The 56,550-nt window shown below is 62.3% G+C and carries 54 protein-coding genes and 1 other RNA gene (1 of these 55 only partly in view); 36 read left to right on the top strand and 19 right to left on the bottom strand.

Going from position 1 to position 56,550, the window contains the following annotated elements; all coding sequences use genetic code 11:
- The 3 genes in view from BMZ23_RS11590 to BMZ23_RS11580 are tightly spaced (each overlapping or abutting the next) and all read left to right on the top strand, a layout consistent with a single transcriptional unit that may run on beyond the window.
- Window positions 1–341, top strand: the end of a protein-coding gene (locus tag BMZ23_RS11590) for a metal ABC transporter substrate-binding protein (RefSeq protein ID WP_093477320.1). 538 nt of this gene lie to the left of the window's left edge; only the last 341 of its 879 coding nucleotides appear in the window; its start codon lies beyond the left edge, outside the window; the stop codon is at window positions 339–341.
- Window positions 338–919 carry an ABC transporter ATP-binding protein gene (locus BMZ23_RS11585; protein WP_093477319.1) on the top strand — a complete coding sequence of 194 codons (582 nt, stop codon included), beginning with the start codon at window positions 338–340 and terminating at the stop codon, window positions 917–919. The genes BMZ23_RS11590 and BMZ23_RS11585 overlap by 4 nt, the downstream gene beginning before the upstream one ends.
- Window positions 912–1,712, top strand: a complete 801-nt coding sequence (locus BMZ23_RS11580; RefSeq protein ID WP_093477317.1) for an ABC transporter — start codon at window positions 912–914, stop codon at window positions 1,710–1,712. The genes BMZ23_RS11585 and BMZ23_RS11580 overlap by 8 nt, the downstream gene beginning before the upstream one ends.
- 6 nt (window positions 1,713–1,718) lie before the next feature.
- Here BMZ23_RS11580 and BMZ23_RS11575 read toward each other — a convergent pair whose 3' ends face one another.
- Genes BMZ23_RS11575 through BMZ23_RS11555 form a run of 5 tightly spaced genes read right to left on the bottom strand, consistent with a single transcriptional unit; the run spans window position 1,719 to window position 5,663 of the window.
- On the bottom strand, window positions 1,719–2,285 hold the full coding sequence (locus BMZ23_RS11575; RefSeq protein WP_093477315.1) for a tetratricopeptide repeat protein: 567 nt from the start codon (window positions 2,283–2,285) through the stop codon (window positions 1,719–1,721).
- A complete protein-coding gene (locus BMZ23_RS11570) occupies window positions 2,282–2,941 on the bottom strand; it encodes a hypothetical protein (protein WP_093477314.1) in 660 nt (219 codons plus the stop codon). The genes BMZ23_RS11575 and BMZ23_RS11570 overlap by 4 nt, the downstream gene beginning before the upstream one ends.
- Window positions 2,938–4,218 carry a glutamate-1-semialdehyde 2,1-aminomutase gene (gene hemL / locus BMZ23_RS11565; protein WP_093477313.1) on the bottom strand — a complete coding sequence of 427 codons (1,281 nt, stop codon included), beginning with the start codon at window positions 4,216–4,218 and terminating at the stop codon, window positions 2,938–2,940. The genes BMZ23_RS11570 and hemL overlap by 4 nt, the downstream gene beginning before the upstream one ends.
- Before the next feature lie 18 nt (window positions 4,219–4,236).
- Complete coding sequence (gene thiE / locus BMZ23_RS11560; protein WP_093477311.1) at window positions 4,237–4,866, bottom strand: thiamine phosphate synthase; 630 nt, start codon at window positions 4,864–4,866, stop codon at window positions 4,237–4,239.
- Window positions 4,863–5,663 carry a hydroxymethylpyrimidine/phosphomethylpyrimidine kinase gene (locus BMZ23_RS11555; protein WP_093477531.1) on the bottom strand — a complete coding sequence of 267 codons (801 nt, stop codon included), beginning with the start codon at window positions 5,661–5,663 and terminating at the stop codon, window positions 4,863–4,865. Before BMZ23_RS11555 ends, thiE begins: the two co-directional genes overlap by 4 nt.
- A 200-nt stretch (window positions 5,664–5,863) precedes the next feature.
- On the opposite strand from BMZ23_RS11555, the gene rfaH reads away from it, so the two are divergent.
- The 8 genes from rfaH to flgL all read left to right on the top strand — a co-directional run bounded on the left by rfaH (window position 5,864) and on the right by flgL (window position 14,251).
- The gene (rfaH, locus tag BMZ23_RS11550; RefSeq protein WP_245748207.1) at window positions 5,864–6,361 is read left to right on the top strand and encodes a transcription/translation regulatory transformer protein RfaH; all 498 of its coding nucleotides are present in this window, start codon (window positions 5,864–5,866) and stop codon (window positions 6,359–6,361) included.
- Between the two features lie 125 nt (window positions 6,362–6,486).
- The gene (gene flgF, locus BMZ23_RS11545) at window positions 6,487–7,227 is read left to right on the top strand and encodes a flagellar basal-body rod protein FlgF (RefSeq protein ID WP_093477305.1); all 741 of its coding nucleotides are present in this window, start codon (window positions 6,487–6,489) and stop codon (window positions 7,225–7,227) included.
- Window positions 7,228–7,271: 44 nt separating this feature from the next.
- A complete protein-coding gene (gene flgG / locus BMZ23_RS11540) occupies window positions 7,272–8,057 on the top strand; it encodes a flagellar basal-body rod protein FlgG (protein WP_093477302.1) in 786 nt (261 codons plus the stop codon).
- Window positions 8,058–8,129: 72 nt separating this feature from the next.
- Window positions 8,130–8,741, top strand: coding sequence for a flagellar basal body L-ring protein FlgH (flgH, locus tag BMZ23_RS11535; protein ID WP_425431693.1), 612 nt, complete (start codon window positions 8,130–8,132; stop codon window positions 8,739–8,741).
- A 13-nt stretch (window positions 8,742–8,754) separates the two neighbouring features.
- A complete protein-coding gene (locus BMZ23_RS11530) occupies window positions 8,755–9,864 on the top strand; it encodes a flagellar basal body P-ring protein FlgI (RefSeq protein ID WP_093477294.1) in 1,110 nt (369 codons plus the stop codon).
- A 14-nt stretch (window positions 9,865–9,878) separates the two neighbouring features.
- Window positions 9,879–11,006 carry a flagellar assembly peptidoglycan hydrolase FlgJ gene (flgJ, locus tag BMZ23_RS11525; RefSeq protein ID WP_093477291.1) on the top strand — a complete coding sequence of 376 codons (1,128 nt, stop codon included), beginning with the start codon at window positions 9,879–9,881 and terminating at the stop codon, window positions 11,004–11,006.
- Between the two features lie 3 nt (window positions 11,007–11,009).
- Window positions 11,010–13,007, top strand: a complete 1,998-nt coding sequence (gene flgK / locus BMZ23_RS11520) for a flagellar hook-associated protein FlgK (RefSeq protein ID WP_093477288.1) — start codon at window positions 11,010–11,012, stop codon at window positions 13,005–13,007.
- Between the two features lie 11 nt (window positions 13,008–13,018).
- Window positions 13,019–14,251, top strand: coding sequence for a flagellar hook-associated protein FlgL (gene flgL, locus BMZ23_RS11515; protein ID WP_093477286.1), 1,233 nt, complete (start codon window positions 13,019–13,021; stop codon window positions 14,249–14,251).
- A 247-nt stretch (window positions 14,252–14,498) separates the two neighbouring features.
- Here flgL and BMZ23_RS11510 read toward each other — a convergent pair whose 3' ends face one another.
- Window positions 14,499–16,910, bottom strand: coding sequence for a heavy metal translocating P-type ATPase (locus tag BMZ23_RS11510; protein ID WP_093477283.1), 2,412 nt, complete (start codon window positions 16,908–16,910; stop codon window positions 14,499–14,501).
- 28 nt (window positions 16,911–16,938) lie between these two features.
- On the bottom strand, window positions 16,939–18,690 hold the full coding sequence (locus tag BMZ23_RS11505; RefSeq protein ID WP_093477278.1) for a potassium/proton antiporter: 1,752 nt from the start codon (window positions 18,688–18,690) through the stop codon (window positions 16,939–16,941).
- Window positions 18,691–18,840: 150 nt separating this feature from the next.
- Between BMZ23_RS11505 and BMZ23_RS11500 the strand changes: the two genes are divergently transcribed.
- The gene (locus BMZ23_RS11500; RefSeq protein ID WP_177197280.1) at window positions 18,841–20,808 is read left to right on the top strand and encodes a cation:proton antiporter domain-containing protein; all 1,968 of its coding nucleotides are present in this window, start codon (window positions 18,841–18,843) and stop codon (window positions 20,806–20,808) included.
- Here the strand turns inward: BMZ23_RS11500 and BMZ23_RS11495 are convergent, their stop codons facing one another.
- A complete protein-coding gene (locus BMZ23_RS11495) occupies window positions 20,809–21,162 on the bottom strand; it encodes a P-II family nitrogen regulator (protein ID WP_093477274.1) in 354 nt (117 codons plus the stop codon).
- 128 nt (window positions 21,163–21,290) lie between these two features.
- Here BMZ23_RS11495 and BMZ23_RS11490 point away from each other — a divergent pair, with 128 nt between their 5' ends.
- From BMZ23_RS11490 to recR, 6 genes are all read left to right on the top strand, one after another.
- Entirely contained in the window at window positions 21,291–21,944 is a 654-nt protein-coding gene (locus tag BMZ23_RS11490) for a thiopurine S-methyltransferase (RefSeq protein WP_093477270.1), read from the top strand.
- Window positions 21,945–21,951: 7 nt separating this feature from the next.
- Window positions 21,952–22,872, top strand: a complete 921-nt coding sequence (locus BMZ23_RS11485; RefSeq protein WP_093477266.1) for an AEC family transporter — start codon at window positions 21,952–21,954, stop codon at window positions 22,870–22,872.
- A gap of 161 nt (window positions 22,873–23,033) precedes the next feature.
- Window positions 23,034–23,130: signal recognition particle sRNA small type (gene ffs, locus BMZ23_RS11480), an RNA gene on the top strand.
- A 136-nt stretch (window positions 23,131–23,266) separates the two neighbouring features.
- On the top strand, window positions 23,267–25,165 hold the full coding sequence (gene dnaX, locus BMZ23_RS11475) for a DNA polymerase III subunit gamma/tau (protein WP_093477263.1): 1,899 nt from the start codon (window positions 23,267–23,269) through the stop codon (window positions 25,163–25,165).
- Window positions 25,166–25,175: 10 nt separating this feature from the next.
- Window positions 25,176–25,502: a YbaB/EbfC family nucleoid-associated protein gene (locus tag BMZ23_RS11470; RefSeq protein ID WP_093477260.1), complete on the top strand. Its 327-nt coding sequence runs from the start codon at window positions 25,176–25,178 to the stop codon at window positions 25,500–25,502.
- A gap of 9 nt (window positions 25,503–25,511) precedes the next feature.
- Window positions 25,512–26,111, top strand: coding sequence for a recombination mediator RecR (gene recR, locus BMZ23_RS11465; protein WP_093477257.1), 600 nt, complete (start codon window positions 25,512–25,514; stop codon window positions 26,109–26,111).
- Here recR and BMZ23_RS11460 read toward each other — a convergent pair.
- From BMZ23_RS11460 to arsS, 7 genes are all read right to left on the bottom strand, one after another.
- Window positions 26,104–26,682 (bottom strand): TIGR04282 family arsenosugar biosynthesis glycosyltransferase, encoded by a 579-nt coding sequence (locus BMZ23_RS11460; protein ID WP_093477253.1) that lies wholly within the window; start codon window positions 26,680–26,682, stop codon window positions 26,104–26,106. The genes recR and BMZ23_RS11460 overlap by 8 nt on opposite strands.
- Window position 26,683: 1 nt before the next feature.
- Window positions 26,684–27,361 carry a TIGR04283 family arsenosugar biosynthesis glycosyltransferase gene (locus tag BMZ23_RS11455; protein WP_342707842.1) on the bottom strand — a complete coding sequence of 226 codons (678 nt, stop codon included), beginning with the start codon at window positions 27,359–27,361 and terminating at the stop codon, window positions 26,684–26,686.
- Entirely contained in the window at window positions 27,358–29,499 is a 2,142-nt protein-coding gene (locus tag BMZ23_RS11450) for an FAD-dependent oxidoreductase (RefSeq protein ID WP_093477244.1), read from the bottom strand. The genes BMZ23_RS11455 and BMZ23_RS11450 overlap by 4 nt, the downstream gene beginning before the upstream one ends.
- 15 nt (window positions 29,500–29,514) lie before the next feature.
- Window positions 29,515–29,973, bottom strand: a complete 459-nt coding sequence (locus BMZ23_RS11445; protein WP_218143599.1) for a DUF1499 domain-containing protein — start codon at window positions 29,971–29,973, stop codon at window positions 29,515–29,517.
- An 85-nt stretch (window positions 29,974–30,058) separates the two neighbouring features.
- Window positions 30,059–31,018, bottom strand: coding sequence for a metallophosphoesterase family protein (locus tag BMZ23_RS11440; RefSeq protein WP_093477240.1), 960 nt, complete (start codon window positions 31,016–31,018; stop codon window positions 30,059–30,061).
- Entirely contained in the window at window positions 31,015–32,388 is a 1,374-nt protein-coding gene (locus BMZ23_RS11435; protein ID WP_093477237.1) for an SLC5/6 family protein, read from the bottom strand. The genes BMZ23_RS11440 and BMZ23_RS11435 overlap by 4 nt, the downstream gene beginning before the upstream one ends.
- A gap of 33 nt (window positions 32,389–32,421) precedes the next feature.
- Window positions 32,422–33,384, bottom strand: a complete 963-nt coding sequence (gene arsS, locus BMZ23_RS11430) for an arsenosugar biosynthesis radical SAM (seleno)protein ArsS (protein WP_093477234.1) — start codon at window positions 33,382–33,384, stop codon at window positions 32,422–32,424.
- Window positions 33,385–33,529: 145 nt separating this feature from the next.
- On the opposite strand from arsS, the gene BMZ23_RS11425 reads away from it, so the two are divergent.
- Both BMZ23_RS11425 and BMZ23_RS11420 read left to right on the top strand, forming a co-directional pair.
- Window positions 33,530–34,384: a class I SAM-dependent methyltransferase gene (locus BMZ23_RS11425; protein ID WP_177197279.1), complete on the top strand. Its 855-nt coding sequence runs from the start codon at window positions 33,530–33,532 to the stop codon at window positions 34,382–34,384.
- Window positions 34,385–34,406: 22 nt separating this feature from the next.
- Entirely contained in the window at window positions 34,407–34,850 is a 444-nt protein-coding gene (locus BMZ23_RS11420) for an acyl-CoA thioesterase (protein ID WP_093477521.1), read from the top strand.
- 827 nt (window positions 34,851–35,677) lie between these two features.
- Here the strand turns inward: BMZ23_RS11420 and ppnP are convergent.
- Window positions 35,678–35,959, bottom strand: a complete 282-nt coding sequence (gene ppnP, locus BMZ23_RS11415) for a pyrimidine/purine nucleoside phosphorylase (RefSeq protein WP_093477230.1) — start codon at window positions 35,957–35,959, stop codon at window positions 35,678–35,680.
- Between the two features lie 118 nt (window positions 35,960–36,077).
- On the opposite strand from ppnP, the gene BMZ23_RS11410 reads away from it, so the two are divergent.
- Window positions 36,078–36,950 carry an NAD(P)-dependent oxidoreductase gene (locus BMZ23_RS11410; protein ID WP_093477227.1) on the top strand — a complete coding sequence of 291 codons (873 nt, stop codon included), beginning with the start codon at window positions 36,078–36,080 and terminating at the stop codon, window positions 36,948–36,950.
- On the opposite strand, the gene BMZ23_RS11405 is transcribed toward BMZ23_RS11410, so the two are convergent.
- A complete protein-coding gene (locus tag BMZ23_RS11405; protein ID WP_093477224.1) occupies window positions 36,934–37,281 on the bottom strand; it encodes a DMT family protein in 348 nt (115 codons plus the stop codon). The genes BMZ23_RS11410 and BMZ23_RS11405 overlap by 17 nt on opposite strands.
- A gap of 91 nt (window positions 37,282–37,372) precedes the next feature.
- On the opposite strand from BMZ23_RS11405, the gene BMZ23_RS11400 reads away from it, so the two are divergent.
- Window positions 37,373–37,624, top strand: a complete 252-nt coding sequence (locus BMZ23_RS11400) for a YkgJ family cysteine cluster protein (protein ID WP_093477221.1) — start codon at window positions 37,373–37,375, stop codon at window positions 37,622–37,624.
- A gap of 42 nt (window positions 37,625–37,666) precedes the next feature.
- On the opposite strand, the gene gltA is transcribed toward BMZ23_RS11400, so the two are convergent.
- Window positions 37,667–38,941, bottom strand: coding sequence for a citrate synthase (gltA, locus tag BMZ23_RS11395; RefSeq protein ID WP_093477218.1), 1,275 nt, complete (start codon window positions 38,939–38,941; stop codon window positions 37,667–37,669).
- A 356-nt stretch (window positions 38,942–39,297) separates the two neighbouring features.
- Between gltA and sdhC the strand changes: the two genes are divergently transcribed.
- From sdhC to BMZ23_RS11345, 10 genes are all read left to right on the top strand, one after another.
- Window positions 39,298–39,672 (top strand): succinate dehydrogenase, cytochrome b556 subunit, encoded by a 375-nt coding sequence (sdhC, locus tag BMZ23_RS11390; protein WP_093477518.1) that lies wholly within the window; start codon window positions 39,298–39,300, stop codon window positions 39,670–39,672.
- Window positions 39,666–40,034: a succinate dehydrogenase, hydrophobic membrane anchor protein gene (sdhD, locus tag BMZ23_RS11385; protein ID WP_093477215.1), complete on the top strand. Its 369-nt coding sequence runs from the start codon at window positions 39,666–39,668 to the stop codon at window positions 40,032–40,034. Before sdhC ends, sdhD begins: the two co-directional genes overlap by 7 nt.
- Window positions 40,035–41,807 carry a succinate dehydrogenase flavoprotein subunit gene (gene sdhA, locus BMZ23_RS11380; RefSeq protein ID WP_093477213.1) on the top strand — a complete coding sequence of 591 codons (1,773 nt, stop codon included), beginning with the start codon at window positions 40,035–40,037 and terminating at the stop codon, window positions 41,805–41,807.
- Window positions 41,808–41,818: 11 nt separating this feature from the next.
- Window positions 41,819–42,523 carry a succinate dehydrogenase iron-sulfur subunit gene (locus tag BMZ23_RS11375; protein ID WP_093477505.1) on the top strand — a complete coding sequence of 235 codons (705 nt, stop codon included), beginning with the start codon at window positions 41,819–41,821 and terminating at the stop codon, window positions 42,521–42,523.
- Window positions 42,524–42,922: 399 nt separating this feature from the next.
- A complete protein-coding gene (locus BMZ23_RS11370; protein ID WP_093477208.1) occupies window positions 42,923–45,763 on the top strand; it encodes a 2-oxoglutarate dehydrogenase E1 component in 2,841 nt (946 codons plus the stop codon).
- A gap of 46 nt (window positions 45,764–45,809) precedes the next feature.
- On the top strand, window positions 45,810–47,063 hold the full coding sequence (odhB, locus tag BMZ23_RS11365; RefSeq protein ID WP_093477203.1) for a 2-oxoglutarate dehydrogenase complex dihydrolipoyllysine-residue succinyltransferase: 1,254 nt from the start codon (window positions 45,810–45,812) through the stop codon (window positions 47,061–47,063).
- 84 nt (window positions 47,064–47,147) lie between these two features.
- Window positions 47,148–48,584 (top strand): dihydrolipoyl dehydrogenase, encoded by a 1,437-nt coding sequence (lpdA, locus tag BMZ23_RS11360; protein ID WP_093477199.1) that lies wholly within the window; start codon window positions 47,148–47,150, stop codon window positions 48,582–48,584.
- A gap of 175 nt (window positions 48,585–48,759) precedes the next feature.
- Complete coding sequence (gene sucC / locus BMZ23_RS11355; protein ID WP_093477196.1) at window positions 48,760–49,926, top strand: ADP-forming succinate--CoA ligase subunit beta; 1,167 nt, start codon at window positions 48,760–48,762, stop codon at window positions 49,924–49,926.
- Window positions 49,926–50,810, top strand: a complete 885-nt coding sequence (gene sucD, locus BMZ23_RS11350; protein WP_093477191.1) for a succinate--CoA ligase subunit alpha — start codon at window positions 49,926–49,928, stop codon at window positions 50,808–50,810. The genes sucC and sucD overlap by 1 nt, the downstream gene beginning before the upstream one ends.
- A gap of 87 nt (window positions 50,811–50,897) precedes the next feature.
- Complete coding sequence (locus BMZ23_RS11345) at window positions 50,898–51,653, top strand: DUF599 domain-containing protein (RefSeq protein ID WP_093477187.1); 756 nt, start codon at window positions 50,898–50,900, stop codon at window positions 51,651–51,653.
- A gap of 33 nt (window positions 51,654–51,686) precedes the next feature.
- On the opposite strand, the gene BMZ23_RS11340 is transcribed toward BMZ23_RS11345, so the two are convergent.
- On the bottom strand, window positions 51,687–52,007 hold the full coding sequence (locus BMZ23_RS11340) for a hypothetical protein (RefSeq protein ID WP_177197277.1): 321 nt from the start codon (window positions 52,005–52,007) through the stop codon (window positions 51,687–51,689).
- A 180-nt stretch (window positions 52,008–52,187) separates the two neighbouring features.
- Between BMZ23_RS11340 and BMZ23_RS11335 the strand changes: the two genes are divergently transcribed.
- The 4 genes from BMZ23_RS11335 to htpG all read left to right on the top strand — a co-directional run bounded on the left by BMZ23_RS11335 (window position 52,188) and on the right by htpG (window position 56,095).
- Window positions 52,188–52,649, top strand: a complete 462-nt coding sequence (locus BMZ23_RS11335; protein ID WP_093477504.1) for a PaaI family thioesterase — start codon at window positions 52,188–52,190, stop codon at window positions 52,647–52,649.
- Entirely contained in the window at window positions 52,642–53,088 is a 447-nt protein-coding gene (locus tag BMZ23_RS11330; RefSeq protein WP_093477182.1) for a PaaI family thioesterase, read from the top strand. Before BMZ23_RS11335 ends, BMZ23_RS11330 begins: the two co-directional genes overlap by 8 nt.
- A gap of 30 nt (window positions 53,089–53,118) precedes the next feature.
- A complete protein-coding gene (locus tag BMZ23_RS11325) occupies window positions 53,119–54,102 on the top strand; it encodes a hypothetical protein (protein ID WP_093477180.1) in 984 nt (327 codons plus the stop codon).
- Between the two features lie 91 nt (window positions 54,103–54,193).
- Complete coding sequence (htpG, locus tag BMZ23_RS11320) at window positions 54,194–56,095, top strand: molecular chaperone HtpG (RefSeq protein WP_093477176.1); 1,902 nt, start codon at window positions 54,194–54,196, stop codon at window positions 56,093–56,095.
- Window positions 56,096–56,550 lie beyond the last annotated feature (455 nt).

Here is a 56,550-nt window from a genome sequence, read left to right as displayed (position 1 = left end):
GTGCCCAGGTGGCGCAGCGACTGGCCAGTCAGCATCAGGCGCTGGCCTATCACGAGGAGTTTGATTATTTCAGTGAGTGGCTGCCGGTGGCGCTGATCGGTTTTGTCGAGCAGCGTCCTGGCGTCCCTCCGGGACCGGCCCATCTTAACGGGCTTATCAAATCGCATCAGGGCGCCAGCGGCGTGGTGCTGATGGCCAACTATCAGCCCAGGGCAGCGGCACAGCGGGTGGCCGAGGCGCTGGGCTGGCCGTTGCGGGTATTGCCGCTGGAGCCGGCAAGGGCAGAGCCTGAAGCCTATCTGGCGCTGCTGGAGCTGTGGGCGGCGGCACTGGCCGAATGACCCGCGCCGTGCTGCTGGAAACCCGAGCCCTGCAGATAGGTTCAGCGCATGCCTTGTGTGCGCCGCTGGATCTGTCGCTGGCCGCCGGGGAATTGCTGCTGGTCAGTGGGGACAACGGTGTTGGCAAAAGCACGTTGCTGCGAACCCTGGCCGGTGAGCAGGCGCCCCTGGCCGGGCAGCTGCTGACCCATGGCAGTCCACGTATTCGGCATCTGCCACAGCATGCCGGACAGCAACTGTCCGGCCCCTTCAGTGTTGCTGATCTGCTGCGCCTGAATGGTCAGGGGGATCTACAGCACCCGTGGGTGCCGGCACAGCGACGGCAACGGGTTGATCGTCTGAGTGGCGGGCAGCGTCAGCGCCTGTTGCTGGCCATGCTGCTGAGTCAGCCGGGCGATCTGTTGCTGCTGGATGAGCCCGGACAATACCTGGATCAGACCAGTCAGGCACAGCTGCAGGACTGGCTGGCCGAACCGACCGCCGCTCTGGGCCTGGCTGCTGTGGTCATGGTCAGCCATGACCGGCTGAATTTTCCCCGTGCACAGCGCTTGCACCTGCAGGGCCTTGCCGATGGCTGAGCAATTACTGCTGTTTATGCCCGGCTTGCTGTTGGGTGCCTTGCTGGCAGGGTTGCTTGGGACGCTCGGAGTGGTGCTGCGGGTGCGCGAGGAAGCGCTGGCAGCGTTCAGCCTGGCGCAGGTCGCAGTACTCGGCGGCATGCTTGCCGCACTGGCTGGCGTACCTCAGCTGCTGGGTGCCTGGTCATCGGCCGTTTTGCTGGCGTTGCTGGCGGTCTGGTGGCTTAAGCCTTTGGGGTTGAGCGGTCCGTCGCAGCATCTGTGGATCTTGCTGCTGGCCTGGGGGGCAGGCCTGTTGCTGGCGGATAATCATCCCCAGGCACGCCTGCTGTCTTCCTCGGCCATTGAGGGCCAGTTGCTGCTGCTCAGCTGGGAGCGCTTGCCGGCCTATCTGCTGCTGGCCCTGCTGTCGGCGGCGCTGCTGGCCCTGTTACTGCGCCGCTGGCTGGCGACCCAGCTGCTGCCATGGCGGCATTCGACGCCTTCCGTATTGCTGGCGGGATTGCGTGAGCTGGCGGTGGTTGGCCTGCTGGCCGTCGGGGCATTGAGTATGGGGATATTTGTTACCCTGGCGTTGGTGGTGATTCCGGCCTGGCTGGTCTGGTCACGCGCTGCCAGTCTGGGTAGTGCGCTTTGGTTGTCAGCGCTGTATGCGCTGCTGATGCACCTGCTGGCATTCAGTCTGGCACTCTGGCTGGATCAGGTGTATTCGGCGCTGCTGGTGGTGCTGCTGGGGGTGTCGGCGGTGGCACTGGCGCTGTGCTGGCAGATCAGTCGCCGTGCGGCAGGCTGATCCGGCTCAGGGGGTTTCCGGGATTACAGGGGCGGCGACTGGCGGATTCAGCTGTTCTTCACGCAGCTGGTTCAGGTAGTTGCGAAACAGCGTGCCGAGGATCTGGCTGGACAGCGCCAGTTCCTGCTCGTTCATCTGCAGGGCCAGATTGTCGCTGGCATCCATCGCCGCATCCTCACCATTTACCGCAGCCATTTTCAGGATGATATAGGCCTGGGTCAGGTTGCGGGGTACGCCATCGCCCTGGGCATGCATCAGGCCAAGACGATACTGGGCTGCAGCGTGCCCCTGGACGGAGGCTTGTTCGAACCATATCAATGCGGTGGCGGCATCGCGCTCGACGCGCTGGCCCCGGTAGTAGAGTTCACCCATCTCGTAGAGTGCCTGCAGGTCGCCCTGTTCAGCGATCTCCTGGCATTGCTCCAGAGCCAGGGGCAGGCTGGCATCATCCACTCGATTGAAGGCGCAGCGCTCCTCGCTGCTGATCAGTAGCGGATTGCTGCTTTGCGCCTGCAGAGTTGCCAGTGGCCACGCCAGCAGTAATGCTGGCAGGCAGTTGCGAAACCGCTTCATGCGTCCCTTTCCTCCGGTGGCTCGACCGATGGGTCACTATTGTGCGCCTGTTCGGCCAGCAGGCCAACCATGGCCGCGGCGCCGATCAGACCAGGCAGTAGCCCAAGCAGACGCATGTCAGGCTGCTGCAGTGCCAGCAGAGGGTTGCCGTAACCCAGCAGCAATGGTGCCGGCAGGCAGATCAAGGCAATGGCAGCCGGGATTCGCAGGCGCGCATCCTGACTACGCGGACGCAGCAAGGCCAGCAGCAGGCCCGCATAGCCTATGCCGTTAACCAGCCACAGCCATGCCTGTTGCAGATCGAGCCAGCGCGACAGTTCGAAGAACACCATGATGCCAAGAATCAACTGGCTCCAGCGCTGTGGTGGCCAGTGAAAGTCGCTGGCCAGCTGGGCTGCGGCCAGCCCGAGCAGAGGCAGTGCCATGTAACTGGCGGCCAGTCCCAGCAGTTGGCCTGCCTCGGTAAAGGCCTGGGTGCCGAACCAGTGCAGTGCGGGTGCGCACAGCAGGGCCAGGCTCACCAGCAGTAATGCGACCAGGCCGGCGCTTAGCGAGCCACGGGCCTGTGGCTCGCGGTTCTGGCGCTGCTGCCACAGCCAGCGTGACTGGGACAGCAGCATCAGCGCACCGAGCAATGCGATCAGCAGATTGCTCATAGGGCGGCAAAGGCCTTCTCGGCGGCGTCCAGCGTCAGCTGCAGTTCGGTATCGCCGTGGGCTATCGAGGTAAAGCCGGCCTCGAAGGCGCTCGGGGCAAGGTACACGCCGCCATCCAGCATCAGGTGGAAGAAGCGCTTGAAGCGCTCGGCATCGCTGGCCATCACATCCTCGAAGGTGACTATGTCGTCGGCACCGCTGAAGTACAGACCGAACATGCCGCCGGCCTGGGTGGTAACAAAGGGGATGCCTGCGGCATCGGCACGCTCCTGCAGGCCGGCCAGCAGGCGGCTGGTGTAGTCACTGAGCTCGCTGTGGAAGCCGGGGCGGCTGATCAGCTTCAGGGTGGTCAGACCGGCGGCCATCGCCAGCGGGTTGCCGGACAGGGTGCCGGCCTGGTACACCGGGCCGAGCGGGGCGATGTGCTGCATGATGGCGCGCTTGCCTCCAAAACAGCCGACCGGCATGCCACCACCGATGATCTTGCCGAAGGTAGTCAGGTCCGGGGTCACGCCGTAATGGGCCTGGGCGCCGCCGAGGGCGACGCGGAAGCCAGTCATCACCTCATCGAAAATCAGCACCACGCCGTGCTGGTCACAGAGTGTGCGCAGGCCCTGCAGGAAGCCGGGTGCCGGCGGGACGCAGTTCATGTTGCCGGCCACCGGCTCGACAATGATGCAGGCGATATCCGATCCCAGCTCGTGCAGGGTCTGCTCGACCGCCTGCAGGTTGTTGTAGGGCAGGGTCAGGGTGTGCCGGGCAAAGGCCTCGGGTACGCCCGGCGAGCTGGGCACGCCAAGGGTCAGGGCACCGGAGCCGGCCTTGACCAGCAGGCTGTCGGAGTGGCCGTGATAGCAGCCCTCGAACTTGATAATAGTGTCGCGGCGGGTATAGCCGCGCGCCAGACGGATGGCACTCATGGTCGCTTCGGTGCCGGAGCTGACCATGCGCACCATTTCCATCGACGGCACCAGCGAGCAGACCAGTTCGGCCATCTCGGTTTCCAGCGCGGTCGGCGCCCCGTAGGACAGGCCGTGCTGCAGCTGGCGGCGCACTGCATCCAGTACCTCGGGGTGGGCGTGGCCGAGGATCATAGGGCCCCAGGAGCCGACGTAGTCGACATAGCGCTTGTCATCCTCGTCGATTACATAGGCGCCTTCGGCATGCTTGAAGAACAGCGGCGTGCCGCCCACGCCCTTGAAGGCGCGAACCGGTGAGTTGACGCCACCGGGGATGTGTTTCTGGGCGTTGTTGAAAAGGATTTCGGAGCGGGACATGGGCATTCTCTCGACAAGTCAAAGACGGGCAAAAAGTTCGCTGAAGCCGCGGGCACGGCGTTCGACCTCAGCGGCGGAGTCGGTGCCGAACAGGCCGTGGACCACGGCCAGCATATCGGCGCCGGCGCTGATCAGTTGCGGGGCATTGTGCAGGGTCACGCCACCAATGGCCACCAGCGGCAGGCTGTAGCGTTTGCGTGCCTGTTCCAGCAGCACCGGGGTGGCGGCCGGGGCGCCGGGCTTGGTCACTGATTGAAAAAAGCGGCCGAAGGCCAGGTAGCTGGCCCCATCGGCGGCGGACTGCTCGGCAAATTCCAGGCTGGCATGACAGGTGGCGCCTATGATTGCATTACGGCCCAACTGCTGGCGCGCCTCGCGCAGCGAGCCATCGTCACGCCCCAGGTGCAGGCCAACACCCAGCTCGGCCGCCAGCGCCAGATCATCATTGATGATCAGCGCGGCACCATAGTAATCACACAGGGTTTTCAGGCGTTGTGCCTGTTCGCGGCGCAATGCCACATCGGTGGATTTGTCACGGTATTGCAGCAGCCGGGCACCGCCGGCCAGTGCGGCATCCACCCATTGCGGCAGGCGCTCGCCAGGCAGCAGCTGGCTGTCGGTAATGGCATACAGCCCGCGCAGTGTCACGAACAGAAGTCCAGCGGCAGGCGTCGCGGCACATACTGGCCATGCCCCGGCTGCTCGGCATCACGCAGGGTACGCCAGGTGTAGTCCAGCGCGCTGCGCACGGCGCTGACCAGCTGCTCGCCGAGGGCCAGACGGCCGGCCAGGGTGCTGGCCAGGGTACAGCCGGAGCCGTGGTAACTGCCGGGCAGACGGGCACAGGTGAATTCGTGACGCTCGCCATGGCGACCGTACAGGCGGTTGTGCACCTGGCTTTCATCGCCATGGCCGCCGGTAATCAGCAGCCACTCGATATGCGGCAGCAGACGCTCGGCGCATTCATCGGCACTGCCCTCGGGCAGCTCGGCCAGAATTTGTGCCTCCGGCAGGTTCGGCGTGGCAATCCGCGACAGCGGGAACAGGCGTTCGCGCATGGCATAACCCACATCATCCTTGCCCAGCGCGCCACCGCCGCCGGCGCGTAGTACCGGATCGCAGACCAGCGGTACACCGGGCAGGCGCTGCATCAGTTCGAGTACGGTATCAACCATCTGCACCGAGCCGAGCATGCCCAGCTTGACTGCGGAAACCGGTATATCAGAAATCACGGCATTGGCCTGGGCCAGCACCCATTCGCGATCAAGCACGCGAAAGTCACTGACATTTACCGTGTCCTGCACGGTCAGTGCAGTACAGGTGGGGGCGGCATGGCAACCCTGTGCCAACAGGGCTTCGATATCGGCCTGCAGACCGGCACCGCCACTGGGGTCGTGGCCGGACAGGCAGAGTACAACGGGACGGGAGAGGGCTGTGCTGTTCATGCCAGCAAGCTTAACATCAAGCACAGGCTTGCGGCAGCAGCAGGTTGCTCCTGTAGATGCTCTGTGATGGGTGCATGCTATCATGGCGCCAAATGAGTGACAGGCGCAGCAAGTCTGTTCACACTGCGGTCGTCAGCAGGGCTGGCAGAACTATTCGACAGATTGAAGTGCAGGCGCGGGTCTGCAGGGACAGGATGCCAGTGACAGACACAAGTGAATCGGAGTGGTATCTGGTGCAGTGCAAGCCGCGCCAGGATGAACGTGCCGAACTGAATCTGGCCAACCAGAGCCTGTTGTGTTTCCGTCCGCTGCACAAGGTTGAACGAATCCGGCATGGCAAGCGGGTCTTGCTGGATGAACCACTGTTCCCCGGCTACCTGTTTGTGAGTCTGCGCAAGGATGATCCCTGTTGGGCAACCATTCGCTCCACCCGCGGTGTCAATCGGCTGGTCAGCTTCGCCGGTCAGCCAGCGCGTGTCGACGACAGCATTATCCAGAGCATCCACCAGCGCCTGCAACCACAGGTTAAACCGGCATTTCAGGCCGGCCAGCGTGTGCGTATCACTGAAGGCCCGTTCCGTGAACTGGAAGCCATCTTCCTGCGTGCTGATGGCAGTGAACGGGCCATATTGTTGCTCAGCCTGTTGCAGCGCCAGCACCAGCTGAGGCTGCCCTGGCAGGCGATTGCCAAGCACTGAAAGCGCCCCGCCACAGGGGTGCCCTGCATAGCGGCAAGATCTTGCCGTATAAAGCTGGCACGATTTCTGCTTTATCTCTCCCGACAGAAGAAAACGGCAATTCCTTGTCGATTCGGGAGCAGAGCATGGACAAGTCACTTTTTATCGCCATGAGCGGCGCCAGCCAGAACATGCTGGCGCAGCGGGCGCACGCCAACAACCTGGCCAATGTGACCACCACCGGTTTTCGCCGCGATTTCGAACAGGCCCGTTCCATGCCGGTATTCGGCGATGGCCTGGCCACTCGCGCCTATGCCATGACCGAACGCCCCGGCACCGACCTGTCCAGCGGTACCCTGATTGAAACCGGGCGAGAGCTGGATGTGGCGGCCGAGGGGAATGCATGGATTGCCGTGCAGGCACCGGATGGAAGCGAGGCCTACACCCGTGCCGGCAGTCTGAATATTGACGCTTTCGGCATTCTGCGCACCAACACCGGTATGCCGGTACTCGGTAATGGCGGTCCTATCGCCATTCCGCCGGCCGACAAGATCGAGATCGGTGTCGACGGCACCATCAGTTTCCGCGCCCTCGGCGAGGCCCCCAATGTGCTGGCCGAGGTCGACCGTATCAAGCTGGTCAATCCCGATCCGACCCAGATGCGCAAGGGCGAAGATGGCCTGATGCGGGTACAAGGGCAGGCCGAGCAGCCGGCGGATGGCGCCATGCGTCTGGTCACCGGGTTTCTTGAGGGCAGCAACGTCAATGCGGTCGAGGAAATGACCTCGATGCTGTCACTGGCGCGGCAGTTTGAACTGCAGGTGAAGATGATGCGCACCGTCGAAGAAAACGCCCAGGCCACCGACCGGATTCTGCAGGTCAGTTGAACAACACAGCATGCGTCATATGTCTGACGCACCAGGAGTAGCACATGCACGCCGCACTTTGGGTTAGCAAAACCGGCCTGTCAGCCCAGGACACCATGCTGACAACCATCTCCAACAACCTGGCCAACGTGTCCACCACCGGCTTCAAGCGCGACCGGCCTGAATTTGCCGACCTGCTGTACCAGATCAAGCGTCAGCCGGGCGGCCAGAGCACCCAGGACACCCAGTTGCCCTCCGGCCTGCAAGTAGGTACCGGTGTGCGTGTGGAAGGCACCCAGAAGATCTTCACCATGGGCTCGTTGCAGACTACCGAACAGCCGCTGGACATGGCGATCAATGGTCGCGGTTTCTTTCAGATCCTGATGCCCGACGGTGGTATCGGTTACACCCGTGACGGCAGTTTTCACCTGGATGCCGAGGGTCAGATCGTCACCTCCAACGGCTTTCCGCTGGAGCCCGGCATAGTGCTGCCGGAGGACACCCAGACCTTTACCGTGGGCGAGGACGGCACCGTCTCGATTACCGTGTTCGGTGATCCCGGGATTCAGCAGCTGGGCATCATCCAGACCGCCGACTTTATCAACCCGGCCGGCCTGCAGGCGATCGGCGGCAATTTATTCCGCGAGACCGCCTCCAGCGGCGCACCGCAGGTTGGCAACCCCGGCCAGAACGGTCTGGGCAACGTGCTGCAGAACACCCTGGAGAACTCCAACGTCAACGTGGTGGAAGAGCTGGTGAACATGATCACCACCCAGCGCGCCTACGAGATGAACTCCAAGGTGATCTCCACCGCCGACCAGATGCTGCAGTACATCAGCCAGACCCTGTAACGGAGTGATGTTGCCATGAGAATCCTGCGCCCCCTGATCACACTGGCATTGCCGCTGGCACTGGGTGCCTGCATGCAGATGCCGGCGCAACCGGACGATCCGGCCTATGCCCCGGTAATGCCGCGTACACCGATGCCGCAGGAGCTCAACAACGGCGCCATCTATCAACCGGGCTTCGAGATCAGCCTGTATGACGACCGCAAGGCACACCGGGTTGGTGACATCATCACCATCACTCTCAGCGAGCGCACTACTGCCCGCAAGAGCGCCGACAGCGAAATGAGCAAGGACAGCTCGGTATCACTGCGCACGCCGACACTGCCGGGCATCACGCTGGGTACAGACCTGAGTGCCAGCATGGGCGGCAGCCGCAGCAACAACGGCGAGTCCACTGCCAACCAGAGCAACAGCCTGACCGGCTCGATTACCGTCACCGTCGCCGAAGTGTTGCCCAACGGCATCCTGCGCGTGCGCGGCGAGAAATGGATGACGCTGAATACCGGCAACGAGCTGGTGCGCATTTCCGGACTGGTTCGCAGTGACGATGTCGGTCCGGACAATACCGTGCCCTCAATGCGGGTGGCCGATGCGCGTATTACCTATTCGGGCACCGGTGCCTTTGCCAACGCCAGTCAACCCGGCTGGCTCAGCCAGTTTTTCATGAGCCCAATGTGGCCATTCTGAGGAGCACGCCAAGATGATTCGCCTTCTCACCCCCTTGCTGCTGGCTCTGGCCCTGTGTGTTGCCGCGCCCCTGCAGGCCGAGCAGCGCCTGAAGGACATCGCCAGCATTGCCGGCGTGCGTACCAACCAGCTGATCGGCTATGGCCTGGTGGTTGGGCTGGATGGCTCCGGTGACCAGACCAGCCAGACCCCGTTCACCGTGCAAACCTTCAACAACATGCTGACCCAGTTCGGTATCACCGTACCGCCGGGTACCCGCATCCAGATGAAGAACGTCGCCGCCGTGGCCATCCACGCCGACCTGCCACCCTTCGCCCGCCCCGGCCAGACCATTGATATCACGGTGTCTTCGATCGGCAACGCCAAGAGCCTGCGCGGCGGCAGCCTGCTGATGACCCCGCTGAAGGGGATCGACGGCCAGGTATACGCCATTGCCCAAGGCAATCTGGTGGTTGGCGGCTTTGGTGCCGAGGGCGCCGACGGCTCGCGGATCACCGTCAATGTACCGAGCGTCGGCCGGATTCCCGGTGGTGCCACCGTCGAGCGCAGTGTGGCCAATCCGTTGAACAGCGCCGATCACTTGGTGTTCAACCTGAACCGCCCGGACTTCACCACCGCCAAGCGCATCGTTGATCGCATCAATGACACCTTCGGGCCCGGCGTGGCCCAGGCTCTGGATGCCGGCGCGGTGCAGGTACGTGCGCCGCTGGATCCGAACCACCGTGTCGACTACCTGGCGATGGTCGAGAACCTGCGAGTCGAGCAGGGCAATGCCGCCGCCCGGGTAATTATCAACTCGCGCACCGGTACCATCGTGATCGGTCAGGACGTCCGCGTGCAGCCGGCGGCGGTTACCCATGGCGGCCTCAGCGTGACCATCACCGAATCCCCGCAGGTCAGTCAGCCGGGTGCCCTGGCCGGTGGCCAGACAGTTATTACACCGACTTCGCAAATCAATATCGAAGAGGGTGACAGCCGCATGTTCGTCTTCAACCCCGGCGTCTCTCTTGATGAAATTGTGCGTGCCGTCAATCAGGTCGGAGCCGCCCCCGGTGACCTGATGGCAATCCTCGAAGCCCTTCGCCAGTCCGGTGCATTGAATGCCGAGCTGGTGGTGATCTGAGCGGAGAAACAGTCATGAGCAGCGTAGGCAGCAATCTCAGCTACACCGATCTGAACGCCATGCAGCAGCTGAAAAGCGGCAAGCAGGCGAACGATCCCGGTACCCTGCGGCGTGTTGCCCAGCAGTTCGAATCGCTGTTCCTCAATATGATGGTCAAGAGCATGCGCGATGCCAATGAGGTGTTCGCCGAGGGCAACCCGCTGAACAGCAGCCAGACCCGCTTCTACCAGGACATGCACGACAACCAGCTGACCATGCATCTGGCCGAGAGCCAGGGCATTGGTCTGGCTGACGTAATGGTGCGTCAGTTGAACAAGGACAAGGGCGACAAGGCCCCCGCTGCCGGACCGGCGGCACCGGCTGTCGATCAGTCAGCCATGCTGGCGCGACGTCGGTTGGCGATGGTCAGTCGCAATCCGGCCTTGCTGGGCGAGGCACCGGTAGCCGACAGTAAATCGGCAGGCAACACTCCCCAGCCCTTGATCGATGGCTTGCCGTCAAAAAATGAAAAGTTTACTGCGATGGGTTCCGCACCGGCTTCCGCCGACTGGCAGCCGCTGCGTGCGCGTCTGGCTGCCGAGCGCCTGTTGCCAGGCAGCAGCAGCCGTGTTGATAACGCTAACGCCCCGCAACGCTTCAGCTCGCCGCAGGAGTTTGCCGCCAACATGCTGCCGATGGCCGAACGTGCCGCCGAGCGTCTGGGTATCGATCCGCACTGGTTGGTCGCCCAGGCCGCGCTGGAAACCGGCTGGGGCAAGTCCATCATCAAGGGTCCACAGGGCAGCAGCCACAACCTGTTTGGCATCAAGGCGCATGGCGGCTGGCAAGGTGAGTCGGCCAGCGTGATGACCCATGAGTACCGCGATGGCGTCAAGGGTGCCGAACGCGCGAGCTTCCGTAGCTACGAGTCTTTCGAACAAAGCTTTGACGACTATGTCGACTTCTTGCAGAACAATGGCCGCTACCGCAAGGCATTGCAGGTAAGCGGCGATCCGTCGGCGTTCTTCCGTGAACTGCAGGCGGCCGGCTATGCGACTGATCCGCAGTACGCCCGCAAGGTAAACCAGATTGCCCGCCAATTGCTGGGCGACCAGCGCCTGGCGCAACAGACTGCGGCTTCGGGCGCAGAGGGGAGGGTGTAAGCCATGTCTGACCTGTTATCCATTGGCCTGAGCGGGCTGTCTATCGCGCGCACCAACCTGTCGGTCACCGGCCACAATATTACCAACCTGAACACGCCCGGCTATTCGCGCCAGGAAGCGCTGCAGGCAACCCGCCCTGCGCAGTTCAGCGGTGGCGGTTACATCGGCTCCGGTGCCACCGTTGTCGATATCCGGCGCATCTACAATGACTTCCTGACCAGCCAGGTACAGATAAGCACCTCGATCAACAGTGATGCCAAGGCTTACCAGAGCCAGATCGACCAGCTTGATCGCCTGCTGGGCGGCTCCACCACCGGTATCGGTCCGGGTATCGAAAAGATGTTTGCTGCCTTGCAGACCGCTGCCGAAGATCCGGCCAACATTCCGGCGCGGCAACTGGTGCTGGCGGAGGCCGAGGGTCTGACCAGTCGCTTCAATACCTTGCACAGCCAGCTGGAAACCCAGAACGGCTTTGTCAACAAGCAACTGGGTCTGGTCACCGACCAGGTCAACCGGCTGGCTGCCAGCGTCGCCGGTTACAACGACGCCATTGCCATTGCTGCCTCCAGCGGTCGTCAGCCGAACGACCTGATCGACGCCCGCGATGAAGCCATTCGTCAACTCAATACCTATATCGGCACCACGGCATCGGTACAGGATGACAACACCATCAACCTGTTTATCGGTACCGGACAACCGCTGGTGGTGGGCTCGCAAGCCTCCAGTCTTGAGGTAGTGCCGGGGCTGCGTGATCCGGGCCGTGCGGAAATTCAGCTGGTCAATGCCAGTGCCCGACAGGGCGTGACCGACCTGATTACCGGCGGCGAAATTGGCGGACTGCTGCGCTTTCGTGGTGAGGTGCTGGACGAAGCCTTCAACAGTGTCGGCCGTCTGGCGCTGTCGATTTCCTCGGAAATCAACAGCCAGCTCGGGCAGGGCCTGGATCTGCTCGGGAATGCCGGCAACCCGCTGTTTCGCGACATCAACAGTGCAGCTTTCGTTGACCAGCGCAGTCTTGCACGTATCGGCAACAGCGACGACAGCGCCCAGCTTGGCGTTACCATCAGCGATACCAGCAAGCTGACCACCTCGGACTACGCACTGGAGTTTGTCGACAACGCCGGCAACTATGCCCTGCGCCGCCTGAGTGACAACACCTTTGCCGGGCAGTACAACATCAACGATGTGCCGCCAGCCGTGATTGACGGTTTCTCGGTGGGTGCGATGGCCGGCAGCTTTGCCCAGGGTGACCGTTTCCTGCTGACGCCCACACGTAATGCCACCGCCAGTATCGGTGTTGCCATGCGCCAACCCGAGCAGCTGGCGCTGGCCAGCCCGACGACTGCCCAGGCCAATCTGCAGAATCGCGGCAATGCCGGTATCAGTCAGCCTCAGGTGATCAGCTGGAGCAATGCGCCCCAGGTGCCGCTGGACATGCCGGCGCTCAATGGGCTGTTGCCGGTGGAGCTGACCTATGACGGTGCTGGCGGTATTTCTGCGGCCAGCGGCACACTGACACCGGCCACCCTGACGCCCGGACAGCCGAACCAGCTGACCTGGACCGATCCTGGTGGTGCCTTTACCCTACAGTTCACCATCAGCGGCACACCGCAGGGCGGTGACCGGTTCACCCTGGAATACAATGCTGATACCAATGGCACCATCGGGGTATCCGACAACCGCAATGCGTTGAACCTGATCGGTCTGCAGAATCGTGCGAGCATCGGGCTGCAAGGCGGCGCGTCGGGTCTGAACTTTGTGGATGCCTATGGCTCACTGGTCCAGCGGGTTGGCACCTTTACCGCCCAGGCACGCATGGATGTGGAGGCCAGTGAGGCGGTACTGAGCCAGGCAGTGAACAACCGCGACTCGGTATCGGCAGTGAACCTGGATGAAGAGGCTTCCAATCTGATCAAGTTCGAGCAGCATTACAACGCCTCGGCGCAGCTGATTCAAGTTGCCCGCTCAGTGTTCGATACATTGATCAATACCTTCCGCTGAGGTGCATGACTATGCGCATTTCTACCTTGCAGGCATTCAATACCGGGGTCGGCGGACTGCAGAAAAACTACGCCACCCTGACCAAGACCCAGCAACAGATCAGTTCCGGCCAGCGCATTCTCACCCCGGCTGATGATCCGGTGGCATCGGTACGTTTGCTGCAGCTGGATCAGGAGGCCGGTCAGCTGCAGCAGTACAAGAACAACCAGATAGCGGCGGAAAACAGCCTGGCGCAGGAAGAGACCACACTCAATTCCGTGGTTAACATTTTGCAGCGGGTCCGGGAAATTGCCGTACAGGCGGGTAACGGTGCCCTCAATCAGCAGGACCGCATCAGCCTGGCGCAGGAACTCAAGCAGCGCGAGGATGAGCTGTACGGGCTGTTCAATTCACGCAATGCCCGTGGCGAATACCTGTTTTCCGGTAACCAGGGCAAGATTCAGCCTTTCATCCGCAACCCGGACGGCTCCTACAACTATCAGGGAGACGAAGGGCAGCGGGAGATCGCCATTGCCAGCGGCAAGATGATTGCCATCAATGACAACGGCAAATCGCTGTTTCTCGACAACCTTAACGTAAACCGGGTAACCACAGCGGCCACAGTCAATGCCGGGGGCAGCTATATCTCACGTGGCATAGTGGAAAACAAGAACAGCTTTGATACCCAGTTCCCGGCCAACGGCATCCAGATTGTTTTCACCAGCGCCACCGAATACGACGTGCTGGATGATGCGGGAAACCCGCTGGCGCCGCCGGTCAGTGGCCAGCTCAGCCCGAACGATGACAATGAGTACACCATTCGCCACGCCGGCGTAGCGGTGATTCTCAACGGCGAGCCGCAAGCCGGCGACACGTTTACCGTGGAAGCCAGTGGTGAGGAAAAACGCGGCATCCTGGATACGCTGCGCATCCTGCGTGAAGATCTGGAGAGCTCCTCGGATAACCAGACCGGCAACTACGCCACCCGTGATGCCGTTGCCGGTGCTTTGCTGAACATAGACAACGCCATGGGGACTGTTCTGACCAAGCAGACCGAGATAGGTGCGCGTTTGAATGTGGTTGATTCACGGCGCCTGGAAAACGAAAACCTGGTGCTGCTGAACCAGACCGTCCAGTCTGAGCTGCGTGACCTGGATTACGCCGAAGCACTGAGTCGCCTGAGTATGCAAACCATCCTGCTTGAAGCGTCGCAGCAGAGCTTCGTCAAGATCAACGGCTTGAGCCTGTTCAACATCCTGCGCTGACACCGACAGCTTTCCCGGCTTTGCGGGCCCGCCGACGTCAGTCGGCATAGCAGCCCAGAGGGCTGCCGGGTTTCAGCGCGGCTCCACCAGCACTCCAACCCCAGCGCACTGCTGCGCCGTGCTGGCCGAATAAATTCGGCGGTCCCAATGGCCGTGCAGTCAGCGCGCTCGCGTTCGGCCGACGACTGGTTTTCTGGGCCCGCCGACGTCAGTCGGCAGAGCAGCCCGCAGGGCTGCCGGGGTTTGTTCAGCCAGCACTATCCTTCTGTGTCGACGGCTTCCAGCGCTTCAGCAGCAGTGCATTGCTGACCACGCTGACGCTGCTGGCGGCCATCATGGCGCCGGCCATCATTGGATTGAGCAGGCCGATCGCCGCCAGCGGAATGCCCAGGCTGTTGTAGACAAAGGCCCAGAACAGGTTCTGGCGAATCTTGCGCCAGCTGTGCCGGGCGATATCCAGTGCCGCCGGCACCAGCAGCGGATCGCCGCGCATCAGCGTGATGCCGGCGCTGGCCATGGCCACATCGGTGCCGCTGGCCATCGCCATGCCGACATCTGCAGTCCCCAGCGCCGGCGCGTCATTGATGCCATCACCGACCATCGCCACCACCCGTCCCTGTTGCTGCAGCTCACGGATATGCTCGGCCTTGTCCGCCGGCAGCACCTGCGCGCGCACCTGCTCGATACCCAGCTGGCGCGCCACGCTGCTGGCGGCGGCCTGGCTGTCGCCGCTGAGCAGCCAGCTGGCAATGCCCTGGCGCTTGAGCTCGGCAATGGTCGCGGCCGAGCCTTCGCGCAGCGGATCGGCAAAGGCGATCAGCGCCAGCAGCTGCGGCTGGCCATCCACGTCACCCGCCAGCCACGACAGCGTGCGGCCCTCGGCCTCGTGCGCGGCAATCCGCTGACTGTCCGCTTCGGGGTTCAGTCCCAGCTCCTGCATCATCAGCCGGTTGCCCAGCCACAGGCGCTGGCCGGCATGCACGCCCTGACTGCCGCGCCCCGGCTGGTTGCTGGCCTGCTCGGCGTCCACCGGGGGCAGGCCGGCGGCTTCGGCATAGCTGCAGAAGGCTCTGGCCAGAGGGTGGCTGGATTGGCGTTGCAGGGCATAGGCCTGGCGCAGCGCCTGTGCCGGATCAGCCCCGGCCAGCGCCTCGAAGGCCAGCACCGCCGGGGTGCCACGGGTCAGGGTGCCGGTCTTGTCGAACACCAGGGTATCCACCCGGTGTGCCCGCTCCAGCGCCTCGGCATCGCGGATCAGAATGCCATGGCGCGCGGCCACGCCGGTGCCGACCATGATCGCGGTGGGTGTCGCCAGACCCAGAGCGCAGGGGCAGGCGATCACCAGCACGGCAATTGCATTCAGCAGTGCCTGTTCAGTCCCCACCAGCAGACTGCCAATGCTGAAGGTGAGCAGGGCGATCACCACTACCACCGGCACAAACACCGCACTGACCCGGTCAACCAGCCGCTGGATCGGCGCCTTCGAGGCCTGGGCGCTTTCCACCAGACGCATGATCTTCGCCAGCAGGGTGTCCTGTCCCAGTGCCTGCACCTCGATGATCAGCTGGCCGTCCTGATTCAGGCTGCCGGTGCTGACCTGCTGGCCGACTTCGCGGCTGACCGGCAGGCTCTCGCCGGTAAGCATGGATTCATCCACATGGCTGGTGCCGCTGCGCACCAGCCCGTCCACCGGAATCCGCTCGCCCGGCAGCACCACCACCCGGTCACCCAGGCGCAATTCGCCAACCGGCACCAGTTGATCACCCTCGCGGCTGCGCCGGCGCGCCTGATCGGGGCGCAGCTGGCCGAGCGCGCGGATCGCCTCGAGTGTCTGGCCCTTGGCGCGGCTCTCCAGATACTTGCCGAGCAGCACAAAGCAGATGATTACCGCCGAGGCTTCGTAGTACAGCACCGGCATCTGTCCGGCCGGGGTAGTGAACACATGCCAGGTGCTCAGCAGCCAGCCGGCCGAGGTGCCCATGGCCACCAGCAGGTCCATGTTGCCGGTGCGGTTGCGCAGGGCATGCCAGGCACCCTGGTAAAAGCGCGCGCCAAACACGAACTGCACGATGGACGCGAGCAACAGTTGCAGCCAGGCCGGAGTCATCAGGTCGTGCCGGCCGAGCATTTCCGGGAACATCGCAAAGGCCACCGGGGCACTCAGCACGGCAGCGATGATCAGCCGCAAGCGCTCAGCGCGCAGCGCCTGTTCGCGGCGTACGGACTCGCTGGCATCCTCGCCCTCGGCCTGCAGCCAGCGACCGGGATAGCCGGCGCTCTCCAGTGCCTGCAACAGCTGTGACTTGTCGCAGTCCGGCAGCAGGCGCACGCGGGCACGCTGGCTGGCCAGGTTGACCTCGGCGGAAATCACCCCCGGCACACCGAGCAGGGCGTTTTCCACCCGGCGCACGCAGCCGGCACAGGTCAGGTTGTCGAATTGCAGCTGGCGCTCCTCGCTGATCACCCCGTAACCGGCGCGCTGGATTGCACTGCAGGCATCCGCCAGTTGCTCCGGGCGCTGCAGTTCAAGACGCAGGCTTTCCGCCGCCAGATTGGCCTCGATGCGTCCGACGCCGGGCAAACCGCTGACCGCCTGTTCGATGCGGCGCACACAGCTGGCGCAGTTCATGCCGCTGAGCGGCAGGGTAATGCTGATCATCTTGCTTGCTCCGTGGTGCGGAGGGACATTACAAAAAGCCCATAGGCGGCTTGCCTTCGTGGCCGTCGCTGAGCTTCAGGCCGACCTTGAGAATGCGGTCATTGTCCAGCGCCGCCACCACCCACTCGTGGTCTTGCCAGACAATCTTGTCGCCCACCACCGGGTGCGGCCCGAGCTTCTGGCTGCAAAGCTGGGCCAGGGTCTTGCCCAGGTCCTCGGCCGGCACATCAAAGCCATAGAACTGGCCGATATCCGCCAGCAGGGCCTCGCCCTCGAGAATGAAATCACCGAAGAACTTGCGATTATCCAGATAACTGGGGGCCTTGGTCTTGCTGAACAGGCGTGACAGCTCCGGCAAGTGTTCTGGCCGGCCAATCACACAGAGCACATCATTCAGGTCGAGCCGGGTACTGCCGGTCGGGTGCAGCAGCTGGCTGCCACGGAACAGCGCACCGATATGGCTGTCCGGTGGCATCTTCAGGTCACGCAGTCGGGTACCGACGCACCAGTTGGCGTTGTCCAGCTGATAGACGAGGATCTCGTACTGGCTGTCGACCACCAGATCCAGACTGGTACGGTGCAGCGGTTGCGGCTGTGGCGGAATCTCTACCTTGCACAGGCGCGCCGCCAGCGGCAGGCTGGCACCCTGTATCAGCAGCGACACCAGCACCACCACAAAGGCGATATTGAACAGCAGTTCGGCATGCTCCAGACCGGCCACCAAGGGGAACAGCGCCAGCATGATCGGCACCGCACCGCGCAACCCTACCCAACTGACAAACAGCCGCTCACGCCAGTTGAACACGAAGGGCGCCAGGCACAGCAGCACGGCGAGCGGTCGTGCCACCAGAATCAGGAACAGGGCAATCGCCAGTGCCGGCAGCGCCGCATCCACCAGGCTGCTGGGTGACACCAGCAGGCCGAGCATCAGGAACAGGCCGATCTGGCTCAGCCAGGCCATGCCATCCTGCATATGCAGAATGTTCTGCAGATTGCGCAGGCGGCTGTTGCCGAGTACCAGACCGGTGAGAAATATCGCCAGAAAGCCGCTGCCGCCCAACATATTGGTCGCGGCAAAAACCAGAATCGCTCCGCTGGTGATCAACAGCGGATACAGGCCGGTGTCCAGATTGACCCGGTTGACCAGCCAGGTCAGCAGCCAGCCGCCCCCCAGTCCGACCAGCGCGCCAACGCCGAACTGCTGGACGAACAGGCCGAGCAGCGACCAGCTCAGGTCGTGCTGTCCGGCGCCGATCATTGCCACCAGGGTCACGGTAAGGAAGATCGCCATCGGGTCGTTCGACGCGGACTCGATTTCCAGTGTCGCGCCCACCCGCTGCTTCAGGTTCAGCCCCTTGCCCTGCAGCAGCGAAAACACGGCTGCGGCATCGGTAGAGCCGACAATCGCCCCGAGCAGCATGCCGGTCATCCAGTCCAGATCCAGCAGCAGGGCAGTGAATGCACCAGTGATGGCGGCGCTGATCACCACGCCAATGCTGGCCAGCGACACCGAGGGCCACAGCGCCACGCGGAAGTTGCTGACCTGGGTTCGCAGGCCGCCATCCAGCAGAATGATCGCCAGCGCCAGGCTGCCAACCATATAGGCCGCATCGGTATTGTCGAAGACGATGCCGCCAGGACCGTCCTCGCCGGCCAGCATGCCGACCACCAGAAAAATCAGCAGCAGCGGAATACCCAGTTTCGACGACATCGAGCTGGCCAGAATGCTGGTACACAGCAACAGGGTGCCAACAAGAAACAGGGTATTCATCATTTCCATCGTATAAGGGCTTCCGCAAAATGGTTGTGCCAGCGCATCTTAACATTGGCTGCAGGCAGGCGGTGTTACCGATTACAGACCGCTCAAGCCGCCCGGATGCAGGGCAAAAAGTGTAGTCTTGCCGAGAATTGGCACGGAGGAACGGGAATCATGCATCAGGCGTTGACGCAGGTATTGTTACTGCTGGTGCTGACCGTGCCTGCGATTATTCTGTTCCAGCGCCTGCGCATTCCATCCAGCCTGGCCTATCTGGCAGTTGGCGTGGTGGTGGGTGGCTATACCGCCGGCCCGGTGGTGCAGAGCGATTACCTGCAGATGATCGCCGAGTTTGGCGTGGTCTTTCTGCTGTTCACCATCGGCCTGAACTTCACTGTTGCGCAAATCTACGCTATGCGCCATGCCTTGCTCGGGCTTGGCACCGGCCAGGTGTTCCTTACCGCACTGCTGATCGGTGGCCTGGCCTGGCTGGCCGGGTTGCCACCGGCGGCCGCCTTTGTTGCCGGCGCAGTGTTTGCCCAGTCCTCCACCACCATCATCAGCCGACAACTGGCGGAGCAGGGTGAAGAGGGTACCCGGCACGGGCGTTTAGGGGTAGCCATGTCGGTGTTTCAGGATGTCACCGCTGTGCCTTTTCTGGTGATCATTCCGGTACTTGGCCTGTCAGCGGCAGGTGATCTGGGCGGCACCCTGGGCATCACCCTGTTCAAGGCGCTGCTGGCGCTGGCGCTGGTGTTGCTGGTCGGCCGCTATCTGTTGCGTCCGCTGCTGCACCAGGTGGCGATACTGCGTTCTGCCGAGCTGTTCAGCCTGAGTGTGCTGCTGGTATCGCTGGCGGCGGCCTGGACCACTCAGCAACTGGGGCTGTCGATGGCCTTCGGCGCCTTCCTTGCCGGCATGGTGCTGGGCGACACCGAATTCAGGCATCAGGTCGAGGCGACCATCCGGCCCTATCGCGATGTGCTGCTGGGGCTGTTCTTTATCAGCATCGGCATGCTGGTGCAGCCAGCCCTGTTTCCACAGATATGGCGCGAGGCACTGGTTGGTGCGCTGGCATTACTGCTGGTCAAGCTGCTGCTGGTCAGTCTGCTGGTGCGCAGTGCCGGTTTCGAGCCGCGCATGGCGCTGCGTACCGGGTTGCTGCTGGCGGTAGGCGGTGAGTTCGGTTTTGCCCTGCTGGCGATTGCCCTGGATGCTGCGGTGATCGAGCCGCTGCTGGCCCAGACCCTGCTGGCCTCGGTGCTGCTGTCGATGGTGGTGGCGCCCTTTATGATCCGCTACAACCTGCAACTGTCTGCCTGGCTGGCGGACAAGCCCCTGCCGGAGGTTGATCAGGGCCTGCGGCTCGCAGACGGGGCAGCACCGGGCAATCATGTGATTCTCTGCGGCTATGGCCGAACCGGACAGATGATCGGACACTTTCTGGATCGGGAAGGCAGTGCCTATCTGGCGCTGGATACTGACGCGGCCATGGTTGGTGAGGCGCGGCTGGCCGGGCAACCGGTTTACTACGCCGACGCGACCACACCTTCGGTGCTTGAGGCCGCCGGGCTGTCCAGTGCGCGGCTGTTGATCATCAGTCATGACGATCGTTCAGCCCTGCTGCGTACCCTGGCCTGCGTGCGCCAGCAACGGCCGGATCTGCCAATTCTGGTGCGGGCGCGGGATGAGTCCTGGGGTGATGAATTGCGTGCAATGGGCGCCAGCGAGGTGATTCCGGAAACCCTGGAGGCCGGCATTACCATGGCATCCCATGCCCTGCTGAGTCTGGGGGTGCCGCAATACCGGGTCAGCCGCTATCTGCAGGAACAGCGCAGTCAGCGTTACCCGATGCTCCGGGAGCTGTTCCGTGGGCCGCTGGATGAGGTGGTACCGGAAGGGGCGGAGACGGTCGAACGGCTGCACTCGGTGCGCCTGGAGCAGGACAGCGCCGCCTGCGGACGCCTGCTGGGTGATCTGCCGCTGGGCGCTACGCTGGTTAGCGCGCTGGTGCGCGACGGCCAGCGAACCCGTTACCCGGCCCCGGAAACCCGCCTGCAGGCGGAGGATGTACTGGTATTGCTGGGGTCCGGCGCCGAGCTGGAAAATGCCGAGCGCCGACTGACGCGCAAGTCAGACTGATCAAGCTGGCTTGATTGGATGCTCCTTTGTCAGCGCCTCGATGTGGGCGCTCAGGCCCACCGCGCGGGCCACATCCAGCTCCAGGGCAATGCCGGTCTGCAGGCTTTCGTCGAGTTTGCCGGCCTGCAGAATCGCTTGCAGTATCTCGTCCGAGCGGCGTGCCTCGACCAGAAACAGCAGAACATTGCGCGAAGCCATGAACTCCAGCCCGAAAAACGTCAGGTGCGGCTTCAGGCCACGGCCCTGGGCATTGCCGATAATGGTAGCCCCGGTGGCGCCGGCATCGCGGGCGGCATCCAGTACCTCTTCGGTACGCTCATCATCCACAAATACCATGATCAGTTTGAACTGCATGCCATCCACTCCGTGTCGGTCAGTGCTGTAATTGTTGCAGCCTATTCTGCACATTTCCTTGCCACAGATCATCTGCAGCGGGCTTCTGCGCTATAGTCGCGCGGTTATAAACGTTGCGAGGAGTAACCATGCAGGCGGATTTCTGGCACGAACGCTGGGAGAAGGGCGAAATCGGTTTTCACAAAAGCAGCATCAATCCGTTGCTGACCCGCTGGTGGCCGACACTGGCCGGGCACGCTGGCGAGGCGGTGCTGGTGCCGCTGTGCGGCAAGACCCTGGACATGTGCTGGCTGCAGCAGCAGGGCCATCCGGTAGTTGGCGTGGAGCTGTCACGCAGCGCCCTGCAGGCGTTTGCCGATGAGCAGGGTCTGTGCCTTGAGTGGCAGCGCGAAGGCGAGCGTGAGTGCCTGTCCGGCGCCGGGCTGCGCCTGCTGTGTGGCGACTTCTTCGCGCTGCAGGCGGCGGATGTCGGCGAGATTCGCCTGTGCTACGACCGCGCCGCACTGATCGCCCTGCCACCGGTGATGCGCGCCCGCTACGCCGCCCACCTGCGCGGTCTGCTGGCGCCCGGCTGGAAACTATTGCTGATCAGCCTCGACTATGACCAGCAGGAACGCGCCGGCCCGCCGTTCAGCGTGCCGGAAAAGGAGATTCGTCAGCTGTTTGCCGGTTGCCGCATCGAGCTGCTGCAGGATGACGACGTGATCGACCAGCACCCGCGCTTTCGCGAACAGGGCATGACCCGGCTGCACGAGCTGGTCTGGCTGATCAGCCAGGACTGAGACGGCGATGCTGGCTGCGCTGCTGTTGCTGATCAAACTGCTGCCACTGTATCTGACAGTGGCGCTCGGCTGGCTGGCCGGCCGCCACCTGAACGCCAGCGGCAGCCATATCGCCGGCATCATGCTGTACATCATCACCCCCGGCGTGGTGTTCAGCGGGGTGATGCATGCCGAGCTGTCGGCGGCGGTAATCGCCCTGCCATTACTGACCTTCAGCCTCTGCGCGTTGGTGGCATTCAGCAGCCTGTGGCTGGCGCGGCGCTGGCTGGGGTCGGCGGCCAGCATGATTCCGCTGGCGGTCGGCACCGGCAACACCGGCTACTTCGGCATCCCGCTGGCACTGCTGCTGTTCGGCGAGCAGGGGCTGGCGCTGTATATCGTCTGCATGCTCGGCACCACCCTGTTCGAGAACTCGCTGGGCTTCTACCTGGCCGCCCGCGGCCGCTTCGGTGTGCGCGACTGCCTGCGCAAGGTGGCCCGCCTGCCATCGCTGTATGCCTTTGCCCTGGCGGTGCTGCTGAACCTGTCAGGCGTGGGAATAGGGGAGGTGCTGCAACCCTTTTTCGACAACCTGCGCGGCGCCTACAGCATCTTCGGCATGATGCTGATCGGCATGGGCATCGGCAGCCTTGGTTCGATACTCGGCGACTGGCGCTTCACCGTCCTGACCTTCGCCGGCAAGTTCCTGCTCTGGCCGCTGCTGGCGCTGGCACTGGTCTGGCTGGACAGCCACAGCTGGCAGATCTGGAGCACCCAGGTGCACCAGGCCCTGCTGTTGATCTCGATCCTGCCGGTGGCCGCCAACACCGTGGTGATCGCCACCCTGCTGGGCAATCACCCGCGCCAGGTCGCCGGCACCACCCTGCTCAGCACCCTGTTCGCCCTGCTGTGGATCCCGCTGATGGTCGCCTGGCTGCCGGGGTTGTGAGTGGACGAAGACCGATTCATACCCACTTCACCGTGATTGCGGACTTTCGTGGGGCAAGCTATCTCGGGTTACGGTTGTTTGCGCAATCCGCACTTGTATCCTTGCGCCAGACCGTTACAATAGCGCGGCCCGCTGCCAGGCGGGTTTCGTTATGGTGGCCCCGTCGGTCCCCTCGCAACAATCAGCCGTGAACCTGGTCAGGCCCGGAAGGGAGCAGCCACAGCGGTTATATTGTGTGCCGGGGTGTGGCTGGCGGGGTCCGCCACCCAATTTCTCCCCGTATGATTTCACCTCGGCCTCAGCTGACCAGGCATCCTTGCATTCTCTCGCAATGTCGTCCGTCATTGGTTAGAGTACCGGCTTGTTCCGTGAACCGAGCGACAAGCAGACATCCATGAGCTATCAGGTACTGGCCCGCAAATGGCGGCCGCGACTGTTTCGAGAGATGGTCGGTCAGACCCATGTGCTGCAGGCACTGATCAACGCCCTCGACAACAACCGGCTGCACCATGCCTACCTGTTTACCGGAACCCGCGGTGTCGGCAAGACCACCATCGCACGCATTCTTGCCAAGTGTCTGAACTGCGAAGCAGGCGTTACCTCCGAGCCTTGCGGCCAGTGTGCCTCCTGCCGTGAAATTGACGAAGGACGCTTTGTTGATCTGATCGAAGTCGACGCTGCCAGCCGCACCAAGGTCGAAGACACCCGCGAGTTGCTGGATAATGTCCAGTACCTGCCGACCCGGGGCCGCTTCAAGGTCTACCTGATCGACGAAGTGCACATGCTTTCCGGGCACAGTTTCAACGCCCTGCTGAAAACCCTCGAGGAGCCGCCAGCCCACGTCAAGTTCCTGCTGGCTACCACCGACCCGCAAAAATTGCCGGTGACCATACTGTCGCGCTGCCTGCAGTTCGCGCTGAAGAACATGACTCCGGAAAAGATCGTCGAGCACCTGCACCATGTGCTGGGCGAGGAAGGCGTCAGCCATGAGGATGATGCGCTCTGGCAACTGGCGCGTGCCGCTGACGGCTCGATGCGTGACGCACTCAGTCTGACCGATCAGGCGATTGCCTTTGGCAATGGCCGCCTGCTGACCGAGCAGGTACACAGCATGCTCGGCAGTATCGATCGCAGCCGGGTATTCCAGTTGGTTGAGGCGCTGGCCGCAGGTGATGGTGTCGAGCTGCTGCAGCAGACCGCCGCACTTGCCGAGCAGGGCGCTGATTTCCAGGGCGTGCTGGCTGAACTGCTGAATATCCTGCAGCGGCTGGCGATTGCCCAGGTACTGCCGGAAGCGGCAGACAACAGTCAGGGCGACCGTGACCGGTTACTGCAACTGGCCGGCCGGGTCAGTGCCGAAGATGTGCAGTTGTTTTATCAGACAGGCTTGCACGGGCGCCGCGATCTGCCTCTGGCACCTGACCCGCGCGGAGGCTTCGAGATGGCCCTGCTGCGGATGCTGGCATTCCGGCCTGGTACTGCCCATGAACAGCCTGAGCCCCTAGCCTCGGGAAAGCCCGGGGGGATCAGCCAGGCCGCGGCTGAGCCCCGAACACCCGGGCCGCAGCCGGCAAGTGCTGAGGTTTCTGCCGTTGTTGCCCGGGTTGAGCCGGCGGCTGCTGCGCCAGTCAGTCCTGAGCCGCCTGCAAATTCGCCGCCACGCAGCCTGCCGGTAACCCCGCTCAAGCCCGGTACGCCCTTGCGGCCACCGCAAGAGCCGCCTGCCGAATGGCTGCAGGCTCCGATGCCCGACAGCCTGCCGGATGACGTTGAACGGGATGATGACGACCTGCAGTCAGCTGTGCCCGATTGGGCCATGCAGTCGATTCCCGATCTGTCGGAAGCAGAGCAGGTTGACCAGCAGGATGAGACAAGCGCTGTGGCAACAGCCAGCGGTATTGCCGCCGAGTGGCTGGATCTGTTCCCCCGGTTGGGGCTTGCCGGGCTGACCCAGAGCATTGCCGCCCACTGTCAGTTGATCAGCCGCGATGCAGGTCGTTGGGTGATGCATCTGGATCCCGGACACAGTTCGCTGTACAACGAAAATCACCGTCAGCGGATTGCTGCGGCAATTGCCGAGCAGATCGGCTCAAGCGTGCAGTTACAGGTTGAGGTGCAGGCACCAGACCAGGAAACGCCGGCACTGGCGGCTGCACGCAAGCGTCGTGAACGTCAGGCCGAAGCCGAACGATTGATAGAGGAAGATCCGCTGGTGCAGCAACTGATCAGCGATTTTTCCGCACATTTACTGCCGGACAGCATCCGGCCGCTTGAAACAGACAACCTTAAGTGAGGACATACCAATGATGAAAGGTGGCATGGCCGGCCTGATGAAGCAGGCCCAGCAAATGCAGGAAAAGATGCAGAAAATGCAGGAAGAACTGGCCAACGCCGAAGTCACTGGCCAGGCCGGTGCCGGCCTGGTGTCGGTGATCATGACCGGGCGGCATGACGTGCGCCGCATCAGCATCGATGACAGCCTGATGAGCGAAGACAAGGAAGTGCTGGAAGACCTGATCGCCGCTGCGGTGAACGACGCAGTGCGCCGTATCGAAAAGAACAACCAGGAAAAGATGGCTGGCATGACCGCCGGGATGAATCTGCCCGACGGTTTCAAGATGCCGTTCTGAGGCTGACCGATGAGCTTCAGTCCACTGATCCGGCAACTGATCGAAGCCCTGCGTACGCTGCCCGGGGTTGGCCCCAAGTCGGCCCAGCGTATGGCCCTGCACTTGCTGGAGCGTGACCGCTCCGGTGGCCTGCGGCTGGCTGAGGCCTTGCAGGCGGCGATGCACGGCGTGGGTTATTGCAACCGCTGCCGCAGCCTCAGCGAAACCGAGGTCTGCCGGCTGTGCACTGATCCACGGCGCGATGACAGCCTGCTGTGCATCCTGCAAAGTCCGGCGGATGTCTGGGCGGTGGAGCAGGCCGGCGGCTTCAATGGCCGTTACTTCGTGCTCAAGGGCAACCTGTCACCGATCGATGGACTGGGCCCGGACGAGATCGGTATTCCGGCCCTGCTGGCGCAACTGGAGCAGCGCGAGGTGGCCGAGGTGATTCTGGCGACCAACCCGACCGTCGAAGGCGAGGCGACCGCGCACTACATCGCCAGCCTGCTGAAGCCGCGCGGGATCCGCGTATCGCGTATCGCCCACGGTGTGCCGTTGGGGGGCGAGCTGGAGTTTATCGACGGCGGCACCCTGGCGCATGCCCTGGCCGGTCGCACACTGATCAGCTGAAGCGCGGCAGATCTTCAGGTTCATCCAGATCCCACAGGGTCTCGCCCAGCCATAGCGACAGTCCGGCCTGCTGCAATCGCAGGCGGGTATCGGCCAGCACCTGGGGATGACTCCACTGCATACCGGCAAAGGGCGCAGCATGCGGCTGGCGCAGGCCGATCAGCACATAGCCGCCGTCCTTGCTCGGCAGAATTGCACAGTCGTGCTGGCGTAGCGCCTCGGCGGCTGCCTGCAGGTGCTGGCAGCCAAGCTCCGGGCAGTCACTGCCAATCAGCAACGCGCCTTCCGGGTGCTGCGCCAGGGCATTGCCCATCCGTTGTCCCAGATCTTCGCCCTGTTGCACGCGCAACTGCAGGCCATGCTGCGTCGCCAGTCGCTGCAGCGCGGGATGCTGCGTATCCGGCGCACAATACAGCAGGCGCGGCCCCGACCAATCGGCAGTTTGTTGCAGGCAATGTTCCAGCAGGCGCAGGTACAGCGCACAGGCACCCTCGGCACCCAGCGCAGGAATCAGACGGGTTTTTACCTGTCCGGGAACCGGTGCCTTGGCGAAGATCAGCAGGGGCAGCATGTCAGCGAGTACTCCGGTAACTCTCCGCCAACCGCTCCGGTGCTACTCCCAGCCAGTACAGCAGGCGCAGCTGCCACATCAGCAATATGGTGCGCAGGGTGCCGTGCTGCTGCCAGCGGCGGCTGGAGGTGGTCAGCGGGGTGGCTATGCAGAAGGGGCGGCTGACCCGGCGCAGGCGTTTGCTCAGCTCGACATCCTCCATCAGCGGGATCTCGGCGTAGCCACCGAGCTGTTCGAACAGCCGGCGGCGCAGGAAGAGGGCCTGGTCGCCGGTGCAGACCCCGGTCAGGCGCGAGCGCAGGTTGATCATCCGGGCCACCAGTCGCAGCAGTGCCGATGAGGGTTCCAGCTGTACATCGAAACGGCCCCAGTCGGCGCCGCTGTCCTGCGCCTCTTGCAATAGCGAGATAAAACCATCGGGCAGCCGTGTATCGGCGTGCAGAAACAGCAGCCAGTCGCCCTGTGCTGCCGCCGCCCCGGTATTCATCTGTCGGGCTCGGCCCGGGCTGCTTTCAAGCAGCTGGTCGGCCAGGGGCTGGGCAAGCAGCCGGGTGGCATCCTGACTTTGGCCGTCGACAACAATCAGCTCCAGCGCGCCACGCAGTTCCTGCAGCGGCAGCAGCGCCTGGACTATGCCGGCAGCCTCATTACGTACCGGCATGACAATTGACAGCTTCACCCGCGTTTCCAGGCGTGCCAGCGTGCCACCAGGCGCAACAGGCCTTGGGGCGCGTGGGCCTTCTTCCATTCGCCGGCGGCGTACTTGTTGGCTTCGGCAAAGGTCGGGTAGCTGTGTACGCTGCCGAGGATGCTGTTCAGTCCAAGGTTGTGTTTCATTGCCAGCACATATTCCGCCAGCAACTCGCCGGCATGCGCGCCAACAATGGTGACCCCGAGGATGCGATCCTTGCCCGGCACAGTGAGGACCTTGACGAAACCTACGGCGGCCTGATCGGCAATCGCCCGGTCCAGATCGTCAATGCCGTAGCGGGTCACCTCGTAGGCGATACCCTGGGCCTGCGCCTCGTCCTCAGACAGCCCGACCCGCGCCACTTCGGGGTCGGTGAAGGTGCAGTGCGGCAGCACCCGGTAGTCGACCTTGAAGCGTTTGAGGTTGCCGAACAGGGCATTCACTGCCGCGTACCAGGCCTGATGGGCGGCGGCATGGGTGAACTGGTAGGGGCCGGTGACATCACCCACGGCGAAGATGTTCGGGAAGCGGGTGGCCAGGTATTCGTTGGTCTCCAGGGTGCCATCGGTCCGGGTCGCGAGCCCCAGCGTCTCGGCGCCATAGCCTTCGGTGTTGGCGATCCGGCCCAGCGCCAGCAGCACGCAGTCGAATTCGATGGCCAGCGTCTCGGCGCCATCCGGCGCTCGTACCAGCGCATGCGGCAGGCCATTACGCAACTCGAAGGCCTCGACCTGATGGCGCAGGCGCAGATCCACCCCGGACTGACGCAGGCTGCCGGTGACCAGTTCGCTGACGTCGCTATCCTCGCGGAGCAGCAGGCGTTCGCTGCGTTCGATCTGGATTACCTGGCTGCCGAGGCGCTGGAAGGCCAGTGCCAGCTCGCAGCCAATCGGCCCACCGCCCAGCACCAGCAGGCGTTTGGGCTGTTGGCGCAGGTTCCAGACAGTGTCCGAGGTGACCATCGGCACCTGCTCGAGTCCCGGCAAGTCCGGCACCATCGGCCGGGCGCCGGCGGCGATGATGATGTTGCGGGTGGTGATCTGCCGGCCATTCACCTCAACGGTCCAGGGCGAGGTGATCCGCGCCGCACCACTGACCACCTCGACGCCCAGCCCGGTGTAGCGTTGCACCGAGTCGTGCGGCTCGATCTGGCTGATTACGCCCTGCACCCGCTGCATCACCGCGGCAAAATCCACCGTGGCACTGGCCTGGGAGAATCCCAGTTGCGGCGCGCGGGCTACCTCGGCGGCCAGTTTGGCCGAGCGGATCAGTGCCTTGGATGGAACACAGCCGGTATTCAGGCAGTCGCCACCCATGGCGTGCTTCTCGATCAGCGTTACATCGGCCTTTACCGCAGCAGCGATATAGGCGCTGACCAGTCCGCCACTGCCGGCGCCGATCACCACCAGATTGCATTCAAAGCGCGCCGGCTTGTGCCAGCCCTGATAGACCCGCCGCGCCTTGAGCAGATCCAGCAGCCTGCGCGCCAGCAGCGGAAACAGCCCGAGCAGTACAAAAGCGCCGAGCAGGCCGGGGGAGAGGATGCCGGCCAGCGAGTCGAGCTGTCCCAGCTCGCGACCGGCATTCACATAGACCAGAGTGCCGGGCAGCATGCCGAGCTGGCTGACCCACCAGTAAGTACGCACTGGCAGCCGGGTCAGGCCCATCGCCAGATTGATCAGAAAGAACGGGAAGGCTGGCACCAGACGCAGGGCGAACAGGTAGAAGGCGCCCTCGCGTTCAACACCCCGGTCCAGCGCCTCAAGGCGTCGGCCAAAGCGGGCCTTGACCCAGTCGCGCAGCAGAAAGCGGCTGATCAGCATGGCCAGGGTGGCGCCCAGGGTCGAGGCAAAGGACACCAGCACAAAGCCCCAGAGCAGGCCGAACAGGGCGCCGGCAACCAGCGTCATCAGCGCGGCACCGGGCAGCGACAGGGCGGTTACCAGCACATACACGGCAAAAAACACGCCGGCGGCCAGCAGCAGCTGGTTGCTGACCCGGTCCTGCAGTACCGCCTGCTGGGCCTTGATCGCCTCCAGACTGAAGTGCTGGTTAAGGTCCAGGGCAAAAAAGCCGAATACCAGTGCGGCAATAAGGGCCAACAGCAGTAGTTTTTTCAGGGACATGCGATCTCCGCAGGATTACTGCTGCTGATAGAGGGCGGTGAGCTGTTCGAAACGTGCGCGGTTCAGGCCCAGGTCCGAGGTGCCGGCACGGCTGGCCGAGCGAAAATGCACCAGACCGGCCGCCTCATCCAGATAGAACTCGGCATCATCGTTGTAGCGCATCAGCGGCGTGGTAAACAGTACGCGCAGATAGTGGCCGTTCTGGCTGATGATGCGGGCACCGCCATAGCTCTCCACCGCAGCCAGAATCGCCTGCAGTGTGGTCTCGCGGTCAGACTTGAATGGCCAGGGGTCGACACGCTTGTCGGCCTGATCGGTCTGGGTCGAGACGCTGTTGGGTTTGCTGCCGAGTGGAGCGAGCTGGCCGTTGCTGTGGCCGAGGTCGGGCACCTGGGCGTTCTGCCAGTAGACGCGGGCCAGGAAGGCCAGGATCAGCAAGATGACGGCAATCAGTAGCAGCTTGAGAATTTTCATCGGGGCTCAACTCGTATTTATATTGTGTGCAATACAATAAGTGGCGCCAGTGCACCGGTCAATGCCGGGCCTGCAGCCCGGCTGCCTACAATGCCGAGTCCAGGGCGCAAAGTGTCTGGCACAGACTGAAGCCGCCAAGCAGAGCCTGTGCCAGTGGCGTAGCTGTGCCCTGCAGCAGGCGTTGACGGTAGGCCAGGGCCGCCGGGCTGCCGGTCGGCCATTGGCGGTCGAAATCCGCCAGCATGGCGTCCCGGTCATAGTTCAATGCAATGGCCTCAATCAGCAGCTCGCCGATCCGGGCCCGGTACAGGGCCGCGGGGTGGGGCGTCAGGGCAATCCGGCTGACCAGCCCGTAGTGACCGTTGGCGAAGTTCGGCATGCCGGCGGCGCCGTTGTTGATCACCGCCCAGTCGGTTTCGGCCAGTGCCGCCGGGGTGCAGGTATGACTGCAGGCCAGCACGCTGACGGTATGGCGTCGACACCAGTCGCCCAGGGCCTGCTGGCGGGCGGACTGTTGCAGGGCCTGGTGCGAGCATTGCCAGCCGGCCAGCGACTGCTCGTCGCCATGACTGATGGCCACCCGCTGGTCGCCTACCTGCACCAGCGCGGTAGCCGGCAGGGCTGCCAGGCGCGCGGCCATGCCGGGTAGTTGCGCCACGGCGGCCTGCAACCTGGCATGGATGGCGTTGGACCAGTCAACCTGCTGCTGGTCGACGCTGTCCGGGTAGGCGCAACCGCAGCCGGCACTGCTATCAGCACGACCCAGCTCGGTTTCGACATTGCCGCGCAGGCGCAGGTAAGGCTGCAGCTGCTGCTCAAGGCGGGCGAACAACGCGGGATCGCCGTCGAACCAGTGCATATCGCCGTTGAATACCACGCGCGCGTCCGGCTCGGCGGCCAGTCGTCGTTGCAGCGCCTGCAGGGCCTGCAGGTTGCCGTACAGACCCCCGACCACATACAGGCTGTCGCACTGCAATACCGGCTCGCCACTGAACGCCGCCGCGCCCAGTCGGTAATCCAGCGGGCAATCGCGTCCGGCCCTCATGCGCGCCCCCGTAACAGCCCGGGAATCAGGTAGGCAGCGGTGCACAACAGCAGGCCGTAGAGGTTGGTGCCGAGCAGCAGGGCATACTTGCCGTCGCCAATCGCCCAGCTGGACGGGATGCCACCCAGTGTCAGCGCAACCCCGAGTCCCAGGCCGGTCCAGAAGCTCAGGTGAAAGCCCAGTGCAGTGGGGCGCACCAGCCCGTGCAGCACAAATACCGGCGCCAGGCCGATAACCATTGTGCCGCTGATGGTAGTGGCCTTGAGGATGTCGGTGCCTGCCAGCATCGGCAGGTTACCGAACAGCGCGAACAGCAGCATCGCCAGCATGCCCACGGCAATCGCCTTGTGTCCCAGGTCGCGCCCGGCCAGTTGCGGCAGCTCGCGGCCAGTCAGGCGTGCCAGACTGGAAAAGGTCGAATCCAGGGTTGAACCGGCGGCTGACACCATGACCAGCGTCATCACCATCAGCGCGGCAATACCCATCGAGCGTGCCAGCTCGGCCGGCACATTGCCGGACACGCCGATGCCGACCAGATCGGCATGCACACCAATCAGGCTGAAGGCGAGGATGGCGAAGAAGCCCAGCACCCCGGCCAGCGAAAAGGCCCTGAGCATCTGGCGCTCCTCGCTGATAAAACCGCGGTCGGTCAGCACCGGATCGTGGAAGGGGTAGCTGACCAGTTGCAGGCAGGCCACCAGCAGCAGGTCAACCCCGGCATTCAGCGCCCAGTGGCTGGTACTGGCCAGCTCTGCCGGGGAGTGCTGCGGCAGTACCAGCCCGAGCACCATCAGCAGCGCGATGACGAAGATTGCAGCCTGTGCCGCATCGGTGAGTATCGAGCTGCGCAGCCCGCCGCGCAGGCTGTAGGCCAGGGTCACGCCGGTGAACAGCAGGGCAGCGAGGATAAATGCCGTGCTGCCGGCCTCGCCGTAGTAGCCGCCGACCACCGAGGTATTGCTCCAGACTTCATTGAACAGACGGATCAGGATCGCCGCCGAGAACGCCAGTGCGGCGGCGCGGCCATAGTTCGAGGTGAGGAAACTGACCAGCCCGGTGGCGCCGAAGCGCCGGCGCAGGCGGAAAATCACCAGGCCGCAGAGCGGGATCGACAACCAGTAGGTGGCATAGGCCAGCCCGCCGACCAGACCGAATTCGGCACCCAGATTGGCGGCATTGGTCACCGACTTGGCGAAAATCCAGCTGATGAAAATGCTCGCGGTAAGCAGAAAAGGTGACGCCTGACGACCCTGACTGTCCTCACCGTTGAAAAAGCTGCCGACAGTAACCGTCTTCGGCGTCATCCAGTACATCAGGGCACCGTAGACCAGCAGAAACCCCCAGAAAAATACGCCGACCAGGCCGGACATGCTGAATCCTCGTTGTTATGGACAGGTCCTGGTTCAGGCCAGCGCGCCGCCGCAGCTGGAACCCTGACCGGCGGTGCAGGCGAAACAGTGATCACGGGTGACGATCGGCTGGCCGTCCAGCGATTGTGCCAGCAGGTCGCGCAGGTGACTGCGCTCACGCGCCAGTACAGGCATCGGCAGATCCAGCATCTGGTTGAAGTCGCAATCGTACAGATAGCCCTGCCAGTCCACACTGACAGTGCTGCGGCACATCAGGCCGTCGAGGTTGTCGGCGCTGAAGTTGTCGCGCAGCAGCTGCATATAGTCATTGAACTGCCCCTTGCTCACCAGAGTGCTGCCAAAGCGCGCAATCGGCTGGTTGGTGATGGTGTGTAACTGGTTGAAGACAATTCCGAAGTCCTCCCGCAGGTGGCGCTTGTAGTCAGCCTCCAGCGCCGCCTGCGGCGGGGGCAGGCTGGGGCCTTGCGGGTTGTACACCAGATTCAGCGCAAGGCCGCTGTCCAGCTGGCCGTAGCCCAGACTGTTGAGCTGGCGCAACCCGGCAATGCTGCGCTCGAACACGCCATCGCCTCGCTGGCTGTCGACATTGTCACGCGAGTAGCAGGGCAGCGAGGCGGAGATCTGTACCTGCTGCGCGGCGAGAAAGTCGGCCAGATCCGCGTAACCGGGCTCCGACAGAATGGTCAGGTTGCAGCGGTCGATCACCGTCAGTCCGGCTGCCCTGGCGTGTTGCACCAGCTGACGAAAGCGCGGATGCATTTCCGGCGCGCCGCCGGTCAGGTCCAGGGTGTCCACCGGGTGGGCATCGATCACCGCCTGCAGCACGCCGAGCACCTCGTCGCTCATCGCTTCGCTGCGGGTCGGGCCGGCATTCACATGGCAGTGCAGGCAGCGCTGGTTGCAGCGGTAGGTCAGGTTCACCTGCAAGGTGCGCAGGGTGCTGCGCCGGATTGCAGGGAAGCTAAGGCGATCAAGCAGGGGCAGTGTGTTGTGCACGACTCAGGGTCCTTGGAACGGATCGAGGGGGTTGCTGGTCTGACCTGGCAACCGATCGGATGTTACACCCTGACAGGATTGCGGCATGACGCAACTGTATCCAACTGTTAGGGTAGTCCGTCAACTCATCAACAGGGATACGCCCATGCTTAAAATGCTGGTCGGTGCCTGTGCCCTGAGCCTGGCGGCTTCGGCACTGGCCCAGGACACCATGATAACCCCGCCGCAATTGAGTCTTGAACATCAGGAATCGTTGCGTCAGTCAGTCGGCGTTTCGAGTCGCTCGATCAGCAACATCCTGCGCGACGCCCACCGTAATCCTGAGCAGACCCTGGCGTTCTTTGCCGTGCAGCCCGATCACACGGTGGTTGAGGTCTGGCCGGGCGCTGGCTGGTATACGGAAATTCTCGCGCCGCTGCTGCGCGAGGAAGGGCTGCTGATTGCTGCACATTTCGATCCGGACAGCGAGGTGGAGTTTTTCCGCAATTCGCGCGAACGCTACCAGCGCCTGCTCACCCAGCGCCCGCGGGTGTATGACCGGGTGCAACTGGCTATGCTGGATTATGATCCGGCGCATTCGATTGCCGAACCCGCCAGCGCCGACCGGGTACTGACCTTCCGCAACGTACACAACTGGCTGGCTGCCGGGATGGATGAAACCCGAGCGGTATTCGACAAGTTCCATGCGGTGCTCAAGCCCGGTGGCATGCTGGGTATTGTCGAGCATCGTGCGCGCCCTGGCACATCGCTGGAGGATATGATCAGCAGCGGTTATGTGACCGAGGAGCTGGTCATCGAACTGGCCGAACAGGCCGGGTTCAGCCTGGTATCACGCAGTGCGGTGAACCAGAATCCGCAGGACAGTACCGATCATCCGGCCGGGGTCTGGACGCTACCGCCGACCCTGCGCCTGGGCGACGAGAATCGCAGTCACTATCTGGCCATCGGCGAAAGTGACCGCATGACCCTGCTGTTTGTCAAAACCGACGACACTGACTGAGGCGGGCGAACTGGCAATGCAACTGAACTGGGATATTGATCAACCCTTTACCCTCGACATTCGCGTCGAGGCCGATGATATCGACGAGCTGGGACACGCCAATAATGCGGTCTACGTGCGCTGGCTGGAGCGCTGCGCCTGGCAGCATTCGATCTCGCTGGGGTTGGGGCTTGAACAATACCGTGAGCTGGACCGGGCGATGGCGGTGGTGCGCCATGAAATCGATTATCTGGCAGCCGCCTATGCGGGCGAAGAACTCTGTATGGGCACCTGGATCATCAGCTGGGACAGCAAACTGCGCATGACCCGGCACTTCCAGCTGTTGCGCAAGTCCGACGGTGTCACCCTGCTACGGGCACGTACCACTTTTGCCTGCATCGAAATGAGCAGCGGCAAGCCCAAGCGCATGCCGTCGCTGTTTGTCGAGGGCTACGGCAAGGGGTTGAGCTTGCAGGAGCAGATCTGACAGGCGCTGGACAGCCAGGATGCACGGCCCCCTGGGACCGCCGACTTCAGTCGGCCAGCACGGCGAGGCCGTGCGCCGGGTTTATCGAATGCGTTTGACGGAGCCAGGGTTAGCCTCGGTAGCCCGGCAGCCCGGACCCCGGCAGCCTTGCAGGCTGCTTTGCCGACTAAAGTCGGCGGTCCCAGAAAACCAACCGCGGTTAGCGCAGGGTTGCCAGTGCATGGGGTCCCGAAAAACCAAACCGGTTAGCGCTGTATAGCCAGTGTGCACGGCCCCCTGGGACCGCCGACTTCAGTCGGCCAGCACGGCGAGGCCGTGCGCCGGGTTTATCGAATGCGTTTGACGGAGCCTGGGTTAGCCTCGGCAGCCCCGGCAGCCCGGACCCCGGCAGCCTTGCGGGCTGCTTTGCCGACTAAAGTCGGCGGTCCCAGAAAACCAACCCGGTTAGCGCAGGGTTGTCAGTGCATGCGGTCCCAGAAAACCAACCGCGGTTAGCGCAGGGTTGCCAGTGCATGCGGTCCCGAAAAACCAAACCGGTTAGCGCTGTATAGCCAGTGTGCACGGCCCCCTGGGACCGCCGACTTCAGTCGGCCAGCACGGCGAGGCCGTGCGCCGGGTTTATCGAATGCGTTTGACGGAGCCAGGGTTAGCCTCGGTAGCCCGGCAGCCCGGACCCCGGCAGCCCTGCGGGCTGCTTTGCCGACTAAAGTCGGCGGTCCCAAAAAACCAAACCGGTTAGCGCAGGGTTGCCAGTGCATTCGGTCCCGAAAAACCAAACCCTTGAACTGGTGCGGGGTTGGTAATCTTGTGTTTTAACCAGAAGCCGCTCAGCGGTACTCACACAGGTAGGCGGTATCCTGCGCGACCTTCAGCTGGAACTTGCTGTTGGCTGGCACTTCGAACTGGCTGCCGCTGGCAAAGTCCTGCCAGTCATCGCTGCCCGGCAGGCGCACGGTCAGCAGGCCGCTGATCACATGCATGATCTCCAGCTGGCTGGTGCCAAACTCATAGTCACCGGGAGCCATCACGCCTACGGTGGCGCTGCCTGCCGGCTGGGTAAAGGCAATCGAAACCACCTTGCCGTCGAAATACTGGTTGGTCTTGAACATGGGCTACTCCCGGCAGCAAAAGTAAAGGGCGCACATTATGCAGAGCGCCATGGCAGGCCGACAATAGTCCGGGCGATTGCTATGATCGCCACAGATATATCCTCGCAGGAGAAATAGCATGGCCAATGTCGCCTTTGTTGGACTGGGTGTGATGGGTTACCCGATGGCCGCTCACCTGTCACGTGCCGGCCACCAGCTGAATGTCTACAACCGTACCGCCAGCCGCGCCCGGCAATGGGTCGAGGCGCATGGCGGGCGTGCCTTTGCCACCCCGGCCGAAGCGGCTGCCGGGCAGGATCTGGTGATGATCTGTGTCGGCAATGATGACGACCTGCGTCAGGTGGTCAGTGGCGAGCAGGGCGTACTGGCCGGACTGCAGGCCGGTGCGATCATTGTCGATCACACCACCGCCTCGGCGAATGTCGCTCGTGAGCTGGCCGGTCTGTCGGCCGCCAAGGGTGTCGGCTTCCTTGATGCGCCGGTTTCCGGTGGTCAGGCCGGCGCAGAGAACGGCCAGCTGACGGTGATGGTTGGCGGCGAGGAGGCTGTATTTGATCTGGCCCGTCCGGTGATTGCCGCCTATGCGCGGATGGTCAGACTGATGGGGCCGGTGGGCAGCGGGCAGCTGACCAAAATGGTCAACCAGATCTGCATTGGCGGGTTGCTGCAGGGATTGTCAGAAGCCCTGCACTTTGCCCGCTGTGCCGGGCTGGATGCCGAGGCGGCGATGCAGGTGATCAGCAAGGGCGCGGCGCAGTCCTGGCAGCTGGAACACCGGCACCAGAGCATGCTCGCCGGCGACTTTGATTTCGGCTTTGCGGTGGACTGGATGCGCAAGGATCTGGCGATAGTGCTGGAAGAGGCACGGGCCAACGGTGCGCAGTTGCCGGTGACTGCGCTGGTCGATCAGTTCTATGCCGATGTGCAGCAGATGGGCGGTGGCCGCTGGGATACTTCAAGTCTGATCGCCCGGCTCAACCGCGGAAAATGAAATACACCGCGCCGAGCAGGCACAGGCCGGCCCACAGGTAGTCGAGCTTCAGCGGTTGCTGCAGGAAGAACACGGCAAAGGGTACGAACACGCAGAGGGTGATCACTTCCTGCATGATTTTCAGCTGGGCGACCGTCAGTGCGGTAAAGCCGATGCGGTTGGCCGGCACCATCAGCAGGTATTCGAACAGCGCAATCCCCCAGCTGACCAGTGCGGCGATGATCCATGGCTTGCTGTTCATCGACTTCAGATGCCCGTACCAGGCAAAGGTCATGAACACATTTGACAGGGTCAACAGCAGGGCGGTCTGTGCCCAGATGGGTAACTGCATGGTGGGGGCTTCCGTGGAACCGGGTGGCGCGAGCATAATGCGCCGTCGACGCCCCGCCAAGGGGCTGTCTGCCGATTGCCTGGAGCCTTCGATGGAATGTCGTCCCGGATGCGGCGCCTGCTGCATCGCCCCTTCAATCAGTTCGCCGATCCCCGGCATGCCCAACGGCAAGCCGGCCGGGGTGCGCTGCGTGCATCTGGCCGATGACCTGCGCTGCGGTATTTTTCACGACCCGCGTCGTCCGGCAGTCTGTGCTGCCTTCAAGGCGGAGCCCGAGTCCTGCGGCAGCCACCGTGATGAGGCGCTGCAGATCCTCGGCTGGTGGGAACAGCAGACCGCCTGAACAGGCTCAGAAAAAAGCCCCGCAGGTGCGGGGCTTTTCGGCTTACTTGCTCGGGTAATCCCGTTGCGGGTAACCGGTGTACAGCTGGCGCGGGCGGCCGATCTTGTAGGGGCCGCTGATCATTTCGTTCCAGTGGGCAATCCAGCCCGGCGTACGGCCGGCGGCGAAGATAACGGTAAACATCTCGGTGGGGATGCCGATCGCCTTGAGGATGATGCCCGAGTAGAAGTCGACGTTCGGGTACAGGTTACGCTCGACGAAGTAGGGATCGTTACGCGCGATCTCTTCCAGCTTCATGGCCAGCTCAAGCTGCGGATCGTTGATACCCAATTCGCCCAGTACCTCATCGCAGGTCTGCTTCATGACCTTGGCGCGCGGGTCGAAATTCTTGTAAACGCGGTGACCGAAGCCCATCAGCTTGAACGGGTCATCCTTGTCCTTGGCCTTGGCGATGAACTTCTCGATGTTCGATACATCACCGATCTCGTCCAGCATACGCAGTACTGCCTCGTTGGCGCCACCGTGTGCCGGTCCCCACAGCGCGGCGATGCCGGCAGCGATACAGGCGAACGGGTTGGCACCGGAGGAGCCGGCCAGGCGTACGGTCGAGGTGGAGGCGTTCTGCTCGTGGTCGGCGTGCAGGACGAAAATGCGGTCCATGGCACGTGCCAGTACCGGGCTGATCTTCTTTTCCTCACAGGGGGTGTTGAACATCATGTGCAGGAAGTTTTCCGAGTACGACAGGTCGTTGCGCGGGTAAATGACCGGCTCGCCCTTGGAGTACTTGTAGACCATCGCAGCAATGGTCGGCATCTTGGCGATCAGGCGGATCGCCGACACTTCGCGGTGCTTGGCGTCGTTGATATCCAGCGAGTCGTGGTAGAAGGCCGACAGGGCGCCGACGATACCGCACATCACCGCCATCGGGTGGGCGTCGCGGCGGAAGCCGTTAAGGAAATTCTTCAGCTGCTCGTGGACCATGGTGTGCTTCTGCACGGTCTCGACGAACTTGCTCTTCTGTTCGGCATCAGGCAATTCGCCTTTCAGCAGCAGGTAGCAGGTTTCCAGGAAGTCGGACTTCTCGGCCAGCTGCTCGATCGGATAACCGCGGTGCAGCAGAATGCCCTTGTCGCCATCGATATAGGTGATCTTGGATTCGCAGGAGGAGGTGGCCATAAAGCCAGGATCAAAGGTGAAGTACCCGCTCGAACCCAGTGCGCGGACATCCACAACATCGGGACCCATGGTGCCTGAATATACTGGCAGGTCGATGGGGGCAGCGCCCTCGATGATCAACTGCGCCTTCTTGTCAGCCATTGATGGCCTCCTGTATTTGCTGAATCGAAAGTGTGACCCCCCATTTAGGGCCCGGATCACTATAAGGTGATAATCCCGTTTGTCAATTCTACCGTTGGCCAATGGAAAGGCCGCAGCAATGCGGGTTTCATGTGTCCCCAAAGTGCATCACCAGATAGCAGAACAGGGTATTCGCCGGACAGTTGAAACAATGTGTGTCGTTGTAATCAGGGGGGCAACTCTCTATACTCCATGGCCGGCAAAAATGGCTTGTTCCTGCGCCTGGCGCGCAGGTTTGTGGTCATTGGGGTACCCAAGAACGTACACCTTCCAATAAACCAGCCCTGTTGTTTCGGGCCATGAGTGTGAATGCAGCCGTGAATAGCAAAAGACCTGTCAACCTGGATCTCAGGACCATACAACTACCCATCACTGCGTACACGTCCATTGCTCACCGTATCTCGGGAGTGATCCTGTTCCTCGCCATTGCACTGATGCTTTGGATGCTGGAGCTGTCACTGGGTTCCGAGGCCGGTTTCGAGCAAGTCAAGACGCTGATGCAGAACCCATTGGTGAAATTCATCACCTGGGGCGTGGTCTCCGCACTGCTGTATCACCTGGTTGCGGGTATCCGCCACCTTGTGATGGATGCAGGTATCGGTGAAGGCCTGGAGAGCGGCAAGTTGGGGTCGAAGATCGTCATCGCCGTTTCCGTCGTACTGATTGTTCTGCTGGGAGTCTGGATATGGTAACCAACGTCACCAACCTGTCGCGCAGCGGCCTGTATGACTGGATGGTTCAGCGTGTATCGGCTGTGGTATTGGCCGCCTACGTGCTGTTCCTGCTCGGCTTTCTGATTGCCAATCCGGGTCTGACCCATGCTGACTGGCACGGCCTGTTCAGCCAGAACTGGATGCGGATCTTCAGTCTGCTCACGCTGGTTTCCCTCAGCGCCCATGCCTGGGTGGGAATGTGGACAATTTCAACCGACTACCTGACATCGATGGCTTTCGGCAAGGCTGCAACCGTAGTGCGCTTCCTGTTCCAGGCAGCCTGCGGTCTGGCCATGTTCGTGCTGTTTGTCTGGGGCGTGCAGATTCTGTGGGGATTCTAAATGGCTAACATGCGTACTCTTACTTTTGACGCCATCATTATTGGTGGTGGCGGTGCCGGCATGCGTGCAGCACTGCAGCTGGCGCAAGGTGGTCACAAGACTGCCGTGGTGACCAAGGTATTCCCGACCCGCTCGCACACCGTATCCGCCCAGGGCGGTATCACTTGCGCCATCGCTTCGGCCGATCCGAACGACGACTGGCGCTGGCACATGTACGACACCGTCAAGGGCTCCGATTACATCGGTGACCAGGACGCCATCGAGTACATGTGTTCAGTAGGCCCGGAAGCAGTGTTCGAACTGGAGCACATGGGGCTGCCGTTCTCGCGTACCGAGCAGGGCCGCATCTACCAGCGTCCGTTCGGTGGCCAGTCCAAGGGCCCGGACAACCCGACCCAGGCTGCCCGTACCTGCGCCGCCGCTGACCGTACCGGTCACGCACTGCTGCACACGCTGTACCAGAACAACGTCAAGCACAACACCACCTTCCTTAATGAATGGTATGCCGTCGATCTGGTGAAGAACCAGGATGGTGCCGTGGTGGGTGTTATCGCCATTTGCATCGAGACTGGCGAAACCGTTTATATCCGTGCCAAGGCCACTGTGCTGGCGACCGGTGGTGCCGGCCGCATTTATGCATCCACCACCAATGCGCTGATCAACACCGGTGACGGTGTCGGCATGGCCCTGCGTGCCGGTGTGCCGGTGCAGGACATTGAAATGTGGCAGTTCCACCCGACCGGTATTGCCGGTGCCGGTGTACTGGTTACCGAAGGTTGCCGCGGTGAAGGTGGTTACCTGATCAACAAGCACGGCGAGCGTTTCATGGAGCGCTATGCGCCCAACGCCAAGGACCTTGCCGGTCGTGACGTGGTCGCCCGCTCGATGGTCAAGGAAGTGATCGCCGGTAACGGCTGTGGTCCGGATGGCGATCACGTGCTGCTGAAGCTCGACCACCTGGGTGAGGAAGTGCTGCACAGCCGCCTGCCGGGCATCTGTGAACTGTCCAAGACCTTTGCTCACGTGGACCCGGTCACCGCGCCAATCCCGGTTATCCCGACCTGCCACTACATGATGGGTGGTATTGCCACCAACATTCATGGTCAGGCGATCACCCAGGATGCCAACGGCAACGACACCATCATCGATGGTCTGTTTGCTGTGGGCGAAGTGGCTTGCGTATCGGTGCACGGTGCCAACCGTCTGGGTGGCAACTCGCTGCTCGACCTGGTGGTCTTCGGTCGTGCCGCTGGCCTGCACCTGGAAAGCGCGCTCAAGGAAGGCATCGACTACCGTGGCGCCTCCGAGTCGGATATCGAAGCCTCGCTGTCGCGCCTGTCCGGCATCAACAGCCGCAAGGAAGGCGAAGATGTGGCGCCGCTGCGTAAAGAGCTGCAGCAGTGCATGCAGAACTACTTCGGTGTATTCCGTACCGGCGAGTACATGCAGAAAGGGATCAAGCAGCTGGCTGACCTGCGCGAGCGCATTGGTCGCCTGAAGATCAACGACAAGAGCCAGGCCTTCAACACGGCCCGTATCGAAGCGCTGGAACTGCAGAACCTGCTGGAGGTCGCCGAAGCCACTGCGATTGCCGCTGATGCGCGTACCGAAAGCCGTGGTGCACACGCCCGTGAAGATTACGAGGACCGTGACGACGCCAACTGGCTGTGCCACAGTCTGTACTTCCCGGCTGACAAGCGTGTCGGCAAGCGTGCTGTGAACTTCGCGCCGAAGACAGTTCCGGCATTCGAACCTAAAGTGCGTACCTACTGAGGGTGATGAACATGTTGCAAGTAAGTGTTTACCGCTATAACCCGGACAGTGACAGCGCGCCGCGCATGCAGGATTTCCAGGTGGATACCGGCGGCAAGGACCTGATGGTTCTTGATGTGCTGGCCCTGATCAAGGAACAGGATGAGTCGATGTCCTACCGCCGCTCCTGCCGCGAAGGTGTTTGCGGCTCGGACGGCATGAATATCAACGGCAAGAACGGCCTGGCCTGCGTCACTCCGCTGTCGGCGGTGGTGAAGGGCAACAAGCTGGTGCTGCGCCCGCTGCCCGGTTTGCCGGTCATACGTGACCTGGCCGTTGATATGAGCATCTTCTACAAGCAGTACGAAAAGATTCAGCCGTATCTGCAGAATGACACGCCGGCGCCCTCTATCGAGCGCCTGCAGTCGCCCGAGGAGCGCGAGAAACTGGATGGTCTGTACGAGTGTATTCTCTGTGCATGCTGCTCCACCTCCTGCCCCTCGTTCTGGTGGAACCCGGACAAGTTCATCGGTCCCGCTGGCCTGTTGCAGGCTTACCGCTTCCTGGCGGACAGTCGTGACACCCGCACCGAAGAGCGTCTGGCGGCCCTGGATGATCCGTTCAGTGTATTCCGCTGCCGCGGTATCATGAACTGCGTGAATGTGTGCCCCAAAGGTCTGAACCCGACCCGCGCGATTGGCCACATCCGCAACATGCTGCTGCAGAGCGGGACCTGATCGACTAGGCTGTTGTTTGGAGCCGGCGAGGTCACAAGCCTCGCCGGTTTCCAGTATCACCGGACGGAATCTGGCACAAGATTCCGCTCGGGTAGTAAGGGGGCACTGAATAGTAACCTGGGGTTCTGGCAATGCAGGATACTGTTCACTGCTTCCTAGAAGTCGGATCGCAGCCCACAAAGCAGCGATCTGTTTAGCTAAACCAACAGGGGCAATCGGGTACAACCCGAACTACTTGTAGGGGCCGGCAATCTTCCGCCTGGCCGCGCTGGCTGGTGCCGTGATGTGGCAGCAGGAGTGCCACACCACCACCGGTCTGCCGGCAAGTGGAGGGCAGAGGTTTTGCCAGATTAATGGTCTCAGCACCAGGTGGTGTCCCCTTTATGAGGGTGACCAAGCATGCCAGACAGCGTTATGCAGCAGCAGTGGAGCACGTCCCATCTATCCGGCGGGAATGCCTCCTATGTTGAAGAGCTTTACGAGCTCTATCTGCACGATCCGAACAGCGTTGCCGATGAATGGCGCAGCTACTTCCAGAAGCTGCCGCAGGCCGGAAGCAACAGTGGTTCGGACGTATCCCATTCCACCGTTCGCGAGCATTTCCAGCTGCTTGCCAGTGGGCGCCGTCGCCCTCAGACGACAGCCACCGGCCAGGTCAGCAGTGCCCACGAAAAGAAACAGGTGGATGTGCTGCGCCTGATTCAGGCCTACCGCATGCGCGGCCACCAGGCTGCCACCCTCGATCCGCTGGGTCTCTGGAAGCGTCCGGAAATCGTTGACCTGAACCTGTCCGATTACGGGCTGACCGACGCCGATCTGGATACACCATTCCGCACCGGTGAGCTGTTTATCGGCAAGGAAGAGGCCACCCTCGCAGACATTCTCGATGCCCTGAAGTCGACCTATTGCTCGACCTACGGTGCCGAGTACATGCACATTGTCGACTCGACCCAGCGCCGCTGGTTCCAGCAGCGTCTGGAAAGCGTGCGTGGCAAGCCGCAACACTCGGCCGAATCCAGACGCCACCTGCTGGAGCGCCTGAGCGCCGCTGAAGGCCTGGAGAAATACCTGGGCACCAAATACCCCGGTACCAAGCGTTTCGGTGTCGAGGGCGGCGAGAGCCTGATTCCGATGCTCGACGAAATCATCCAGCGTTCCGGCTCCTACGGCATCCAGGAAGTAGTGCTGGGCATGGCCCACCGCGGCCGTCTGAACGTGCTGGTAAATATCCTCGGCAAGAACCCGCGTGACCTGTTCGACGAGTTCGAGGGCAAGAAGAACGACTCCCTCAGCTCCGGCGACGTGAAGTACCACCAGGGCTTTTCTTCCAACGTGATGACCTCGGGCGGCGAAGTGCACCTGGCACTGGCGTTCAACCCATCGCACCTGGAGATCGTCTCGCCGGTTGTGGAGGGCTCGGTACGCGCCCGTCAGGATCGCCGTAAGGACACCAGTGGCGACAAGGTGCTGCCGATCGGCATCCACGGCGACGCCGCCTTTGCCGGGCAGGGCGTGGTCATGGAAACCTTCCAGATGTCCCAGACCCGGGCCTACAAGACCGGCGGAACCATCCATATCATCGTCAACAACCAGGTCGGCTTCACCACCAGCCGCCAGGAAGATGCGCGCTCTACCGAGTACTGCACCGACGTGGCGAAGATGATTCAGGCACCGATCTTCCACGTTAACGGTGATGACCCTGAGGCTGTACTGTTCGTTACCCAGCTGGCGGTCGATTACCGCATGCAGTTCAAGCGTGACGTGGTGATCGACCTGGTCTGCTACCGTCGTCGCGGCCACAACGAAGCGGACGAACCGTCCGGCACCCAGCCGTTGATGTACGAAAAAATCGCCAAGCACCCGACCACCCGTGAAATCTACGCCGAGCGGCTGATTGCCGAAGGCGTACTTGACGAGGAGGCTGTGCTGACCAAGGTCGAGGACTACCGCACCGCGCTGGACAACGGCCAGCACGTGGTCAAGAGCCTGGTCAAGGAACCGGATACCGGCTCCTTTGTTGACTGGGCGCCCTACCTGGGCCACAAGTGGACAGCGCGTCACGATACCCGCTTCGACCTGAAGACCCTGCAGGAGCTGGCCAACCGTCTGAATACCGTTCCTGACGGACTGGTGGTACAGCGTCAGGTCGGCAAGATTGTCGAGGACCGCCGCAAGATGGCCGCCGGTGCACTGGCACTGAACTGGGGCTTTGCCGAGACTATGGCCTACGCCACCCTGCTGCACGAAGGGCACCCGGTGCGCATTACCGGCCAGGACGTGGGTCGCGGCACCTTCTCGCACCGTCATGCGGTGCTGCACAACCAGAAGGATGGCGTGCCCTACATTCCGCTGGCCAATCTGTCCGAGAGCCAGCCGCGCTTTGATATCTACGATTCGCTGCTGTCCGAGGAGGCGGTGCTGGCCTTTGAATACGGTTATGCCACCACCACCCCGAATGCGCTGGTGATCTGGGAAGCCCAGTTTGGCGATTTTGCCAACGGAGCCCAAGTGGTATTTGACCAGTTCATCTCCAGCGGTGAGCACAAGTGGGGTCGCCTCTGTGGCCTGACCATGCTGCTGCCGCATGGTTACGAAGGGCAGGGCCCGGAACACAGCTCGGCACGTCTGGAGCGTTACCTGCAGCTGTGCGCCGAGCACAACATGCAGGTCTGCGTACCGACCACCCCGGCACAGGTCTATCACATGCTGCGCCGTCAGGTGATCCGTCCGCTGCGCAAGCCGCTGATCGCCCTGACACCCAAGTCACTGCTGCGTCACAAGCTGGCCATCTCTTCACTGGAAGATCTGGCCGAAGGCTCCTTCCAGGCGGTGATCCCGGAAATCGATGCGATAGATCCGAAGAAAGTCGATCGGGTGATCATGTGCAGCGGCAAGGTCTACTACGACCTGCTGGAGAAGCGCCGCAACGAAGGGCAGGAGAACATCGCCATCGTGCGTATCGAACAGCTGTATCCGTTCCCCGAGGACGATCTGTTCGAGGTGCTGTCGGCGTACAAGAATCTGAAGCATGTCGTCTGGTGTCAGGAAGAGCCGATGAACCAGGGCGCCTGGTATTGCAGCCAGCACCATATGCGTCGGGTAATTGCCCAGCTCAAGCCGAAGAATCTGCATCTGCAATACGCCGGCCGTGAGGCCTCTGCGGCACCAGCTTGTGGCTACCCGTCGCTGCATGCCGAACAACAGGACAAACTGCTGCAGGACGCCTTCACGGTTGAATGAGCGCAACACGCGGCAGACACACAGACGAATTGATCAAGGATTTACCATGGCAATTGAAATCAAAGCACCTGCATTCCCCGAATCCGTCGCCGACGGCACTGTGGCCACCTGGCACAAGAAGCCTGGCGAAGCCGTCAAGCGTGACGAGCTGATCGTCGACATCGAAACCGACAAGGTAGTGATGGAAGTTCTGGCCGAGGCCGATGGCGTGATTGGCGATATCCTCAAGAATGAAGGGGATACCGTCCTCAGTGGTGAACTGCTGGGTACCCTGAATGCCGGCGCCACGGCCAGTGCCGCACCGGCTTCCGCGCCTGCCGCCGCCCCGGCCGCCAGCGAAGCTGTGGCCGAGGAAGGCGAAGAGCCGATGCTGTCCCCGGCCGCGCGCAAGCTGGCCGAAGAAAACGGCCTCAACCCCGGCAGCATTGCCGGTACCGGCAAGGGTGGCCGGGTCACCAAGGAAGACGTGCTTAACGCCATCGAAGCGAAAAAGAATGCCCCGGCCGCCGCGCCGGCACCAGCTCAGGCGGCTGCGCCTGCTGCCGCTGCCAAGCCGGCTGCCGCCAGCGATGCCACCATCGCACTGGGTGAAGGTGACCGCATCGAGAAGCGCGTGCCCATGACCCGCCTGCGTGCACGGGTTGCCCAGCGTCTGGTCGAGGCACAATCGACCATGGCCATGCTGACCACCTACAACGAGGTCAACATGAAGCCGGTCATGGACCTGCGCAGCAAGTACAAGGACCTGTTCGAGAAGAAGCACAACGGCGTGCGTCTGGGCTTTATGTCGTTCTTCGTCAAGGCCGTCACCGAGGCGCTCAAGCGTTTCCCCGGTGTGAATGCCTCGATCGACGGCAACGATGTGGTCTACCACGGTTATATGGATGTTGGCGTGGCAGTATCCAGCGACCGCGGTCTGGTGGTACCGGTACTGCGCAATGCCGAATTCATGAGCCTGGCCCAGATCGAAGGCGGCATTGCCGACTACGGCCGCAAGGCGCGTGACGGCAAACTGTCGATCGAGGAAATGACCGGCGGCACCTTCACCATCTCCAACGGCGGCGTATTTGGCTCGCTGTTGTCCTCGCCGATCGTCAACCCGCCGCAGACTGCGATTCTCGGCATGCACAAGATCCAGGAACGGCCGATGGCGGTGAATGGTCAGGTAGTGATTCTGCCGATGATGTACCTGGCTCTGTCCTATGACCATCGCCTGATCGACGGCAAGGAGGCAGTCAGCTTCCTCGTCGCGGTCAAGGATCTGCTCGAGGATCCGGCGCGTCTGCTGCTGGAAATCTGATCACCGCGTGCCGCGCCCACGGGCGCGGATCGCATGCTGTCGGTGGCTGCTGGCCACCGGCCCGGCTGCAAACGAGGAAAAGTTATGACCCAGAAATACGATGTAGTGGTGATTGGTGGTGGTCCGGGTGGCTATGTGGCGGCCATTCGCGCCGCCCAGCTCGGCCTGAAAACCGCCTGTGTCGAGAAGTACACCGGCAAGGACGGCAAGATGGCACTTGGCGGCACCTGCCTGAACGTCGGCTGCATTCCCTCCAAGGCGCTGCTGGACACCTCCTGGAAGTACCACGAAGCTCAGGACGGCTTCCAGGCGCACGGTATTGAAGTCAAGGGCGTCAGCATCGACGTGCCGGCGATGATCGAGCGCAAGGACAAGATCGTCAAGCAACTCACCGGCGGAGTCGCCGCGCTGTTCAAGGCCAATGGCGTGACCAGCATCGAAGGCCACGGCAAGCTGCTGGCCGGCAAGAAGGTCGAAGTCACCTCGCCAGACGGCAAGGTTGATGTACTGGAAGCTGAAAGCGTGATTCTGGCCTCGGGGTCGCGCCCGATCGAGATTCCGCCAGCGCCCCTGACCGACGACATCATCGTTGACTCCACCGGTGCCCTGGAATTCACCAGCGTCCCCAAGAAGCTCGGCGTGATCGGTGCCGGTGTGATCGGCCTGGAGCTGGGTTCGGTATGGCGCCGTCTGGGTGCCGAGGTGGTGGTGTTCGAGGCGCAGGACAAGTTCCTCTCGATGGCTGACGATCAAATCGCCAAGGAAGCCATGAAGACCCTGACCAAACAGGGGCTGCAGATTCGTCTGGGCGCGCGGGTTACCGGCACCGAGATCAAGCGCAAGCAGGTCACCGTGTCCTTCAATGATGCCGAGGGCGACCAGCAACTGACCTTCGACAAGCTGATTGTGGCGGTCGGTCGCCGTCCCTGGACCGAGAACCTGCTGGCTGCCGACAGCGGCGTCAACCTTGACGAGCGCGGCATGATCTTTGTTGATGACTACTGCGCTACCAGCGTTCCCGGCGTGTATGCCGTGGGTGACGTGGTGCGTGGCGCCATGCTGGCACACAAGGCCTCGGAAGAGGGCGTGATGGTCGCCGAGCGCATCGCCGGCCACAAGGCGGCAATGAACTACGACCTGATCCCCTCGGTGATCTACACCCACCCGGAAATCGCCTGGGTTGGCAAGAACGAGCAGCAGCTCAAGGCCGAAGGTGTCGAGGTGAATGTCGGGGTGTTCCCGTTTGCCGCCAGTGGCCGGGCCATGGCAGCCAACGATACCGGCGGCATGGTCAAGATGATCGCCGACGCCAGGACCGACCGCGTACTGGGTGTACACGTGATAGGTCCGAGCGCCGCCGAGCTGGTCCAGCAGGGCGCCATCGCCATGGAATTCGGCAGCAGTGCCGAAGATCTGGGCATGATGGTGTTCTCGCACCCGACCCTGTCCGAAGCCCTGCATGAGGCAGCGCTGGCGGTCAATGGTCACGCAATTCATGTCGCCAATCGCAAGAAGCGTTAAACTGACGCTCCTGTGACTGCCGGGTCCTGACCGGGCCCGGCAGTCCGTTGGCAACATCAAGGTATTCAAGTTCCGGTTGCGGCCGGTCAGGCCCCCGCGGGGTCAAGGGTGGCGGTGGTGCAGCATGGCCATGGTCATAATCGCAATTCCTACACGATGAAACGGTAGATAACGCATGAATCTTCACGAATATCAGGGGAAGCAGCTGTTCGCTGAATACGGTCTTCCTGTCTCCAAGGGCTTTGCTGTCGATACTCCCGAAGACGCGGCAGACGCCTGTGACAAGATTGGCGGCGACATGTGGGTGGTCAAGGCCCAGGTGCACGCCGGTGGCCGCGGCAAGGCCGGTGGTGTCAAGCTGGTCAAGAGCAAGGACGAGGCCCGGGCTTTCGCCGAGAAGTGGCTGGGTCAGCGTCTGGTGACCTACCAGACAGATGCCAATGGTCAGCCGGTCAGCAAGATTCTGGTTGAATCCTGCACCGACATCGCCAAGGAACTCTACCTGGGCGCCGTAGTGGACCGTTCCACCCGTCGTATCGTGTTCATGGCGTCTACCGAAGGCGGCGTGGAAATCGAGAAAGTTGCCGAGGAAACCCCGGAAAAGATCCTCAAGGCCACCGTCGACCCGCTGGTTGGCCCGCAGCCCTACCAGGGCCGCGAGCTGGCATTCAAGCTGGGCCTGCAGGGTGACCAGATCAAGCAGTTCACCAATATCTTCGTTGGTCTGGGCAAACTGTTTGCCGACTACGATCTGGCCCTGCTGGAAATCAACCCGCTGGTGATCAAGGAAGACGGCAACCTGCACTGCCTGGACGCCAAGATCAACATCGACGGCAACGCCATGTACCGCCAGCCCAAGCTGCGTGCCATGCACGACCCGTCGCAGGACGACCCGCGTGAAGCCCACGCGGCTAAGTTCGAACTGAACTATGTAGCGCTGGAAGGCAACATCGGCTGCATGGTTAACGGTGCCGGCCTGGCCATGGGCACCATGGACATCGTCAACCTGCACGGTGGTCAGCCGGCCAACTTCCTCGACGTAGGCGGCGGAGCGACCAAGGAGCGCGTTACCGAAGCGTTCAAGATCATTCTCTCCGACAGCAACGTCAAGGCGGTACTGGTCAACATCTTCGGTGGCATCGTACGTTGCGACATGATCGCCGAAGGTATCATTGGCGCAGTCAAGGAAGTCGGCGTCAAAGTGCCGGTGGTTGTGCGCCTTGAAGGCAACAATGCGGATGTCGGCGCCAAGGTGCTGGCCGACAGTGGTCTGAACATCATCGCTGCAACCAGTCTGACCGACGCTGCCCAGCAAGTCGTCAAGGCCGCGGAGGGTAAATAATGAGCATCCTGATCAATAAAGACACCAAGGTCATCTGCCAGGGCTTCACCGGCTCCCAGGGTACTTTCCACTCCGAACAGGCGATTGCCTACGGCACCCAGATGGTCGGCGGCGTGACCCCCGGCAAGGGCGGCACCACCCACCTCGGCCTGCCGGTATTCAATACCGTTGCCGACGCCGTTGCTGCCACCGGTGCGGACGCCAGCGTGATCTACGTGCCTGCGCCGTTCTGCAAGGACTCGATCCTGGAAGCGGCCAACGCCGGCATCAAGCTGATCGTCTGTATCACCGAAGGCATCCCGACCCTCGACATGCTCGACGCCAAGGTCAAGTGTGACGAGCTGGGCGTGCGCCTGATCGGCCCGAACTGCCCCGGCGTCATCACCCCTGGCGAGTGCAAGATCGGCATCATGCCCGGTCACATCCACCTGCCGGGCAAGGTGGGTATCGTCTCGCGTTCCGGCACCCTGACCTATGAAGCCGTGAAGCAGACCACCGACGCCGGTTTTGGCCAGTCCACCTGCGTTGGCATCGGCGGTGACCCGATTCCGGGTTCCAACTTCATCGACATCCTGAAGCTGTTCCAGGACGACCCGAAGACCGAAGCCATCGTAATGATCGGCGAAATCGGCGGCAGCGCCGAAGAAGAGGCAGCCGCCTTTATCAAGGCCAACGTCACCAAGCCGGTAGTGTCCTACATCGCCGGTGTGACTGCCCCGGCTGGCAAGCGTATGGGCCATGCCGGTGCGATCATCTCTGGCGGCAAGGGTACTGCCGACGAGAAGTTCGCCGCGCTGGAAGATGCCGGTGTGAAAACCGTGCGTTCGCTGGCCGACATCGGCAAGGCACTGTCCGAGCTGACTGGCTGGGAAATGAAGAAGTAATTCATTGCCGCGCCCAACGAAACCCCGCTAACGCGGGGTTTCGTGTTTCTGGCTATACTGCCGGCTGCTGTTGTTTCCGGAGAGGATATGCCTACGTTGCCCGCGTTGCCTGCCGCTGATGATTTGCTGTTGAATCTCACGGCCTTTGCCTGGTTTTTGGTGTGCTGGGTGGGTTACAGCTTCTATGCCCACTACAAGGGGCGCGACACAGCCTGCCTGGCCAGCGTGCTGCACCTGTACCGCAAGGATTGGATGAATCGCTTGCTGCTGCGCGACCAGCGTGTAGCGGATGCCAGCGTAATCGGTAACCTTGAGCGCAATACAGCGTTCTTTGCCTCCAGTACCCTGCTGATTCTGGCGGGTCTGATTACCGTGCTGGGTGCCACTGATCGTGCCCAGAGCCTGCTGCAGGAATTGCCCTTCGTTGCCACGGTCAGCCGAGAGGTGTCCGAACTCAAGCTGCTGGTGCTGCTGGGCATATTTGTCTACGCCTTCTTCACCTTCTCCTGGGGCATGCGCCAGTACAACTTTGCGTCGGTACTGCTGGGGGCAGCGCCCCTGATGGGCGAGAAGAGCGTCAATGAAAGCGAGCGCCGGGCCTTTGCCGAACGCGGTGCGCGCGTGCTGTCGATGGCTGCCCACGAGTTCAACCTGGGGCTGCGCGCCTACTATTTCGGGCTGGCATTGCTCAGCTGGTTTATCAATCCGTGGTTGTTCATGCTCTGCACTGCCGGGGTGGTGGGCGTGCTCTACCGCCGTGAATTCCACTCGGATGTGCTGCGCGCCATGATGGTTACACCAACCCGTTTCAATGACTCTGGTGAGCGTAACGAGGAAGGGTAGGCGGCCTGCCGGTGACAGGCCGCAGCCACGGCGTCAGTGCTCGCTGTGGTCTTCGCTGTGAATGAGTTCTTTGGTCTTTTCGTAGGTCTCGTGAACCTTTTCGGCACTCTTGTCGTAGGCTTCACCGACGGCCTCGCCGGCTTCATCGATATTCTCGCTGATGCGCTCGCCGGTGGTTTTCTCGGTGCCGGTAGCCTCGCGAACCGCCTGCTCGGCAGCATCACCCAGGTTCTGCACGGCTTCGTTGACCGAACTGGCGGCTGAATCCAGCTTGTCCTCGGGTTCGCTCTGACAGGCGCCCAGCAGGCCCAGGCTGGCGATAAGCAGGCTGGCGGCGATGGTTTTCTTCTGCATGACTCACTCCTTGTTGTCTGTTTTTCTGGCAAACAGCCCCCTGTAGCGAATGCTGCACAGGGGCTCACCCTTTGGCAGATTAACTGGCCAAAGGTTCCCCAGCATGGCAGTACAATGGTCAATCGACAACGATCGGCGTAATATTCCTGACCTTGCCGAACAATGCGGGGCGTGATCCTGATGACGAGTATTGAAGAGCGGGCACACCGCTTTCTGTCCATTTTGCGGCACTGCCAGGTGCTTGGCATGACAGTGGAGCAGGCCGACGAAAACGGTCTGCTGCTGAAGTTGCCGTTTTCCGAAGCCATTGTCGGCAATCCCTATACGGGTGTAGTTCACGGCGGAGCCATTACCACGCTGATGGATACCTGTTGCGGTATCTCGACTGTCTGCTACCTGCCCGAATTCGAGATCTGCCCGACGCTGGATCTGCGTATCGACTACATGCATCCGGCTGAACCAGGCAAGCCCATCTACGGTTTTGCCGAATGCTACCGGATGACCTCTACAGTCATCTTCACCCGCGGCATTGCCTTTCAGGACAGCCGCGAGCGGCCCCTGGCCCACGTGGTCGGAGCCTTTATGCGCATGGGCAAGGGTATGATGCCGGGCAAACCGGCAGGGGAGGCCACACATGGTTGAGCAGACCGAAAGCATTGAACTGCGTGTGCGTGAAGCCCACGACAGCGGTGATTACACCCCGCTGATCGAGACCATTCCCTACGCGCGGATGATCGGCATGCGCATGCAGCGCCTTGGCGAAGAACTGGTCTTCCAGTTGCCGATCAAACCGGACAATATCGGCAACCCGATGCTGCCGGCCATCCACGGGGGTGTGATTGCCGGCTTTATGGAGCAGGCCGCCATGCTGCATCTGATGATCAAGATGCACAGCCCGGCATTTCCGCGCATTATTGACCTGTCGATCGACTACCTGCGCGCCGGACTGAACCGCGACACCTTCGCCACCTGTCAGGTCTGGCGGCAAGGGCGCCGGATCGGAAATGTCTCGGTAACCGCCTGGCAAACCAGCTCGCAGGAACCCATTGCTACGGCACGGGCCCATTTCAAGCTGGACTGAGCGCTGCATGTGCCGGCACAGGGAGGCTCCATGGAAGCATTGCTGATACTGGCCGGTATGCTCTTGCTATTGCTTGGCTGGGTCGCATTGGCTGGTCGCAGCTGGACGCTTGGCATGTCACGCTGGCTGCTGGCCCTGCTGCTGCCCTGGTTTACCCTGCTGGTGCGCCGTCAGGGTTACCCGTTATGGCCGCGTATCCTGTTGCTGCTGGGCACGCTCAGCCTGGCCGGCGGGTTGCTGGCGTTGCAGCAACAGCAACCGGCACGCTTCGCGGCATTGACCAGCCTCGCTTCGCCAACGGCGCAACAGCAACAACTGCCGGCGGGCACGCTGCTCGGCGTGGATTTTCAGCCACACGAAGCCAGACTGGAGGGGCGCCAACTGCGGCTGATCGAGCGCAGGGGCAGTCGTGAACACAAATCCCTGCGTATCTTGCTGGACACTGTGCCGCTTTCCTCGCGCCAACTGCACCTGCAACTGTTGCCCGGCGACAGCGGCCCCTGGCCTGAACTGCTGCTGCAGCGTCACCCAGGCGGCTTTGCCGAACCGCAGTTAATGCGAATCGAGCGTGACTACAGCATCGACCTGCATTTTCAGCCGCAACCTGACGGGCAGCTGCGGATTCAGCTGCATCTGCAACTGCCAGTGGTCTGGTCAACCCGTATCAGTGGTGATATCCGGCTGGAGCAGACGCCTGACTGGTTGCAGGCAGTGTCACTGCTAGCGTCGCAGACAACCACCAGAGAGGCAGAGGCACTGCCGGAACCGGTGCCTGCCGCTTCGGCTGTTCGCTGGGAGCCCATTGGAGTGGAACAGCTGCTGGCCTCGCCCGGTCGCTGGGAAGGTCGTCAGGCGCGCCTTGTCAGCGAAAGCGGGCGGGTGCACCAGGGCTTGCTGCGTGGCTTGACGCCAGAGCGACGCATCCTGCTGGAGCTGCCCCAGGGCGGCAACCAGGTCATGTTGCAGTTTTTCCCCATGAGTCTGACCCGCATCGAGGTGGTGGTGGACGACTGAGTGGCGCGGGCAGCCCTTGAAAAAACCTGACAACGCCCCATATCAGCTCCTGTTCAACGTCCCTGACAACCAGAACCGGAGACCTGACCCCATGACAGTGGAAGCTCAAAAGGAAACGCGTGGATTCCAGACCGAGGTGAAGCAACTGCTGCACCTGATGATCCATTCGATGTATTCGAACAAGGAAATCTTCCTGCGCGAGCTGATCTCCAACGCCTCGGATGCATCCGACAAGCTGCGCTTCGAGGCCATCGCCAAACCCGAATTGCTGGAAGATGCGCCGAACCTGCGTATCCGTATCAGCGGTGACGAGCAAAATCGCACCCTGACCATTGAAGACAACGGCATTGGCATGTCGCGCGAGGAAGTCATCGAAAACCTCGGCACCATCGCCAAGTCCGGCACCGCCGCCTTTATGCAACAACTGACTGGCGACCAGAAAAAAGACTCGCAACTGATTGGCCAGTTCGGCGTCGGTTTCTACAGCGCCTTTATCGTTGCCGACAAGGTTGAGGTGTATACCCGCCGTGCCGGCCTGCCGGCCACTGAGGGCGTGCACTGGGAGTCCACCGGTGAGGGCGAATTCAACATCGCCACCGTCGAGCAGCCCGAGCGGGGCACCCGCATCGTACTGCACCTGAAGGCCGCCGAGGCCGAGTTTGCCGATGGCTGGCGCCTGCGCAACATCATCAAGAAGTACTCAGACCATATCTCCCTGCCGATCGAACTGCCCAAGCAGCACTTCGGTGAAGAGCAGGACAAGCCGGCTGAAACCGAGTGGGAAAGCGTCAATCGCGCCAGCGCGCTCTGGACCCGTCCGCGTACCGAGGTCAAGGACGAGGAATACCAGGAGTTCTACAAGCACGTCGCTCACGACTATGAAAACCCGCTGAGCTGGAGCCACAACAAGGTCGAAGGCAAGCTGGAATACACCAGCCTGCTGTATGTACCCGGCCGTGCGCCCTTTGACCTGTACCAGCGCGAGGCGCCGCGCGGCCTCAAACTGTATGTGCAGCGGGTGTTCATCATGGATGATGCCGAGCAGTTCCTGCCGCTGTACCTGCGCTTTATCAAGGGCGTGGTCGACTCCAACGACCTGTCGCTTAACGTCTCGCGCGAGATCCTGCAGAAGGACCCGGCGATCGACAGCATGAAATCAGCGCTGACCAAACGGGTGCTGGACATGCTGGAGAAACTGGCGAAGAACCAGCCGGAGCAGTACGCCACCTTCTGGAAACAGTTCGGCAGCGTGATGAAAGAAGGCCCGGCCGAGGATTTCGCCAACCGCGAGAAAATCGCCGGCCTGCTGCGCTTCGCCTCGACCAGCAACAGCGACGACAGCGAGAACGTCAGTCTGGATGCTTACCTTGAGCGTATGGTCGAAGGCCAGGACAAGATCTACTACCTGACCGGCGAGCGCTGGAGTCAGGTACGCAACAGCCCGCACCTGGAAATCTTCCGCAAGAAGAACATCGAAGTGCTGCTGCTGACCGACCGCATCGACGAATGGCTGATGAGTCACCTGAGCGAATACAAGGACAAGCAGTTTGTCGATATTGCCCGTGGTGATCTGGATCTGGGTACGCTCGAGGATGAAGACAAGCAGGCCCAGGAAGAGGTGGCCAAGGCCAAGGAAGATCTGCTCAAGCGTATCAAGGAGGTGCTGGGTGCCGATGTCGACCAGGTCAAGGTATCGCATCGCCTGACCGACTCGCCGGCAGTCCTGGTAATCAACGAGGACGGCATGGGCGTGCAGATGCGCAAGATCCTCGAAGCCACCGGACAGAAAGCCCCGGAGAGCAAGCCGATCCTCGAGGTCAACCCGCAGCATCCGCTGCTGGAGAAACTGGACGCCGAGCAGGACGAGCAACGCTTTGCCGACCTGACCCGCATCCTCTTCGACCAGGCCGCCCTGGCCGCCGGCGAAGCCCTGCAGGACCCCGGCGCCTACGTACGTCGCCTGAATAGCCTGCTGGTAGAACTCAGCCGCTAACCACCACCCCGGCAAAAAACAACCCCGGCCCAAAACCGGGGTTATTTTTTGCCCCACCGACGCGTTTGTTTTCTGGGACCGCCGAATTCATTCGGCAGAGCAGCCTGCAAGGCTGCCGGGGTTGGGTTCTGGGACCGCCGAATTCATTCGGCAGAGCAGCCTGCAAGGCTGCCGGGGTTGGGTTCTGGGACCGCCGAATTCATTCGGCAAAGCAGCCTGCAAGGCTGCCGGGTTTCCACCCCCACCCCCACCCCAGCGCACAGCTTCGCTGTGCTGGCCGACTGAAGTCGGCGGTCCCAGAGGAACGCACCGTCAGCCAGACCGGCGTTCAGCACAGCCCGCTTTTTGGGACCGCCGAATTCATTCGGCAAAGCAGCCTGCAAGGCTGCCGGGGTTGGGTTCTGGGCCCGCCGAATTCATTCGGCAGAGCAGCCTGCAAGGCTGCCGGGGTTGGG

Source organism: Halopseudomonas yangmingensis (genome assembly GCF_900114825.1).
In the GTDB taxonomy this organism is placed as follows: domain Bacteria; phylum Pseudomonadota; class Gammaproteobacteria; order Pseudomonadales; family Pseudomonadaceae; genus Halopseudomonas; species Halopseudomonas yangmingensis.
The sequence above is the reverse complement of the archived record's forward strand: the minus strand, read 5'-3'. Positions and strand labels throughout refer to the sequence as shown.

Coding starts and splice junctions, on each gene's coding strand:
- sucC (WP_093477196.1), top strand. CDS start 48,760: ATGAATCTTCACGAATATCAGGGGAAGCAGCTGTTCGCTGAATACGGT.
- odhB (WP_093477203.1), top strand. CDS start 45,810: ATGGCAATTGAAATCAAAGCACCTGCATTCCCCGAATCCGTCGCCGAC.
- flgL (WP_093477286.1), top strand. CDS start 13,019: ATGCGCATTTCTACCTTGCAGGCATTCAATACCGGGGTCGGCGGACTG.
- BMZ23_RS11410 (WP_093477227.1), top strand. CDS start 36,078: ATGGCCAATGTCGCCTTTGTTGGACTGGGTGTGATGGGTTACCCGATG.
- BMZ23_RS11585 (WP_093477319.1), top strand. CDS start 338: ATGACCCGCGCCGTGCTGCTGGAAACCCGAGCCCTGCAGATAGGTTCA.
- BMZ23_RS11445 (WP_218143599.1), bottom strand. CDS start 29,973: ATGAAAATTCTCAAGCTGCTACTGATTGCCGTCATCTTGCTGATCCTG.
- BMZ23_RS11530 (WP_093477294.1), top strand. CDS start 8,755: ATGATTCGCCTTCTCACCCCCTTGCTGCTGGCTCTGGCCCTGTGTGTT.
- BMZ23_RS11330 (WP_093477182.1), top strand. CDS start 52,642: ATGGTTGAGCAGACCGAAAGCATTGAACTGCGTGTGCGTGAAGCCCAC.
- sdhD (WP_093477215.1), top strand. CDS start 39,666: ATGGTAACCAACGTCACCAACCTGTCGCGCAGCGGCCTGTATGACTGG.
- dnaX (WP_093477263.1), top strand. CDS start 23,267: ATGAGCTATCAGGTACTGGCCCGCAAATGGCGGCCGCGACTGTTTCGA.
- BMZ23_RS11485 (WP_093477266.1), top strand. CDS start 21,952: ATGCTGGCTGCGCTGCTGTTGCTGATCAAACTGCTGCCACTGTATCTG.
- flgG (WP_093477302.1), top strand. CDS start 7,272: ATGCACGCCGCACTTTGGGTTAGCAAAACCGGCCTGTCAGCCCAGGAC.
- BMZ23_RS11370 (WP_093477208.1), top strand. CDS start 42,923: ATGCCAGACAGCGTTATGCAGCAGCAGTGGAGCACGTCCCATCTATCC.
- ppnP (WP_093477230.1), bottom strand. CDS start 35,959: ATGTTCAAGACCAACCAGTATTTCGACGGCAAGGTGGTTTCGATTGCC.
- flgK (WP_093477288.1), top strand. CDS start 11,010: ATGTCTGACCTGTTATCCATTGGCCTGAGCGGGCTGTCTATCGCGCGC.
- BMZ23_RS11500 (WP_177197280.1), top strand. CDS start 18,841: ATGCATCAGGCGTTGACGCAGGTATTGTTACTGCTGGTGCTGACCGTG.
- BMZ23_RS11555 (WP_093477531.1), bottom strand. CDS start 5,663: ATGAACAGCACAGCCCTCTCCCGTCCCGTTGTACTCTGCCTGTCCGGC.
- BMZ23_RS11580 (WP_093477317.1), top strand. CDS start 912: ATGGCTGAGCAATTACTGCTGTTTATGCCCGGCTTGCTGTTGGGTGCC.
- flgF (WP_093477305.1), top strand. CDS start 6,487: ATGGACAAGTCACTTTTTATCGCCATGAGCGGCGCCAGCCAGAACATG.
- BMZ23_RS11440 (WP_093477240.1), bottom strand. CDS start 31,018: ATGAGGGCCGGACGCGATTGCCCGCTGGATTACCGACTGGGCGCGGCG.
- gltA (WP_093477218.1), bottom strand. CDS start 38,941: ATGGCTGACAAGAAGGCGCAGTTGATCATCGAGGGCGCTGCCCCCATC.
- BMZ23_RS11435 (WP_093477237.1), bottom strand. CDS start 32,388: ATGTCCGGCCTGGTCGGCGTATTTTTCTGGGGGTTTCTGCTGGTCTAC.
- flgJ (WP_093477291.1), top strand. CDS start 9,879: ATGAGCAGCGTAGGCAGCAATCTCAGCTACACCGATCTGAACGCCATG.
- BMZ23_RS11575 (WP_093477315.1), bottom strand. CDS start 2,285: ATGAAGCGGTTTCGCAACTGCCTGCCAGCATTACTGCTGGCGTGGCCA.
- BMZ23_RS11470 (WP_093477260.1), top strand. CDS start 25,176: ATGATGAAAGGTGGCATGGCCGGCCTGATGAAGCAGGCCCAGCAAATG.
- BMZ23_RS11510 (WP_093477283.1), bottom strand. CDS start 16,910: ATGATCAGCATTACCCTGCCGCTCAGCGGCATGAACTGCGCCAGCTGT.
- BMZ23_RS11400 (WP_093477221.1), top strand. CDS start 37,373: ATGGAATGTCGTCCCGGATGCGGCGCCTGCTGCATCGCCCCTTCAATC.
- BMZ23_RS11495 (WP_093477274.1), bottom strand. CDS start 21,162: ATGCAGTTCAAACTGATCATGGTATTTGTGGATGATGAGCGTACCGAA.
- recR (WP_093477257.1), top strand. CDS start 25,512: ATGAGCTTCAGTCCACTGATCCGGCAACTGATCGAAGCCCTGCGTACG.
- hemL (WP_093477313.1), bottom strand. CDS start 4,218: ATGTCCCGCTCCGAAATCCTTTTCAACAACGCCCAGAAACACATCCCC.
- BMZ23_RS11450 (WP_093477244.1), bottom strand. CDS start 29,499: ATGTCCCTGAAAAAACTACTGCTGTTGGCCCTTATTGCCGCACTGGTA.
- htpG (WP_093477176.1), top strand. CDS start 54,194: ATGACAGTGGAAGCTCAAAAGGAAACGCGTGGATTCCAGACCGAGGTG.
- BMZ23_RS11460 (WP_093477253.1), bottom strand. CDS start 26,682: ATGCTGCCCCTGCTGATCTTCGCCAAGGCACCGGTTCCCGGACAGGTA.
- BMZ23_RS11335 (WP_093477504.1), top strand. CDS start 52,188: ATGACGAGTATTGAAGAGCGGGCACACCGCTTTCTGTCCATTTTGCGG.
- BMZ23_RS11345 (WP_093477187.1), top strand. CDS start 50,898: ATGCCTACGTTGCCCGCGTTGCCTGCCGCTGATGATTTGCTGTTGAAT.
- BMZ23_RS11405 (WP_093477224.1), bottom strand. CDS start 37,281: ATGCAGTTACCCATCTGGGCACAGACCGCCCTGCTGTTGACCCTGTCA.
- BMZ23_RS11570 (WP_093477314.1), bottom strand. CDS start 2,941: ATGAGCAATCTGCTGATCGCATTGCTCGGTGCGCTGATGCTGCTGTCC.
- lpdA (WP_093477199.1), top strand. CDS start 47,148: ATGACCCAGAAATACGATGTAGTGGTGATTGGTGGTGGTCCGGGTGGC.
- sucD (WP_093477191.1), top strand. CDS start 49,926: ATGAGCATCCTGATCAATAAAGACACCAAGGTCATCTGCCAGGGCTTC.
- BMZ23_RS11505 (WP_093477278.1), bottom strand. CDS start 18,690: ATGGAAATGATGAATACCCTGTTTCTTGTTGGCACCCTGTTGCTGTGT.
- flgH (WP_425431693.1), top strand. CDS start 8,130: ATGCAGATGCCGGCGCAACCGGACGATCCGGCCTATGCCCCGGTAATG.
- BMZ23_RS11340 (WP_177197277.1), bottom strand. CDS start 52,007: ATGCAGAAGAAAACCATCGCCGCCAGCCTGCTTATCGCCAGCCTGGGC.
- BMZ23_RS11325 (WP_093477180.1), top strand. CDS start 53,119: ATGGAAGCATTGCTGATACTGGCCGGTATGCTCTTGCTATTGCTTGGC.
- BMZ23_RS11425 (WP_177197279.1), top strand. CDS start 33,530: ATGCTTAAAATGCTGGTCGGTGCCTGTGCCCTGAGCCTGGCGGCTTCG.
- BMZ23_RS11490 (WP_093477270.1), top strand. CDS start 21,291: ATGCAGGCGGATTTCTGGCACGAACGCTGGGAGAAGGGCGAAATCGGT.
- sdhA (WP_093477213.1), top strand. CDS start 40,035: ATGGCTAACATGCGTACTCTTACTTTTGACGCCATCATTATTGGTGGT.
- BMZ23_RS11375 (WP_093477505.1), top strand. CDS start 41,819: ATGTTGCAAGTAAGTGTTTACCGCTATAACCCGGACAGTGACAGCGCG.